A 51,634-nucleotide genomic window follows, 5' to 3' on the forward strand; every position below is an offset into this window, starting at 1 on the left:
GATCGGGGGCTGGGGCTTGTCGCTTGGACATCACTGGCCAGACTCTCTGCCTGCGGGAGCGAACGCAAGGTCGACGCGAGACTTGGTCACCGCGGCCGAATCCAGCAGAATACGCGATCGCGCCGTATCACTGTCTGAATCGTGAGCGGTCGATGCCGAGGTCCAGTGCGCTTGCCTTTCGTTCATCATGAATCTTCACGAGTACCAAGCCAAAGAGCTCCTGTCGCGTTATGGCGTCCCAGTGCCGCCGGCGAGGCTGGCTGCCGATCTCGACGAGGTGCGGGCCGCGGCCGATGCGCTTGGCACGCCAGTGGTCGTCAAGGCCCAGGTCCATGCGGGCGGGCGCGGGAAGGCCGGCGGCGTGCGGCCCTGCGCCTCTGTTGCCGAGGCCGAAGCGGCCGCGCAAGCCCTGCTTGGTACGCGCTTGGTGACGGCTCAGACGCCGGCGCAGGGCTTGCCGGTCTCGCGGCTGCTCCTCGAGGCGCCGGTCGAGATCGCCCGCGAGTGCTACCTGGCGCTGCTGGTGGACCGCGCCGCGGAACGGGTCGTCCTGATGGCCTCGTCCGTCGGCGGCATGGACATCGAGCAGGTGGCCGCCAATCAGCCGGACGCGCTGCTGAGCTCGCGGATCGAGCCCGCAGCTGGTCTCAGGCCCTGGCAATGCCGCCAGCTCGGGCTGTTCCTCGGGCTGGACGGGGAGCAGCAGCGACAGTTGGCAGACCTGTTACAGGGGCTCTACAGGCTGTTCACCGAATGCGATGCGAGTCTGGTGGAGATCAACCCGCTCGTGGTGACCGCCGGCGGTGAGCTGATGGCACTCGATGCAAAGCTGAATCTGGACGACAATGCACTCTATCGGCATGCGCAGCTGGCAGCGATGCAGGATGTAACCCAGGAGGACGAGCGCGAGCTGGCGGCTCGGGCGGAAGGGCTGAGCTATATCAGCCTGGACGGCAATATCGGCTGCATGGTCAACGGCGCCGGACTGGCGATGGCGACGATGGACCTGATCGCGCTGCACGGCGGTGCGCCGGCCAATTTCCTCGACGTCGGCGGCAGCGCGACGGCCGAGCGGGTCGCGCGGGCGTTCAAGCTGGTGCTGAGCGATGAGCAGGTCTCTGCGGTCCTGGTGAACATCTTTGGCGGCATCGTTCGCTGTGACCTGATTGCTGATGGCATCCTGGAGGCGGTCAAGGAGGTCGGCGTGCAGGTGCCGGTTGTGGTGCGGCTCGAAGGGACCAACGCGGCCGCTGGATTGGAGCGGCTGGCTCAGAGCGGGCTTGCCATTGAGACCGCGGCCACCTTGTCCGATGCGGCCGACAAGGTTGTCCGGGCCGCGGCAGCGACAGCCAATGGAGATCGCCCATGAGTGTGCTCGTGAATGCGTCGACCCGCGTGATCTGCCAGGGATTCACCGGCCGGCAAGGCAGTTTCCACAGCGAGCAGGCGATCGCCTACGGGACCCGAATGGTCGGCGGCGTCACCCCGGGCAAGGGGGGACAGCGCCATCTCGGACTCCCGGTGTTCGATACCGTCCATGCCGCGGTGCGCGAGACCGGGGCCGACGCGACCATGATCTATGTGCCGGCGGCCTATGCGGCCGACGCGATCCTGGAGGCGGCCGATGCCGGCATTCGGGTGATCGTCTGCATCACCGAGGGCATCCCGGTGCTCGAGATGCTCAAGGTCAAGGCGGTGCTGGCGCGCAGCGACGCTGTGCTGATCGGCCCGAACTGCCCCGGCGTCATCACGCCTGGAGCGTGCAAGATCGGCATCATGCCGGGTGCGATCCATACGCCCGGCCGGGTCGGGATCGTCTCGCGCTCCGGGACACTCACCTATGAAGCGGTCGAGCAGACGACGGCCGAGGGGCTCGGGCAGAGCACCTGTATCGGCATTGGCGGTGATCCGATCCATGGGCTTGATTTTGTCGACTGCCTCGCGATGTTCGAGAATGACCCGGATACCGAGGCGGTGCTGATGGTCGGAGAGATTGGCGGTGATGCCGAGGAGACCGCTGCGGCCTTCGTTCAGGCCCGAATGACGAAGCCCGTCGTGGCCTATGTCGCGGGCGTGACGGCGCCGAGCGGGAAGCGCATGGGGCATGCCGGGGCCATCGTCAGCGGTTCGGCCGGCACCGCCGAGGCGAAGTACGCGGCGCTTACTGCAGCCGGTGTGCAAACGGTGCGCTCGCCGGCGCTGCTCGGTCGCACCGTCGCCGAGACCCTGGCGGGCTAGAGGCCGGCGATCAGCCCCGAGCCGCGCTTCGTCATGTGCCCGAAGGTGCCCGAGGGTACGCCGTTGCTCGGTCCGTGCAGCTGATTCCGACGTCTGATCCGCCGTCTGGATCTCAGCGTCTGATCGCGGGCTTGGTCCCGGCGTCTGATCCCGGCGTCTGATCCCGGCGTCTGATCGAGGATGGCCAACACCCGATCAGGCTCTTATACTCAACCGCTAACCAGCCGAGAGGTTGAACGGAGAATCTCAATGAAGAAGGTCGAAGCCATCATCAAACCCTTTAAGCTCGACGACGTGCGCGAGGCGCTGTCGCAGGCCGGTATCACCGGCATGACAGCGATCGAGGTCAAGGGCTTCGGCCGCCAGAAAGGCCACACCGAGCTCTACCGGGGTGCCGAATACGTCGTCGATTTTCTGCCGAAGGTGAAGGTCGAGCTGGTGGTGGCCGACGATCAGCTCGATACCTGTGTCGAGGCGATCACCAAGGCGGCCCGGACCGGAAAGATCGGCGACGGCAAGATCTTCGTCAGCCCGGTCGATCGGGTCGTTCGCATCCGCACCGGCGAGGAAGACGAGGCGGCGATCTAGGTCGGAGTCGTCGAGGCTCACCGCAACAGAGAGCCTGGACGCTTCGGCGCGTGGTCTCGGCAGTGCGGACACTGTCGGAAGCGATGCAGTCAGGCTAGTGCATCGCGTCAGAAATGCCGAGACCTTTTTCCTGCCATCTGGCTCTCAGCGCTGTAGGAGCCCGCTTGCGGGCGAGCAGGCCGCGCTCACGGCGGGGAAGATCGCCCGCAAGCGTGCTCCTACCCCACGACCATTGGCGACAGCGACCATCGGTCTCGGGATTTCCGCTGGCTTGCACTAGTTCTCGTCGAGACTGAGATAGTCCCAGACGCGCCGGGCCAGGCTGACCTCGCTCGGGTCGGGCTCGTCGTCGAGGAAGCGTCCGGCCTCGCGGTTCATCACCAGCACCCGCTGGGCGTCGGCCGCGAGCTCGTCCTCGCCGAGACGCTGATAGGCGGCCACCATCAGCTCGAGCGCGTCCTCGACTGCTCCGGTGCGCTGGAAGCGCTCAACGACGTACTGTGCCCGGCTCACGGCGGCCAGGTAGGCGCCACGCTCCATGTAGTAGCGCGCAACATGGAGCTCGCCCTCGGCCAGGTTGTTGCGCAGGTGTAACATCCGCTGGCGGGCATCGGCCGCGTACTTGCTGTTCGGAAAGAGTCGCACCAGCTCGGCGAAGTCGTTGAAGGCATCCAAGGCCGAGCCGGGATCGCGCTGGGAGGTGTCCAGTGGCACGAAGCGGTCGAGGAAGCCGATGCTGCGGTTGTAGTTGACGATGCCCTTGAGATAATAGGCGTAATCAACGTACGGGTTCTGCGGGTAGAGCTTGATGAAGCGATCGGCTGCAGCGAGCGCGGCCTCCGGCTCTTCGGCCTTGTAGTGGGCGTAGGCGATGTCGAGCTGCCCCTGCATCGCGTAGCGGCCGAACGGATAGCGAGCGTCGAGCTTCTTGTAGAGCTCGATCGCGCGTTGGTAATTGGCCGCATCGAGCTCGCTGGCGGCCTTGTTATAGAGCTCGCTGGCCGACCATCCCTCTGTCTCGTCGAATTCCTTGCCAAGGATGCCGCAGCCGCTGAGGAGCGTGGTCGCCAAGAGGGCGGTCACTAGGATTCGGGTCATGGTGCTGCCTGCCGCTAGACGTCGCCAAGGATGCCGCGCCATCGCGGATCGTCGTGAATCGATCATCAGCGCGCCAGTATACTGAAACCTCGTGACCAGCACAGACGACCAAGCGCACCCGGTTGAGCATGACGCCGAGACCGCGGCCCAATCATTGCAGCTGCGGCCCGAGCATGCGGGTCGGCGGCTCGATCAGGTCCTGGCCGAGCTGCTGCCGGCCTTCTCCCGGAGCCGTCTGCAGGGATGGATCGAGCAGGGGCGTATCTCGGTCGACGGCCGCTCGCCGCGCCCGAAGGACCGCGTGCGCGGCGCTGAATCCGTCCTCGTCGAGCCGCTCGTCGAACGTTCGCAGGCGTGCGCCCCGCAGCCGATCCCGCTGTCCGTGGTCTATGAGGACGAGCACCTGATCCTGGTCGACAAGCCCGCGGGGCTGGTCGTGCACCCGGCCGCGGGACATGCCGATGGCACCCTGCAGAATGGACTGCTCCATCATGATCGGCGTCTCGATGCGCTGCCGCGTTGCGGCATCGTGCATCGGCTCGACAAGGATACGACCGGCCTGATGGTCGTTGCCCGCAGCCTATTGGCGCATCGGTCGCTGGTCGCGCAGCTGAAGGCGCGCACGGTCAAGCGCGAGTACCGTGCGCTGGTCCTGGGACGCTTGTCGAGCGGCGGGCGGGTCGAGGCCCCGATCGGCCGTCACCCGACTCGGCGCACCGCGATGGCGGTGGTCGCCCATGGACGCCCCGCGGTGAGCGATTACCGAGTGTTGGCGCAATATCGTCGGCATACGCTGCTCGGCGTGCGGCTACAGACGGGGCGGACGCACCAGATTCGGGTGCATATGGCGCATCTGCGCCACCCGCTCGTCGGGGACCCGGTGTATGGTGGGCGACAGCGTGCGTCCGCGGATGATTCCAGCGAGGCCGCGACGCTGCTGCAGCGCTTCCCCCGGCAGGCATTGCATGCGATCGGCCTCGGTCTCCTCCATCCGGCCACCGGTGAGCAGATGGACTGGCAGGTGCCGATGGCGGCCGACCTCGCCGACCTTTGTGCGGTACTGCAACAGGATGCCGAGCATGGATCTGCTGCGACCTGACTGGGATGCGCCGGCCGCGGTGCAGGCGCTGAGCACGACGCGTCTCGGTGGGCTCAGTGCGGGACCCTATCAGAGCCTGAATCTGGCCCAGCATGTCGGTGACGACGAGGCGGCCGTGCGTGCGAATCGCGCTCGGCTCTATCGGCAGGCCGGGGTGCCGGCCGAGCCGGTTTGGCTGAACCAGGTTCACGGCCGTGCTGTCTCTCTCATCGACGCCGGGGTTGTCGGCAGGCCCGATGCCGATGCGGCGGTCGCGTTCCAGCACGGATCGGTCTGCGCGGTCATGACCGCCGATTGCCTGCCGGTGCTCTTGTGTGACCGGGCCGGAAGCGTCGTGGCCGCGGCGCACGCCGGCTGGCGTGGTCTGGCAGCGGGCGTCATCGATGCGACCGTGGCCAGGATGCAGCGGCCGGCGCAGCAGTTGATGGCCTGGCTCGGGCCGTCGATCGGCCGCGATGCGTTCGAGGTCGGCGACGAGGTGCGCGCTGCGTTCTGTGCTGCTGCAGCCGATTCAGCGCAGGCATTCCGTCCGAGCCCGAACGGGCGTTGGCTCGCGGACCTGCCACTGCTGGCGCGGCAGCGGCTGGAGGCGCTCGGCGTGAGCCACGTCAGCGGCGGTGATCGGTGCACCTTCACCGAGGAGGAGACCTTCTTCTCCTATCGGCGCGACCGGGTCACCGGCCGGATGGCGAGTCTGATCTGGCTACAGCCACACCCCGTCCCCGATCGGGCATCCAGTCGCGAGTCGCGAGCGTGACGGCCACCGCGCTTCCCGACCGGTTCGATTGATCTCGCGTCACCGTGCCGCTACTCTCATTATTAACAACCTGAGTGTATTCATAGACGTCCGATAATGATTCACAGACGCGTCAATTCCGCCGTCACACCGAGCATCCCGAGCGCTTCGGGATGGCGCACCTGCGCCGCCGATCGCCATCGCTTCTTGCGCACGCTGGCCGTCATGGTCGTTGCGCTACTGGTGCCATTTGCCTCGGGAGCGCTTGCGAAGACCCAAGAGGTCGGCTTGGCGGAGCTCTTCCCCGATGAGCGTCAGGCCCGCACGATCGTCGTCATCAATAAGGTGCTCGAGCGTTTCCACTACCGGGATTTCGAGCTGACCGATGCCTTCGCCGAGCAGGTCATCGACAACTACTTCGAGGACCTCGACCCCGGTCGGCTGTTCTTTCTGAAACGGGACGTCGATCGCTTCGCGCGCTCGGCCCCGCGGCTGGACGACGATGTCGCCAAGGGCAAGCTGGATACGGCATTCGATGTCTTTCGCGTCTATCGGATGCGCGTCGATGCACGCATCGATCACGCGTTGTCGCTGCTGCAGGAGCCGTTCGACTTCTCGCGCGACGAGTCCTACCTGTTCAACCGCGAGGAGGCGGACTGGGCCACGACCGAGGTGGAGCTGAACGAGGTCTGGCGCAAGCGGGTCAAGAACGACTACCTGCTGCTGAAGCTCGCCGGCAAGGACGATGACGCGATCCGTGAGCAGCTGCGCAAGCGCTACAAGGGCATCACCCGGCGCATCCATCAGTTTACGCCGGACGATGTCTACCAGGCCTTTGTCAATGCCTATGCACGCACGCTGGAGCCGCACACCAGCTACATGTCGCCGAGCACCTCCGAGAACTTCGATATCAGCATGCGCTTGTCGCTTGAGGGGATCGGGGCAGTGCTGCGGGCCGAGAACGAATTCACCGTGATCCAGCGCACGATCCCGGGCGGGCCGGCGCGGCAATCCGGGCAGATCCACGCCGGCGATCGCATCGTCGGCGTCGCGCAGGGGCTCGACGGCGAGATGGAGGATGTCGTCGGTTGGCGGCTGCAGGATGTCGTCGACAAGATCCGTGGGCCCAAGGGCTCGGTCGTGCGTCTGCAGACATTGCCGAAATCCGAGGCCGGCGGGGGCCGCATGCGCGAGGTCTCGCTGGTGCGGAACCAGATCAAGCTCGAGGATCAGGCAGCGCAACAGTTCATCATCGACGGACCCGAGAACGCCCCGTCGCTGCGCGTCGGTGTGATCGAGGTGCCGGCCTTCTATCGTGATTTTCGGGCCGAGTCGGCCGGTAAGGACGACTTCCGCAGCACCACGCGCGACGTGCGCAAGCTGATCAAGGAGCTCAAGGCCGACGGTGTCGACGGCCTGATCATCGATCTGCGCGGTAACGGCGGTGGCTCGTTGACCGAGGCGCTGGAGCTGACCGGCCTGTTCATCGAGGAAGGGCCGGTGGTTCAGGTCAAGGACTCGTTTGGCAAGGTCGAGGTCGAGGTCGATCCGGACCCGGCCGTCGTCTACACCGGCCCGCTCGCGGTGCTGGTCGATCGCAACAGTGCCTCGGCGTCCGAGATCTTTGCCGGTGCGATCCAGGACTACGGCCGCGGCATCATCATCGGTGAGCCGACGTTCGGTAAAGGGACGGTGCAGACGCTGATCGACCTCGATCGCTATGTGCCCGGTGACGACACCGAGCTCGGTCGCCTGAGGCTGACGATGGCCGAGTTTTACCGTATCAGCGGGGGCAGCACCCAGCTCAAGGGGGTGGAGCCCGATATCCGCTTCGAGCTGGGCCTGCAGGGCGTCGACCATGGCGAGCGATCGCTCGAGAATGCGCTGCCTTGGGCACGGATTCGGCCCGCGCGTTATACGCCGGCGTCTGGGTTCGATCTCGAGAGGCTCAAGCGGCGCTCGGCCGAGCGGATCAAGGGTGATGATGGCTTTCGGATGCTGATCGCGCAGGGGCGTGTGCTCAGCGAGATCGAGGCACAGGATGAGGTCTCACTGAGCGAGCGCGAGCGCCGGGCTGAGTCGAAACGGCGTGACGAGGTGTTGAAGGAGCAGAAGGCGGCCTTCCTGCGGGCACGCGGGATCGAGCCCGTGGATGAGGACGCCGACGATGTCGATGAAGAGGCGCTGGAGCGCCAGCAGGAGATCATCGACCGCATCCTGACCGAGGAAGCGGCACGCATCCTGGCCGATGTGATCGTCGAGCGGCGGGCCGATGAGCGTCCGCGCGCGGCCATGCGCGATTGAATGATCGATCCTTCCCTGTCGTACGCCATCCCGAGGGGGTGGCTGAGGGCGCTCTCGGACCCCGCCGTCCGTCCGCTGCTGGCCGAATCACTCGTCGGACTCGAGAAGGAGGCCCTGCGCGTGAGCCCGGAGGGCCGGGTGGCCGCAACCCCGCATCCTTACGGGCTGGGCTCGGCGCTGACGCATCCCTCCATCACGACCGACTTCTCCGAGGCATTGGTCGAACTCGTGACACCCGCGTTGGCCCGCCCGCATGCGGTGCTCGATTTCCTGCGCGACCTCCATCTGTTCGTCTATCAGCACATCGGAGACGAACGCCTATGGGCCGCGAGCATGCCCTGTGTGCTCGGCGGCGGCGCCGAGATCCCACTGGCGCGCTATGGCAGCTCGAATGCGGCGCAGATGAAGACGGTGTACCGGCGCGGGCTCGGCAATCGCTATGGCCGAGTGATGCAGATCATCGCTGGTGTGCACTTCAACTTCTCGTTGCCAGAGGCGATCTGGCCGCTGTTGCAGGCGCGCGAGGAGGCTGGCGGCGATGGCCCGGGCGCGTTCCGCGATGACCGCTATATGGGCATGGTCCGGAATCTGCAGCGGCTCGGCTGGATGGTCCCCTATCTGTTCGGCGCCTCGCCCGCGGTGTGCAAGAGCTTCGTTAAGGACCCCGGCACCGATCTGCACTCATTCGACAGCAAGACCTACTATTATCCCTACGCGACCTCGTTGCGGATGGGCGATATCGGCTATCAGAACCGGCAGGAGGAGGGGACCGGGCTCAAGGCCAACTACGATTCGCTGGATGCCTACACCCGCAGCCTCACCTGGGCGATCCAGACGCCCTGCCCGCACTATGAGCCGATCGGGACCAAGGTCAACGGCCGCTGGGAGCAGCTGAACGACCACGTGCTGCAGATCGAGAACGAGTACTACAGCACCGTGCGGCCAAAGCAGCTCACCGAGTGGATGGAGTATCCCACCCTGGCGCTGCGCCGGCGCGGGATTCGCTACGTCGAGCTGCGTTCGGTCGATGTGAATCTGTTCGAGCCGCTCGGGGTCGATCTGGAGCAACTGCGCTTCTTGACGCTGTTCATGCTCTACTGTCTGCTGATCCCGAGCCCGGTGATCCGGCCGCAGGAGCGACGCTGGATCGACGCGAACGAGGTGCTGGCGGCCCATCGCGGCCGCGAGCCAGGTCTGATGTTGCAGCGTTCTGGCGGTGCGATCGCACTGCGCGATTGGGGGGCCGGGGTGCTCGACGCGATGCAGCCGCTCGCCGAGCTGTTGGATCAGGATGGTGGCGACGACTATCGTGCAGCGCTGCGCGCGCAACAGCACAAGATGGCCGAGCCTGAGGCGACCCCGTCCGCGCGCATCCTCGCCGAGATGCGCGCCAACGGTGAAGGCTTCGCCGAGTTCGCTCGGCGGCTGACCGAGCGCCACCGTGACGGTCTTTGCGAGCAAAGGCTCGACCCGGTGCGTGCGGAGCATTTTCGCGGTCTCGCGCTCGAGTCACATGCCCAGCAGGCGCAGATCGAGGCCAGTGACGACTGCGACTTCGATACCTTCCTGGCCCGTTACTTCGCGCAGACCGAGACCGAGCCGGTCGCGCTACGCTCGCCGTTCGCGCGCAGCGAGGAGCCCGCCTAGCCGCGTCCGCCGCGGGAGGCGCGACGCAGCACCCAATCCATGCCGTTGGTGGACAAGAGCCGTTGTACCAGAGCGAGCAGGTGAGTCGGAAAGGTCACGCGGTAGCGCGCGCGCGGCCTCGGATGCTCGAGGGCGTGGGTCAGCTTTCGCAGGACCGCATCGGGTGTCAACGTAAACGGCTGGGTGGGGCCTTCCGTCTTCAGTCGCTCCTCCATCAAGCGGTAGGTCTGTCGGTGCGGGCTGCGATCAGGCTCGATGAACCGCTGGTAGGCGCTGTAGGCGTTATCGCGGAACCGACTGCTGATCGGCCCCGGCTCGATCAGCGAGACGCGGATGCCGCTGCCGCGCAATTCCAGCCGCAAGGTGTCGGTGAGCCCCTCGAGCGCGAACTTGCTCGCGACATAGGCGCCGCGAAACGGCAAGGCCACGAATCCGAGTACCGAACTGTTCTGAATGATGCGCCCTTGGCCCTGCGCGCGCATGACCGGAATCACCCGGCGTGTCAGGTCGTGCGAGCCGAACAGATTGGTCTCGAACTGGGCGCGCAAGGCCTCGCGCGTGAGGTCTTCGACGGCGCCGGGAATGCCGAAGGCGCCATTGTTGAACAGTGCGTCGAGGCGCCCGTCGGTGAACGCCAGCGCCGCCTGCAAGCCGTCGGCGATGCTCCCTGGCTCGGCCAGGTCCAGCTGGACCGCGTTCAGCCCCTCGCTGTGCAGCCGCTCGACGTCCTCTGGCCGCCGCGCCGATGCGATCACGCGCCAACCGCGCTCATGGAGGCCATGTGCGCACCGATGGCCGATGCCGCTCGAACAGCCGGTGATCAAGATACTGCGCTCTTGTTGCATGAGATGTCCTTGCCTTTAGGAGGGGGGTTGCGCGAGAAAGTGAGTTCTATCCGCAATGGTAAGCGAGATCGGGCCGGCGCTTCTGGCCTCGTCGTCCGCTGGCCTGGCCGCTTGAGCGCGACGATAGCGCGCCGATGCTGCCGTGGTCTGGCCGCCGGCGCTGCTCGGTCGAGGTCGAGTCGATGACCGATCTCCAAGCAGGTCCGCTTTGGCTGGCGGTGCCTGCAGCAGCCGGTTCTGCGTGCTTCGAGACCGCTTCGGCCGGACATTGTCGCCTGCTCCAAGTGCAGGGTGATCAGGGGTGGTCAGGCGGCTCGTCGATCTCAGAGCGGGGCCGGAGCAAGACCGAGATGGCGATCCCGCCGCTGAAAGACGCGTTGCACGGCCGGCTGCGACGCGCAGTCGGTTGCACGCGCGCGCCGGCTGGGCCATTCACGATCCGCGTCGTGCTCGAGCTCGGGCGCTGCAGTCCGGGCAGCGGCGAGGCCGGCGCCGAGGGGCTTGAGCCTGCATACAGGATCGCTGATGCCGACCTCGCGACGGCAATGACTGCTCACCAGCTCGACCGGGCGTTGAGTGCGGGGCGTCAGGCGGTGGAACGGGCCAAGCTCGATGGGGTCGGGTTGATCGTCGTCAGCGGTGCGGGGGGCGGTCTGGCGCGGGCCAATGCCAACTGGATGGCCTGGCTAGCGGGCGAGGCGGCTGCGAGCGGCTCCTCATCGGTGTGGGCTGACGGAGCGAACTCCGTACAGAGGTCGCTCCGATCGCTGCGCGGTATCAGCGAGACGCTGCCGGCGCGCCATGCCAGTCTGCCGCCGGACCCCTACATGGCGCTGCGGGATCTGGGCGGATTCGAGCATGCGGCCTTGGCCGGGGCGATGCTCAGCGCGGCGCAGCTTGGACTGCCGGCGTTGGCGCTCGGGTCGAGCGCGCACATCGCGATGCGACTGGCGATGGGCATCAATGGCTCGATTGTTCCATGGGTCCGGAGCGAGCCGCTCGGCCCTGGATATGAGCCTGATCCGGTACAAGGTTCCCGAGAGCGCCAGCGCGAGGGAGCCGCGTGGGCGCCGTTGGTGTGCATGGAGTGACTGTGCAGCAACGCCCGTCTGGCCCCGATTTGGACGCGGCCCTCGAGGTGCGGATCGAGGCGATCTGCGCGCGCGGCTGCCAACAGGTGCGCGCCGATATCGCCGTCCTCGAGCAAGGCGGCGAGCTGCCGGAAACGCGCGGACTCTCGGCGGCCGAGCGCGGCCTGATCCTGAACGAGCTTCGGCAGATCATGGCGGTCTACGGCGACCGGTGCCGGGTCGACGGGGGACTCGAGCGCTGATTCCGGCACACGAGCTGAGCTTCAGAGGACCAAAACAGAGCCATTCCGCTTGATCGCCGGACAGAGGGTTGTGAACGAGGCCGACGAGCGGGCGCCTAATTCGCGGCGGGTCGGCCCTCCGCTCGGGGTTTCAGGCTGTCGGCGGCTCGAAGGCGGCATCGGGTACCGATGGGAGCGATTGGAACGCGGGACGCGCGAACAGGTAGCCCTGGAACAGCTCGATGCCCATCTCCTGCAGTACGCTCAGCTCCGCGTAGGTCTCGATGCCCTCGGCGATGACGCGCATCGAGAGCCGGGTTGCGGTATCGATGACGCCATAGATGATCGCCTGGCGGGTCGGGTCGGTGTCGACATCGCGGATCAGGGCCATATCGAGCTTGAGTAGGTCTGCCGGGACATCGGCCAGCAGGTTGAGGCCGGAGTAGCCGGCGCCGAAGTCATCGATCGCGACCGTGAAGCCGACCTCGCGGTAGTACTCGGCGATGCGCTTCAGGTGCTGGATGTCTTGGACCTGCTCGCTCTCGGTGATCTCGAAGATGATCTGGTCCAGCGGAAAGTTGCAGCGCCCTGCGGCCTCCAGCGTGGTTTGGATGCAGCGTTCCGGCTGGTAGATCGCATTGGGCATGAAGTTGACGCTGACCATCGTATCGAGATTCAACGCTGCTGCGAGCTCGATCGCGCGGATGCGGCAGAGCTGGTCGAAGTGATAGAGATTGCGGTCGTTGACCGACGCGAAGACGGTGCCGGCGGGCTCGTTGTTGGGGCCGCGAACCAGGGCCTCGTGCGCGAAGACGCTGCGATCGGTCGCGTTCACGATCGGCTGCAGGGCCATCTTGAAGTCGAACCCGAGATCGGCCCCTTCGGCGCAGGCCTTGCAGGGTGAGTGGGAATGCGTGGAGGCTTTCATCGGCTTGCTTGGAATCTTTTTGGGGCTAACGATCGAGCGCAGCGCGCTCGCGTGCTTCGGGCCAACCCTGGCCAGCGCAAAAAGATCAACAATCATGGTAACAGCATGGAGGTTTGCGTGGCTCGGGTGCGGATGGGATCGGTGCATCAGGCACCCTCGTCAGCGGCTGTTCGATCTTTCGGCACCCGAAGCGAGGATGGGGCCAAGGTCGGTATACAATGCCGCCGCATTCCCGGCTCAGGAGATTCTGATTTCGATCCATGGCCTCGATTATCCCGTTGCTTGCCCAAGAACTGAACTGCGCGTCTGCGCAGGTCCAAGCCGCTGTCACGCTGCTCGACGACGGCGCGACCGTGCCCTTCATCGCCCGCTACCGCAAGGAGGCGACCGGCGGCCTGGATGACGATCAGCTGCGCCAGCTGGCGCAGCGCCTGGTCTACCTGCGCGAGCTCGAGGAACGCCGCGCGATGGTGCTCGCGAGCATCGATGAGCAGGGCAAACTGAGCGACGCGCTGCGGGCCGAGATCGAAGCCGCCGAGACCAAGCAGCGGCTCGAGGACCTGTACCTGCCCTACAAGCCGAAGCGGCGCACCAAGGCGCAGATCGCGCGTGAGGCCGGGCTGGAACCGCTGGCGGATCGATTGCTCGCCGAGCCGACGCTGGTCCCGGAGGCGCAGGCACAGGCGTTCATCGATGCCGGCAAGGGGGTTGCCGATGTGGGCGCGGCGCTCGAAGGGGCCCGCCAGATCCTGATGGAGCGCTTCGCCGAGGATGCGGAGCTGGCTGGTGTTTTGCGTGAGCGGTTGTGGGAGCAGGGCATCCTGGTCGCCCGCGTGATCGAGGGCAAGGAACAGGAGGGGGCGAAGTTCGCCGATTATTTCGATTACCGCGAGCCGATCGCGAAGCTGCCGTCGCATCGGGCGCTGGCGCTGTTCCGCGGCCGCAACCAGGGCATCCTGACGCTGGAGCTGCTGGCTGGGGAGGGCGAGGAGCCAGACCGGCCGCACCGGGGCCTGATCGCGCAGCGCGTTGGGGTGCGCGATCAGGGGCGTCCCGGAGACGCCTGGCTGGTCGAGACGGTGCGCAAGGCCTGGCGCATCAAGCTGATGACGCGCCTGGATCTCGATCTCAAGCACCGGCTGCTTGAGGCCGCCGAGGCCGAGGCGATCCGGGTCTTCGCGAAGAATCTGAAGGCGCTGCTGCTGGCGGCGCCGGCCGGGCGGCTGCCGACGATCGGGCTCGATCCGGGCCTGCGCACCGGCGTCAAGGTCGCGGTGGTGGATGCGACCGGGCGGGTGGTCGCGACCGCGACCCTGTATCCGCATGCGCCGAAGCATCAGTGGGATGCGTCGATCGCGGCGCTGGCTGAGCTGGCGCGGGCGCACGGCGTGAAGCTGATCAGCATCGGCAACGGCACCGCCTCGCGCGAGACCGACAAGCTGGCGCGCGAGCTGATCCGCCGGCATCCGGAGCTGGGGCTGCAGTCGCTGGTGGTGAGCGAGGCCGGGGCCTCGGTCTATTCGGCCTCGGAGTATGCGTCGCGTGAATTGCCGGAGCTCGATGTCTCGCTGCGCGGGGCGGTCTCGATCGCAAGGCGGCTGCAGGACCCGCTCGCGGAGCTGGTCAAGATCGAGCCCAAGGCGATCGGGGTCGGTCAGTATCAGCACGATGTGAACCAGGGCGGGCTGGCGCGCTCGCTCGATGCGGTGGTCGAGGATTGCGTCAATGCGGTCGGGGTCGATCTGAACACGGCCTCGGTGCCGCTGTTGGCGCAGGTCTCGGGGCTGAGCGCGACCCTGGCCGAGCACGTCGTCCAGTTCCGCGAGGAGCATGGGGCGTTCCGCAATCGCGCGCAGTTGAAGAAGGTGCCGCGTCTGGGGGCGAAGACCTTCCAGCAGTGCGCGGGCTTTCTGCGGATCAATGATGGCGATGAGCCCTTGGATGCGTCGGCGGTGCATCCGGAGGCCTATCCGGTGGTGCGGCGCATCCTCGGGCAGGTCGGGCGTGACATCCGGGCGTTGATCGGGGATCGCTCGGCGTTGTCGAGGCTGAGCCCAGCGCAGTTCGCCGATGAGCGCTTCGGCGAGCCGACGGTGCGCGACATCATCGCGGAGCTGGAGAAGCCGGGGCGTGATCCGCGGCCGGAGTTCAAGACGGCGAGCTTCATGGAGGGGGTCGAGACGCTGGCCGATCTGAGGCCGGGGATGGTGCTGGAGGGGACGGTGACGAATGTGACCAATTTCGGCGCCTTCGTCGATGTGGGGGTACATCAGGATGGGTTGGTGCACATCTCGCGGTTGGCCGATCGGTTCGTGCGCGATCCCTATGAGGTGGTCAGCACCGGGCAGTTGGTGAAGGTGAAGGTGCTGGAGGTCGATCTGGCGCGTAAGCGGGTGGCGTTGAGCATGCGGTTGGATGATGTGCCCGAGGGAGAGGCGGGTGCCGGGCGTGCGGTTGGGCGGCCTGATGGGCGTGATGGGCGGCGTGCCGGGAGTGGTGCCGGTGGGCGTGGGCCGACTGGGGCCAGGTCGGATCAGGGATCGGATCGGGGGGCGTATCAGGGGTCGGATCGCGGGCCGTCGCGAGGGAAGTCGGGGGCGAAGTCGGGTTCGAAATCGGGTCCGAAGTCGGCTCGTGAGGAGAGTGGGGCAGCTGGCGGGGCGATGGCGGAGGCGTTCGCCAAGGCGCGCAGGCGCTGAGCGATTGGTCTTCCGTCAGAGGGCTGTTTCGGCGGCGATATAAAGGCGTTGGGTTCCAACGGTGGTGCCAGTGCCGGCATCGGGTGGCGCCCGGCGGGGGACGCCGTGAATACATCCTTGTAGGCTCGGCGATCGCCGTCCTGGCGATCGACGCCCCCGCCGGGCGCCACCCGACACCGACACCTCAGCCGTTGGGTGTTGCGGCAGCAGGAGCGTCAGCTTCCCGCCGGCACCACCCGACACCGATACCTCAGTCGTTGGGTGTTGCGACAGAAGGAGCGTCGGCTTCCCGCCGGGCACCACCCGACACCGACACCTCCGTCGTTGGGCGTTGCGGCAGAAGGAGCGCCAGCTTCCCGCTGGCACCACCCGACACCGACACCTCCGTCGTTGGGCGTTGCGGCAGAAGGAGCGTCGGCTTCCCGCCGGCACCACCCGACACCGATACCTCAGTCGTTGGGTGTTGCGGCAGAAGGAGCGCCGGCTTCCCGCCGGCACCACCCGATACCGACACCTCAGTCGTTGGGTGTTGCGGCAGAAGGAGCGCCGGCTTCCCGCCAGGCGCCACCCGACCCCTCAGCCGTTCCGGGAGTCGGCGCGCATGACGATGGTGGCGGCTCAGCGAACGAGCATGATCAGGACGATGACGAGGCCGACGACGCCGGCGAGGGGCAGGATCACGGCTTGCCAGTCGCCCTTCTCGGCCTTGGGACCGTTCTCCTGCCAGGCCTTGAAGGCGGGCCAGAGGAAGAACAGCATCATGATCAGGACCGCGGCGGCGGCGATCTTGAGGAACAACTCCATTGGGACCTCCGTAGTTGAGCGTGGCACAAACAAAAAGCCCCGGCCGGGGCCGGGGCTGTATCAGCTAGAGTAGGGCGTGGGTTTATTCGTCGCCCATGATGCCCAGGATCTGGAGCAGGCTGATGAAGATGTTGAAGATGGCGAGGTAGATGCCGTAGGTCGCCATGATGTAGTTGGTCTCGGCACCGCTCTTGATGCGGCTGGTGTCGAATAGGATGAAGCCGCTCATCAGCAGGATGATCGCACCGGAGACGGCCAGGGCGAGGGCCGGCATGTTCAGGAAGATGTTGGCAATCATCGCGACGACGACGACCATCATCCCGGCGAACAGGAAGCCGCCGAGGAAGCTGAAGTCGCGCTTGCTGGTCAGCGCGTAGCCGGACAGGCCGAGGAAGATCAACGCGGTGCCGCCGAAGGCGGTGGCGATGATGCTCGGGCCGTTCGGCAGGGCCAGGTACATCGACAGGATCGAACCGAGGCCAAAGCCGAGCATGCCGGTGATCACGAAGATCAGGCCGACGCCCTTGGCCGATTGGGCCGCGCGCGGTAGTACGAACATGCCGAGTAGCATCGCCCCGATGACGGACACCAGGTAGACCCAGGAGGGCATCGCCAGCGCCATCGAGATCATCGCCGTGACGGCGCTGAAGCCGAGGGTCGCGGCGAGCAGCAGGTAGGTGTTCTTGAGGACCTTGTTGGTCTCAAGCGCCGAGCCGGCACGCGCCGTCGTGGCGTACTGGTTCGAGAAGGGGTTCGGGTTTGCCATAGCAGCACTCTCTCCGTTTGCAACGAACAGGTTGTAAGTCTCGGTTTAGGTTACCGCAAATCGGCTGGTTTGACCCGTTGGAACGGACAAAGGTTTCAGCCGACTGCGCTGGCGTGCAAGGATACCGGTAAGCTCCGGCCATGACGACAGGAGGCCTGGATGCCGTATCCACACGTCTCGCATCACACGGGCAACCTGCGGTATCCTTAGCGTCCGGTTTAGGGATGAGATTTGGGTCACTGAGCCTTTGCGCAATGGCTCGGTTGATTCTGGGCAAGGCAAGCAGAATGCCCGTCTCGCCTTCTGTTTCAGTGGCTTGCCCCAGACCACGCGGTTCCGATGGCAGTGCGTCCGGACGCATCGCGTTGGCCCTTATGCCGGTTCTCCGGAGAGGTGGCAGAGCGGTTGATTGCACCGGTCTTGAAAACCGGCGACGGTTGATCCCGTCCGTGGGTTCGAATCCCACCCTCTCCGCCATTGCCTTGCCGTGGACGCAGCCTCGAGACCATCGGGGCGCTGAGTCTGCCGGTTCGCAGTACACCCGCGAGGCACGCCTGTCGCGGCGGCGTCGCGGGTCATGGCCGGATCGTAAGAACAAGAATGCAAAACCGAGTTCGAGAGCCTGCGCCCGGACCGCAGGGTCTAATCCAGCTGGCCAGCATTCTGCTTGCGGCCAGCTTGGTTCCGACGCTGGCGCCTGGTTCAGTGCGGGCACAGACAGCGGAGGCCGACAGCGATGCATCGCTGCAAGGCCTGATGACGCTGCTGGAGCAGGAGACCCGGCTGGCTACCAAAAACGGCATGAACGCCGATTTTGTGCCTGGTATGGCCACGATCCTGCTCGGTCAGGACCTGATCGCTCGCGGAGTGCGCAACGTCGGCGATGCGTTGGCGCTGGTGCCGGGGATCAGTCAGGGTCTGGAGATGACTGGAGAGCGCCAGATCCTGAGCCGTGGCGTCGGTTACGGCTATGCCTCCGGTAACATCAAGCTCCTGCTCGATGGGGTGTCGATGAATTCGACCGTCTTTGCGACGGCCAACCCGGTTCTAAACATCCCGATCGAGCAGGTGGCGCGCATCGAGGTCATCCGGGGGCCGGGCGCGTCGGTACACGGCGAGTATGCCTTTGCTGGTGTGATCGATGTCATCACGGTCAAGCAGCAGCGAACGCTGCACGGCCAGGCCATGGAGGAGGGCGAGTACGGTGGCGGCGGTGCCTGGTTCTGGCGTGATCCGGAACGGGACCTGAGCTTCTCGGTCAATGCGCTCGGGCTCGAGGGTGATGGCGGCGTCGCAGTGGCTGAGGACGCGCTCTATGGGGTCGATCTGGCCGAACTGTCGCTCGCCCCTGGTTCGTCGAACGAATCTCGCCGCTACCGCGGTCTGTTCGCCGATCTGCGTTGGGGTGATCTGTTCGCGGCGGTTAAGGTGCTCGATGACGATTATGGCGACTATTTCGGCATCAATCATTTCCTGCCGCCGGATGACAGTCGCTTGGCATCACGTCAGGGCTATCAGTCGCTGCAGCTCGGTGCCGATCTTGAGCTTAGTCAACGCCTGAGCACGCGTTTGCGTCTGGAGGCACTGCGCCATCACCGCGACCGCGCTGATCTCTACGTCTCCCCGAAGGATTATTTCCTGCCCGGTCAGCCGGTCTTCATGAGTCAGGACTATCAGGAGACGCGCTATCGGGCTAGTGCCGATCTGCATTGGCGTCCCAATCCGCGTCACCGCGTCTTGTTCGGGCTCGAGGGGAGTCATGTCGAGGTCGACGAGGCGACCTGGGACTGGCCGGAGGCCTTCGCGATCGATTTTCCCTGGCTCGACGAGACTCGAAACCGCCAAATCTTGAGTCTGGTGGCTCAGGACGAGTACCGGTTAAATGATCGAGTGACCCTGACTGGCGCGCTGCGGCTCGACGATTACAGCGATGCGAGTACCTATCTCAGTCCGCGGCTGGCGGCAGTCTGGCGCATGAACAGCGGGCACATCCTCAAGCTGCAGTATGCCCGCGCGTTCCGGCCGCCGACCTTCTACGAGCTGGAATATCCAAGCGAGGGTTCGATCGATGCTGCTGAGATCGCGACCTATGAGCTGGGCTACATCATCCGGAGGCCGTTCTGGAGAGCGCGTCTGATCCTGTTTCAGTCCGATCTGACTGAGCCGATCGTCTTCAGCGATGAGGCGAACGGTTATATCAACAATGCCGATGCGCGCTTGCGCGGTGTCGAGCTCGAATATGAGTATCGGTTTGCCGCGGATTTGCGCGTCGATGCCAATCTGTCCTATGTCGACAGTGTCAATCGCGGCACTGATCGCCGTTTGCCGGGCGGGACCGATCTGCTCGGCAACCTGGCGCTATTGTGGCGGCCGGTCGAGCCCTGGACCGCTGCCCTGCAGTTGCGCTACGTCGGAGAGCGCGAGCGCCGAGTCGGGGACCCGCGCGCGCCAGTGGATGCCTATACGACGGCTGATCTGACCCTGAGCTACGGCAGCGCCTCGCGTCGGGGGCTCTATACCCATCTTGGGGTCAAGAACCTCGGCGACGCCGATGTCCGCTATCCTGATCAGGCCGCCTCTCTCGGCGGTGTCGAGTTGCCCTATCTCGATGACTACCCGCGGCCAGGGCGCCGGTGGTGGCTCTCGGTAGGCTACGCCTTTTGATCACCGCATTGGTCCGGAAACCCTGCCCACGGCGCTGGGCTGCGGTGCTGGTCTGGGTGCTCGCCATCTCGATCTGGGCTCCGTTCAGCTCAGTCGCAGGTCTCTGGCCAGAGGAGCAGCAGCGGCTGCGCGTCGGACTGAAGCTTTTCCCGGCTGTGCTCGGTGCACAGGAGGAGCTGCGAGCTCGCTGCGGGCCGGACGGCATGCTTAGGGTGCTGGTTGTGCACCGCGGCTCCGATGAGGTGGCACAGCGGGCCGCGCGCAGCTTGAAGGATCTGGGTGAGGTCGACAAGTTGCCGCTGGCGGTGGGCATCCGATCCTTGGGTGAGCTCGAGTCCTCGTCGGAAGAATCGATCGCGGCGATCTTCGTTGCCAGCGTCGGCCTCGAGCACAAGCGGCTGCGGCGGTTGTCTGAGCGCCATCGGGTTCTGGCGTTTTCACCATTCGCCGGCGATGTGGCCGGTGGAGCGGTTGCGGGCATCCACGTTGCTGATCGTATCCTGCCGGCGGTCAATCTCGAGCAGGCGAAGCGGGCTGGGCTGCGTTTCAAGACGTTCTTCCTGCGGGTCGCGCATCATGGCGAGTGACCCGGGGTTCACTGACGGCCGTGCCTATTCGTTCCGGCTCGAGCGGAATCTCGCGGTGATCTTCGCACTGCTCGCTGCGCTGCTGTCCGGACTGATGACCGGGTATTGGCTTTGGGTGCTGGAGCCGGCCTTGCGCGACGACGCCGAGAGTCGGGCGCGCGCCCTGGCGCAGGCGCAGGCGCGCGGTATCGAGCTGCTGCTCGGTCGGGGCCTGCCACCTGATTCGCTCTTGAATGCGCTGAAGACGAGGTTGGACGCGATCTTGTTGCTGCGGGAGAGCGAGAGCGGGCAGCCGTTGACGAATCGAATTCGGCTCGAGCTGGACCCGGAGACGACGCAGCTGCCGCTGGATGCGCTCCCGCTGGAGCGCGGCCGAGGCGGGTGCTCCGGCTGCTTTGTGACCGAGGTGCCGTTGTACCACCCGCAGGAATACCGCCTGATGGGCGTGGCCACCTTTCACGCCAATGCCCGCTCACTCGAGGCGCTCCTAACCGATGTGCGTTCGACGCTGTTCTGGACCGGCGGTGCGATCCTGATCCTGATTGCGATGGCCTGGGTCGGCGTGATCTGGCTGCTGCGCCGGCTGAGCGAAAGCGAGAGCAACCTGAGCGCTGTGCTCGATGTGGCCCCCTTCCCGATCCTGCTGCTGGAGGCGCAGGCACCAAAGATTCGACGCGCGAATCGTGCCGCTGTGCGCTATCTGGACCTGGCCGCGGATGGGGCTGGACGGCTCGGGAGTCGGGTTTGGGAGGCGCTGCTGAATGACGGCTTGCCTTCTGGCGAGGATGAGCAGCGCGAGGTCCAGCTCGAAATGGCTGATGGCCAATCGAGCTGGGCCATGGTGTCGGTGGCGCCGGTCAATTTTTCGGGTGCGACCCATCCATTGATCTCGCTGGTGGACGTCTCCGAGCTCAAGCTGATCCAGCAGCGTCTGCACCAAGCAGCCAATACCGATGGGCTGACGAAGAGCTACAACCGCCGCTATCTGTTCGCGCGGCTCGCCGAGGAGATCGAGCGTGCGGATCGCGAGGGCTCGACCCTTTCGGTGATCTTGTTCGATCTCGACCACTTCAAATCGATCAACGACACCTTTGGCCATGCGGTTGGCGACATGGTGCTTGAGAGGTCAGCCGCGATCATGCGCCAACGCATCAGGGGAACTGATGTCTGCGGCCGCTACGGTGGTGAGGAGTTTCTAGTGATCCTGCCGTCGGCGAGCAAGGCGACCGCGTTGGAGCTCGCTGAGCGCATCCGTGCCGGTATCAAGGCCGAGCCCTGGCCGCAGCCGGGATTGCAGGTATCCATCAGCGGCGGCGTAGCCGAGCACACCGGCGCTGAGCTCGATCATCTGCTCGAGGCCGCCGATCGCAACCTCTATCGAGCGAAGAACACGGGCCGGGATCGGATTGTTGTCTGAACTGCAACGATTGCCCTGCGATTGTGGTCCTTTAACCTGAAGGTGCATCGCGCGGTTGTCTTGGATGCCCGATCAAAATGGTCGCTAAGATAGTCTAAGCTACTGATTTAAATGGCCTTTTTGGTTGTTTGGCTAAGGCTTTCTTGGCGCTTTCAGGGGTGGCCGCATCGGCTCCGGTCGTTCGGCGAGGCTGGCGTCTTGTCGAACCGGGTTGCTGAGTCGCCATGCCGGGCCTGAGCGCCACCGATGAGCCTGTTTTCTTCGCGATTCGCCCCATCTTGGTGTGATGATCGACCAGAGGAATCCGCTTTGATGTTGAGGATCGCAGCACCGTTGCTCGTGCTGGGCCTGGCGGCTCAGATCGTCGTGGCTCAGCCTTCCGCGCCCGTCGGCGTCATCGCGAGCATTGCCGAGCTCGAGCCGGTGGCCGATCGTGTCGAAGCACTCGGCACGCTGCGGGCGAATGAGTCGGTGACCATCACCGCGAACGTCACCGAGACGGTCTCGGTGATCCACTTCGACGATGGCCAACGCGTTCAGGCGGGTGACCTACTGGTCGAGATGACCAGCGTCGAGGAGCACGCTCGGCTCGAGGAGGCGCAGGCTCGCCTGGCCGAGGCCGAGCAGCAGTATCGGCGCGTCAAGTCATTGGCGGCCGCCGGGTCGGCCTCGGCCTCGCTGCTCGACGAGCGCCGGCGTGATCTGCGCACGGCCGAGGCGACATTGACTGCGATCGAATCGCAGCTGGCCGACCGGCTGGTCAAGGCGCCGTTCGAGGGGGTCGTCGGACTGCGCGACATCAGCCTCGGTGCCCTGGTCGAGCCCGGCGACGTGATCACGACGCTCGATGACGACAGTGTGATGAAGCTCGACTTCGCGGTGCCGAGCCTGTATCTGCCGTCGCTGGCGCCGGGCGTCGCTATCGAGGCGCGCGCGGCGGCGCTCGGCGATCGGCTATTCGATGGCGCGGTCGCGAGCATCGACAGCCGCATCGATCCGGTCACGCGCACGGTGCAGGTGCGTGCCAGGCTCCCGAATCCGGAGCGAACGCTGCGCCCTGGGCTGCTGATGCGGGTCGAGCTGCTGCGCAACCCGCGCGAGGCGCTGATGATCCCGGAGGCGGCGGTCATGCAGCGTGGCGACCAGCATTCGGTGATGCGCGTTGCCGAGGGTGAGGGTGATGAGCGGCTCGCCGAGCAGCGCCCGATCGAGGTCGGGCTGCGCCGGCCGGGCGAGGTCGAGGTGACCGCGGGCCTGAGCGCCGGCGATCTGGTCATCACCCACGGCGCGGATAAGGCGCGGCCCGGTCAGCCGGTCCAGGTGATGGCGATCGATGATGGCGAACGGGCGCTCGATGAGCTGCTCGCGCAGCCATCCGGCGAGGACGCGGGTGAGGCGGGGCGCACGCCATGATCCTGTCCGATCTGGCCGTCAAACGGCCGGTGTTCGCTGCGGTGCTGTCGCTATTGCTGGTCGCGTTCGGGCTGGTCGCCTTCGATCGGCTGCCGTTGCGTGAGTATCCCGATATCGATCCGCCGGTGGTCTCGGTCCAAACCGTCTATCCCGGTGCGGCGGCCAGCGTGGTCGAGACCCGGATCACCCAGCTGATCGAGGACCGGATCGCCGGCGTCGAGGGCATCGAGCGCATCGAGTCGAGCTCCGAGGACGGCGAGTCGCGGATCACGATCGAGTTCGGGATCGGCCGCGATATCGATGGCGCGGCCAACGATGTCCGCGATCGCGTCTCGGGCATCCTCGATCAGCTCCCGGTCGAGGCCGAGCCGCCCGACATCCAGAAGGTCGATAGCAGCGACGACGTGATCATGTGGCTGAACCTGGCCAGCGAGCGGATGTCGGTGCCGGCGCTGACCGACTATGCCCAGCGTTATCTGGTCGATCGCTTCTCGGTCCTCGACGGCGTTGCGCGGGTGCGGGTCGGCGGCAGCCAGACCTATGCGATGCGCATCTGGATCGACCGCAATGCGCTCGCCGCGCGCGGGCTGACCGTCTCCGATGTCGAGCAGGCCTTGCGCGCCGAGAACGTCGAGCTGCCGGCCGGCGGGGTCGAGTCGCTCGACCGGCAGTTCAGCGTGCGCACCGAGCGCGCGTTCCGGACCGCCGACGACTTCGCCCGGCTGGTGATCGCGCGCGGCTCGGACGGCTATCTGGTCCGGCTTGGCGATGTCGCCCGCGTCGAGCGCGGCACCGAGGAGGATCGCACCTTCTTCCGCGGCAACGGCACACCGATGGTGGGCCTGGGGATCATCAAGCAGTCGACGGCCAATACCATTACGGTGGCCGACGCGGCCAAAGCCGAGATGGCGCGGCTGAACCCGACCCTGCCCGAGGGGATGCGGATCTTCCAGAGCTACGACACCTCGGTGTTCGTCAAGGATGCGATCCTCGAGGTCTATAAGACGCTCGGCATCGCGATCGCGCTGGTGGTGCTGGTGATCTTTCTGTTCCTCGGCTCGGCACGGGCGATGCTGGTGCCGGCGGTGACGGTGCCGGTGTCGCTGATCGCGACCTTCAGCGTGCTGCTGGTACTCGGCTTCTCGATCAACATCCTGACCCTGCTGGCGCTGGTACTGGCGATCGGGCTGGTGGTCGACGACGCCATCGTCGTGCTCGAGAACATCCACCGTCGGATGGAGCAGTACGGCGAGACGCGGCTGGTCGCGGCCTACCGCGGCACCCGCCAGGTCGGCTTCGCGGTGGTGGCGACGACCATCGTGCTGGTCGCAGTCTTCGTGCCGATCGCGTTCCTGCAGGGCGACATCGGGCGGCTGTTCACCGAGTTCGCGTTGACGATGGCCGCCGCGGTCGGCTTCTCGACCTTCGTCGCCTTGACCCTGTCATCGATGCTGGCCTCGAAGCTGCTGCCTGAGGGCCATCGCCGCGCACGCCTGACGGTCGGGGTCGACTGGGCCTTCGATCGGCTGCGCGGCGGCTACGGCGTTTTGCTGCGGTTCTTCCTGCGCCAGCGCTGGCTGGTGCTGCTGATGCTGCTGGCTACGCTGGCCGGCGCCTGGTGGCTGCTGCAGCAGCTGCCGCAGGAGTATGCGCCGAGCGAGGACCGCGGCGCCTTCTTCGTGCTCGTGAACGGCCCCGAAGGCGCGTCCTATGCCTACATGGAGGAGTACATGGACGAGATCGAGCGCCGCCTGCTGCCTTACGCTGAATCGGGCGAAGCGATCCGGGTGCTGGTGCGTGCCCCGCGCAGCTTCGGCAACACCGAGGTCTTCAACAGCGGCATCGTGATCATGGTGATGGCGCCGTTCGGCGAGCGCCGGCAGACCCAGCTGGTGATGGACGAGATCCGGGCCAAGCTCGCCGACCTGCCTGGGGTGCGCGCCTTCCCGGTGATGCGTCAAGGGTTCGGCGGGCGTATCGCCAAGCCGGTGCAGTTCGTGATCGGCGGCGGCACCTATGAGGAGCTGGCCGCCTGGCGCGATATCCTGCTCGCCGAGATCGAGCGGGACAATCCGGGCCTGCAAGGGATCGATTGGGACTACAAGGAGACCAAGCCGCAGCTGCGGATACGGATCGACTACGACCGCGCCGCCGATCTCGGTGTCAGCGTCGAGACCATCGGCCGGACACTGGAGACCATGCTCGGCTCGCGCCGGGTGACGACCTACCTCGATGCCGGCGAGGAGTACGACGTCATCGTCGAGGGCGAGCGCGATGCGCAGCGCACGCCGGCGAGCCTGAGCAACCTCTATGTGCGCTCGGCGAGCAGCGGCGAGCTGATCCCGCTCGGGAACCTGGTCCGGGTCGAGGAGACCGCCGAGTCGAAGAGTCTGAACCGCTACAACCGGGTGCGCGCGATCACGCTGGAGGCGAACCTGGCCGACGATCTGGCGCTCGGCGATGCGCTCGCCTATCTGAACCGGCTGGCCGATGAGCAGCTGCCCGAGCAGGCGGTCATCGACTACAAGGGCCAGTCCGCCGACTTCCAGGAGGCCGGGCAGGGCATCCTGTTCGTATTCCTGCTCGGGGTCGCGGTGGTCTACCTGGTGCTCGCGGCCCAGTTCGAGAGCTGGGTCCATCCGTTGGTGATCATGCTGACGGTGCCGTTGGCGATGGCCGGGGCCTTGCTCGGGCTCTGGCTGACCGGGCAGAGCTTGAACATCTACAGCCAGATCGGGCTGATCATGCTGGTTGGGTTGTCGGCCAAGAACGGCATCCTGATCGTCGAGTTCGCGAATCAGTTGCGCGATCAGGGCAAGGCGTTTGGCGACGCGCTGCTCGAGGCCGCCGATGTGCGGCTGCGTCCGATCGTGATGACCGGGATCACGACCGCGGCGGGGTCGCTCCCGCTGCTACTGAGCAGCGGCGCCGGCGCCGAGACCCGCATGGTGATCGGCACCGTGATCCTGTTCGGCGTGCTCGCGGCGACGCTGTTCACGCTGTTCGTGGTGCCGGTCGCCTATGCGACCCTGGCGCGCGGCACCCAGTCACCGGGTGCGGTCGCGCAGCGATTGGCGCGGGAGGAGGGATCAGCACCGACGACAGCGGCGCCTGCAGGGCCTACTTGATCTTGCCTTCCTTGTACATGACGTGTTGACGCACGACCGGATCGAACTTCTTGATCTCCATCTTGCCGGGCTGATTCCGCTTGTTCTTGGTCGTGGTGTAGAAGTGCCCGGTGCCGGCGCTGGAATTCAGGCGGATCTTTTCTCGTGCGGCCTTGGCCATGGTTGCTCGCTCCTAAGTGAATTCGGATCGTTGCTCAGACACGCTCGCCGCGTGCACGCAGGTCCGAGAGGACGGCGTCGATGCCGAGCTTGTCGATGATGCGCATGCCCTTGGTCGAGACGCGCAGGCGCACCCAGCGGTTCTCGCTCTCGACCCAGAAGCGATGATAGTGCAGGTTCGGCAGGAACCGCCGCTTGGTCTTGTTGTGGGCGTGAGAGACGTTGAATCCGGTCAGCGGCCGTTTGCCGGTGACCTGGCAGATCTTGGACATGATGCAGGGCTCCAAAGCGGATGATCACTGCGGCGATGGGGCGGACGGCTCCGGACAGGGGTGGCCGGCCGCGGCCGCGACGAGCGCTGCCGATGCGACATGATCAGGCGCTCGACGAACGCGGTGTACTTAAGGCGATTTCTGTCAAAGCTCATACCGCCTTGCTGGTCTTTTCGCTCGCCTTCTTCGTCGCGCCGCCGGTCACATAGCCCGGCTATGCTCCCGGCGACGCTCCTCGAAGGCAAACGAAAATCCTGCGCAATTCGGTACGAGCTTTTCCGGCAATCGCCTAAGCCGATAAAAGCTATCTAAAAATGATGCCCGAGTCAAGATCGCGTGCGGGCTGGCGCAGACGGGTCTTCAGCATCACGCGCAGTCAGATCCTGATTTGCCTGACTCGACATGCCTGAAGACGATCTGACTGGTCAGAGCAGGCCGCGCTCGGCGAACGAGGTGCCTTCGCCTTCGCCGATGATGATGTGGTCGAGCACGCGCACATCGATCAGGTCGCAGGCGTCGCAGAGCCTGCGGGTAATCCTGAGATCGGCTTGGCTCGGCTCGGCGACGCCGCTCGGATGGTTGTGCGCGAAGATCACCGCTGCGGCGTTCCAGCGCAATGCCTCGGTGACGACCTCGCGCGGGTGGACGCTGGCGCCATCGATCGTGCCGCGGAACAGCTCGCGATACTCGATCACGCGGTGGCGGTTGTCGAGGAACAGGCAGGCAAAGACCTCGTGGGGCAGTCCGCGTAGCCTGAGCTTCAGGTAGTCGCGCGTCGCATCGGGGCTGGTCAGCACGTTGCGGCCGGTGATCTGCTCGCGCAGATAACGGCGGTTCATCTCCATCACCGCCTGCAGCTGCACGTATTTCGCGGCCCCGAGCCCCTTTGCCTGGCAGAACTCGCGTTGACTTGCGGCGAGCAGATTGGCTAGACCTCCGAAGGTCCCGAGCAGATCGCGGGCCAAGTCGATCGCGCTCTTGCCGGTGACGCCGGTGCGTAGAAAGATTGCAAGCAGCTCGGCATCGGTCAGCGCTTCGGCGCCTCGTGTTAGCAGCTTCTCGCGCGGGCGCTCGTCCTTCGGCAGGTCGGTGATCTTGGTCATGCGCTTATCTTTGGGATTTTCCTTCCAAAAAAGCGCCATCGAGTGAGCGCCTTTGCACTCGTGCTTACAGGCTGTTTAGACCCGGTCGCCCAATGTGGAGCGACGGGATCAGGATAGGCCGAGGAAATCCCCATCATCAAGACGTCGCCGGATGTTGTCTCGGTGACAACACCGCGAGATGTTGTTATTATTACAGCATGCCGGCGACCTTGATCCAGAAACGCCGTATCAAACTCCGGGAAGACGTCTTCGTGGATCTGTCGATTTGGCAGCTCCCGGTGCCGCTTCCTGGTAGTGCGCATCCGTAGCGCGCATCCTTTCAAGCATCGATTGGCCCTGGTCGTCAATGGCGTCTGCGTGCTGCGCTACGACAACGAGGCCGGCAAGGGCGACCACAAGCACTTGGACGATCGCGAGATTCCCTACCAATTCACCGATCCGGATCGGCTGGTCGAGGATTTCTGGTCCGATGTCAGCCGCGTATTGTTCCGCCGGGACTAATCCAGACGGAGGAGCCGCCTATTTCCAGTATCTGGCGGCTTCTTGGTGTCCGGATCACATAAGTCGGGACAATATGAGGGGGAGGCCATGACCACACTGACGATCAATGTCGCCAACCTGGATGATGTGAAAGCCAGCATGCGGGCCGGCTTTCGCGGCGAGCCGCAGGGCTGCGCGTACACCTTCCAGACGGCGTCCGACCTACTCTCCACACTGACGGCCAACCGCTGGGCCATCCTTAAAGCGCTGACCGGGGCGGGACCGTTGGGCGTGCGCGAGTTGGCCCGGCGCGTTGGCCGCGATGTCAAGGGGGTGCATACCGATGCGCAGCTCATGGTTGGCTGCGGGCTGATCGACAAGACCGCTGATGGCAAGTTGCACCTACCCTATGATGAGGTGCGCTTGGAGCTAGTGGCCCGCGCGCAGGCGGCATAGTGGCTGTTGGCGCAAGGCGTCGCGTGCATCGAAAAGCCCTTCATAACGACGAAGCAACTGCGGCGATCTCGTGGAGCGATCGGGTATGATTGAGAGGATGACTGGCAGCGATCAGGCATTCGACTCAATGGCCTCCGCGGCGCCTCGCGCAGTCGAGACGGTATCGCGCGCGCCGCGCGTGCTGCTCGGCATTAGCGGCGGCATCGCTGCCTACAAGAGTGCGGATCTGGTGCGGCGTTTGATCGAGCGCGGCGCTGAGGTCCGGGTCGTGATGACCGAGGCGGCGCGGGCCTTTATCACGCCGTTGACATTGCAGGCGTTGAGTGGGCATCCGGTGCGCAGTGAGCTGCTCGATCCGGAGGCCGAGGCAGGCATGGACCACATCGCGCTCGCGCGCTGGGCGGATCAGGTGGTGATCGCGCCGGCGACGGCCGATCTGATCGCGCGCCTTGCTCATGGCCTCGCCAATGATCTGCTGACGACCCTGGTGCTGGCGACGCAGGCGCCGCTGACGTTGGCGCCGGCAATGAATCATCAGATGTGGGCGCATCCGGCGACTCAGGAGAACATCGCGCGTCTGGCTGCGCGAGATGTACGGCTCCTCGGCCCCGATTCCGGGTCGCAGGCCTGCGGTGAGGTCGGGTCCGGTCGCATGGTCGAGCCGGCAGAGATCGCGGCGGTACTGCTGCCGGGCAGCGGTGGGGGTCTGCAGGGGGTCCAGGTGCTGATGACGGTCGGCCCAACGCGCGAGGCGATCGACCCGGTGCGTTTCATCGGCAATCGCAGCTCGGGCAAGATGGGCTATGCGTTGGCTGCGGCATTACAGCAGCGTGGGGCGCAGGTGACCGCGGTGGCGGGGCCGACGAGCATTGCACCTGGACCTGGCCTCGCGCCGATCGCGGTCGAGTCGGCGCTGGAGATGGAGGCCGAGGTCATGGAGCGTGTCACCGATTGCCAGATGTTCATCGCCGCCGCCGCGGTGGCGGACTATCGTCCGGAGACGTCGGCATCGGCAAAGATCAAGAAGGACGCCGACAGCATCGGGCTGCGGCTCGTGCGCAATCCAGATATCCTGGCGCGCGTCGCGGCGCTGGACAAGCCGCCCTTCACCGTTGGCTTCGCTGCCGAGACCGATCAGGTCGAGGTGCACGCGCGCGCGAAGCTGGAGGCCAAGCGGCTCTCGATGATCGCTGCGAATCAGGTCGGCTCCGGCGAGGGCGGGTTCGAGTCCGACCGCAACGCGCTGATCTGTCTCTGGCGCGAAGGCCGGCGCGAACTGCCGATGATGCCGAAGCCCGCATTGGCGGCGGCGCTCGCGGCGCTGATCGAGGAGCGTTATGGCGCACAGATTGCAGGTTAAGGTCCTGGACGACCGACTGGGGGGCGGGTTTCCGCTGCCCGGCTATGCGACCGCCGGCTCGGCCGGACTGGACCTGAGGGCGATGCTCCCAGCCCCGCTTAGCCTTGCGCCCGGCGCGGTCGAGCTGATCCCGACCGGGCTCGCGATCCACATCGCGGACCCGCAGTTGGCCGCCGTGATCCTGCCGCGCTCTGGACTCGGCCATCGCCATGGCATCGTGCTCGGTAATCTCGTCGGATTGATCGATTCCGATTACCAGGGCGAGCTGATGATCTCGTGCTGGAACCGCGGGCAGGATGTCTTTTGCATCGAGGTCGGCGAACGGATCGCACAGCTTGTCCTAGTGCCGGTGGTGCACGCGCAGCTGGAGCTGGTGGAGCGTTTCGACGACAGCGCACGCGGCGAGGGCGGCTTCGGTCATAGCGGTCGGCACTGAGATTGAGCCGACCACGCGTCATTTCGTTTTCCGGTGGCGTGCCCTGATGATCGTTAGGGCTTCTTGAGATGAGCGCTGAACGATCAGCCCTCGGCTGGTTTTCGAATAGGTATTGACTAGAGGATCTCCGATGTCGCTCGCTGCAGAAAGCGCCCACAACATCGCCCGTGTCCTGATCGAGGCGCTGCCCTATATCCGGCGTTTCTCGGGCAAGACCATGGTCATCAAGTACGGTGGCAATGCGATGGTCGAGCAGCCGCTCAAGGACGGCTTCGCGCGCGACATCGTGCTGATGAAGCTGGTCGGGATCAACCCGGTCATCGTCCATGGCGGGGGGCCGCAGATCGGCGATCTACTCAAGCGGCTCGGCAAGGTGACCGAGTTCGTCCAAGGCATGCGGGTGACCGACCGCGAGACCATGGACGCGGTCGAGATGGTGCTCGGCGGCACGGTCAATAAAGAGATCGTGAACCTGATCAACCGGCATGGTGGCGCTGCGGTCGGTCTGACCGGCAAGGACGGCGACCTGATCCATGCGCGCAAGCTGGTCGTGCAGCGCGACGCCCCGGAGCTGGCCGCGCCCGAGATCCTGGACCTCGGCCACGTCGGTGAGGTCGACAGCATCGATCCGAGTGTCGTCAATATGCTGGTCCAAGGCGACTTCATCCCGGTGATCGCGCCGATTGGGGTCGGCAAGGACGGCTTCTCGTACAACATCAATGCCGATCTGGTCGCCGGCAAGATGGCCGAGGTATTGCAAGCCGAGAAACTGATCCTGCTGACCAATACCGCCGGTCTGCTCGACCAGCAGGGTGAATTGATCCGTCAGCTCGATGTCGCGCGCGTCAATGCATTGGTGGCCGAGGGCGTGATCCACGGCGGCATGCTGCCGAAGACGCGGTGCGCGCTGGAGGCGGTACAAGGCGGTGTCCGTGCGGCCCATATCCTCGATGGCCGGGTCGAGCATGCGGTGCTGCTGGATCTCTTTACCGATGAGGGGGTCGGCACCCTGATCAGTGGCCGTTGAACGAGAGCGTCAGCGCGAAGCAAAGCGCCCGGAGGCCTGTCGTCTTTGAGCCTAGCACAAGATCGGCGTGCAGCCGAAACGCTCGTCTGGTCTGGGCCGGATGGGTGGCTTGGGCTGGGACTGCTGCGGGCGTGTCGCTGGGAAGAGAGGGCACGCCTCCCGCGGGGATGATGGCCGAACAACCCTGCGGGAGGGTCCCTGCCGCTGCGCCGGAGTCTGCCTAAGGCGATTTCTGTCAAAGCTCATACCGCCTTGCTGGTCTTTTCGCTCGCCTTCTTCGTCGCGCCGCCGGTCACATAGCCCGGCTATGCTCCCGGCGACGCTCCTCGAAGGCAAACGAACATCCTGCGCAATTCGGTACGAGCTTTTCCGACAATCGCCTAAAGGCTAGCCCAGCGCCGGCGCGGAAACTGCGATGGCGTCGACGCTTTCGTTTGCGCGCTCAATGTGATGGGGGTTGGCTCGCGCAGCCGTATTCGTCGCGATATCGCTGCAGCGCTTCGAGCGTTCCCGGCGCGGTGGCATTGTGATGGGCGACATACTGGATCAGATCATCGAGCGTGACGATGCTCTGGACCGGAATACCATAGCGATTGCCGACCTCTTGGACCGCAGAGCGTTCGCCGTCCCCGCGCTCCTGGCGGTCCAGGGCGATGATCACCCCGGCGAGACGGGCGCCGGCACGCTCGAGCAAGGCGGCCGACTCCCGGATCGAGGTCCCGGCCGTGATGACATCATCGATCAGCAGCACATCGCCCCGGAGCGGGCTGCCGACCAGCTCGCCGCCCTCGCCGTGGTCCTTGGCCTCCTTGCGGTTGAACGCGAAGGGGGTATCCCGGCCGAGCTCGTGGGCGAGGGCGATGGCGGTCGCGGCGGCCAGCGGGATACCCTTGTAGGCTGGGCCGAACAGCACATCGGCCTGCAGCCCGCCCGCGATGATGGCTTGGGCGTAGAAATGGGCGAGCTTGCCGAGCTTGGCGCCGCTGTCGAAGCCGCCGGCATTGAAGAAGTAAGGGCTGATGCGGCCGGATTTCAGCGTGAAGCGGCCGAAGCGCAGGACCTCGGCGTCGATCGCAAAGCGGAGGAATTCACGTTGGTAGGAATGCATGGGTCCGATCTGTTGTCCGCGGCGACCAGACATCATAGCGTGCGGCGATCGCTGCGTCTTCGCACGCTCCGATGATCTCCGGAACGCTCCTGACCGCCTGGTTGGTCGGGCTGCTCGGCGGCGTGCATTGCATCGGCATGTGCGGCGGCGTGGTCGCGACCCTCACGGCCGGGCTGCCGCGCGAAGAGCGGGCCCAAATCGCCCGCCAACTGCCGTTTCAACTCGCCTACAACATCGGCCGTATCGGCAGCTACACGCTCGCCGGGGCGCTCATGGGTGCGCTGGGCGCGGTTGCGCTCGAGCTCGTGCCCTTGCACCTGACCCAGCGAATCCTCTACGGCGTCGCGGCGGCGTTCATGCTGGCGCTCGGGCTCTATCTTGGAGGCTGGTGGCAGGGCCTGACCCGCGTCGAGCGGCTCGGGGCCCTGCTCTGGCAGCGGATCGAGCCGCTCGGGCGGCGTTTCATCCCTGTCAGGCGCTGGTGGCAGGCGCTCGCGGTTGGTCTGGTCTGGGGCTGGCTGCCGTGCGGTCTCGTCTACAGCGTCCTGATCTGGTCGGCCGGCTCGGGTAGCGCGCTTCAGGGCGCGCTGCTGATGCTGCTGTTCGGTCTCGGCACCCTGCCGAACCTGCTCGGGATTGGTCTCTTGGCAGGCGCGGCGGCTCGTCTGATCGAACAGCGCTGGCTGCGTCAGGCTGCAGGAGCGCTGGTGATCGGCTTTGCGCTCTACGCATTCTGGCAGCTGCTGGCGTTTTGAGCTGGCGCTGCTCGGCCATTGTCCCGACTTATGTGATCCGGACACCAAGAAGCCGCCAGATACAGGCAATAAGCGGCTCCTCGGTCTGGATTGGTGCCGCTGGAACAATAAGGGAGAACGGCTCTTAGGCGATTGCCGGAAAAGCTCGTACCGAATTGCGCAGGATTTTCGTTTGCCTTCGAGGAGCGTCGCCGGGAGCATAGCCGGGCTATGTGACCGGCGGCGCGACGAAGAAGGCGAGCGAAAAGACCAGCAAGGCGGTATGAGCTTTGACAGAAATCGCCTTAGAACGGGCTGCCGGTGAGTAGACGCAACGGCGGCAGCAGCAACATCTGCAGCAGAACCAGCCCGATCATCACCACCATCGGTGACAGATCGATGCCACTCATTGGCGGAAGCAGGCGCTGGGCGGGCCGCATGATCGGGTCCGTCACGTCGCTGAGGAGCATCACGCCGGGGTTGTAGGGATCGGGGTTGACCCAACTGAGGATCACCCGGATCAGCACCGCGAACAGGAAGATGCTGATCACGAGCGAGACCAGTGCCGGCAACGCCCAGCCGAGCGCGGCGAGTGGATTGCGTCCAAGCCCCATCAGCATCGAGAGCAGCGCAAGCTCGCAGGCCTTTAGAAGCCACGCGAGCACGATCGCAGCGAAGTCCACTCCGGCATAGCCTGGGATGACCTTGCGCAGTGGCCGCAGCACCGGCGAGGTGAACTTGACCACGAACTGCGAGATCGGGTTGTAGAAATCAGCGCGCACCCATTGCAGCAGGAAACGGATGATGACCAGTGCGATAAACAGACCGAATAGGGTCTTGACCAGGAAGATCAGCGGATTGGTGAAGTAGGCTTCGGTCATTGTTCGTCCCCGATCAGATCAGAAAGCTCGCGCGCGCGCCGTCGGGCTGCCGCAACGGCCCGCAGCGTCAGGCCAGGCAGGCCGCTCTCTTCAAAGGCCGCGATCGCACGCTCGGTGGTTCCGCCCGGCGAGGTCACGCGCTGACGCAGCTGCCGCGGCGATTCATCGCTCTCGACCGCCATCCGAGCCGCGCCGAGGGCGGTTTGGATCGTGAGCAGCCGCGCCGTCTCCTGGTCCAGGCCTTCTGCGATTGCGGCGGCCTCGAGCGCCTCCATGAATAGGAAGAAGTAGGCCGGGCCGCTGCCCGAGAGCGCGGTCACGGTATCGAGCTCGGCCTCGGTATCGACCCAGCGCGTGAGCCCGCCTGCACGTAGTACCTCTTCGGCAAGATTGCGCTGCTCTGCGTTGGTGTCAGCACCGGCATGCAGGCCGATTGCGCCGGATTGCACCAGCACAGGGGTGTTCGGCATGGCGCGGACCAGCGGCACGGAGCCGCCGAGCCACCCCATGATCGTCGCCTCGCGCACGCCAGCCATCACTGAGATGAGCAGCGGATGCGGGGTGTGCAGCAGCGCAGCGAGCTCGCGGCAGGCATCCGCCGCCACTTGCGGTTTGACGCAGAGCACGATGACCTCGGCGTCGGTGACCGCCTCGGCGGCCTGCTCGCTCACCGGCACACCAAAGTTGCTGGCGAGCTGCTCGCGCTTCTCGTGGTCAGGGTCGCAGACTCGAAGGCCGGCCGGGTCATAGTCATCGGCGATCAGACCGGCGATCAGGCTGCGCGCCATGTTGCCGCCGCCAATGAACGCGATACGGGTTTGGGTCATGGGCATAAAGGACGATATTCCGTGCAGTCGGTTGCAGAGGTAGTCGGACTGAGAGACCCTATCAAAGCAGCCCCTTGACTCGCGCAAGCTTCTGATCCAACTGGCCTCAGGGGCCATAGGGTATTCTGTTAGGGTTTCTAATGGCGCGGTCCGAAGAGTGCGGTACCGATGCGTACCATTGTAGCGCCCTCGGCAATAGCGGCCTCAAGATCGTGGGACATCCCCATCGACAGGGTCGCGAGGGGCCGCGTCGGGGTCGCCAACCGGTCGCGCAGCGCCCTCAGGGCCGCGAACGGCTGTCGCTGCGCATCGAGCTCATCGGCCGGGGCCGGTAGCGTCATCAGGCCTTCGACCTCGATACCGGGGACCTGACTGCATTCCTCAAACAGCTCGGGCAGGGCCTCCGGCGGGGCACCGGCCTTGCTTGCCTCACCGCTTAGGTTGACCTGCAGGCAGCAGCGCAGCGGTGCGCGCCCAGCAGGCCGCTGCGTGCCCAAACGCTGCGCGTGGCGGAGATCGCTGAGCCCATGCACCCAGTCGAAGTGCTCAGCGATGGTCTTGGTCTTGTTGCGCTGGATGCGGCCGATGAAGTGCCAGGTGATCGGCAGATCGGCCAGATCGGCCTGCTTGTCGCAACCCTCCTGGACGTAGCTCTCGCCGAAGGCATTGAGGCCCTGTTCGAAGGCCGTACGGATGGCTTGCGCCGGCTGCACCTTGCTCACCGCGAGCAGTTGTACGCTGCCTGGCGCGCGTCCGAAGCGGGCCTCGGCGTCGGCGATCCGGGTGCGCACTGCATCGATTCGCTCGGCGATCCCCTGGGCCTGAGAAGACGTCATTTTGCTTCCCTTCTACCAGGCGGTTGCGCTGCGGTGCTACCGGCGTGTCGATTATAGGGTGTCGGGCGCTCGAGCAGATTCGCGACCAGTGCCCGCAGCGCCTGCCCGCGATGGCTCAGTGCGTTCTTGGTCTCGGGATCGAGCTCGGCGGAGCTGAGACCGTGTGTCGGCACGCCGAAGATCGGGTCGTAGCCGAACCCGTTCTCGCCTCTCGGTGCGTCCAGTATCAGCCCTTCCCAGGTGCCCTGGCAGATCAGTGGGGTTGGATCGCTGGCATGGCGCAGATAGACCATCACGCATTGGAACCGGGCGCTGCGGTCACAACCGGCCCGTGCCGCCAGTTCCGCGAGGAGCTTGTCGCAGTTGGCTTGGTCCGAGCTGTCGGGACCGGCATAGCGGGCCGAGTAGATGCCTGGTGCGCCGTCGAGTGCGTCGACCTCGATCCCGGAGTCGTCGGCGATCGCGGCCCGGCCGCTGGCCCGTGCGGCATGGCGGGCCTTGAGGATGGCGTTCTCGACGAAGGTCAAACCGGCCTCCTCAGCGGCCTCGATGCCCAGCTGGCCCTGGGGAATCAACTGCAGCGCGGCCGGGGCGAGCAAGGCCTCGATCTCGCGCAGCTTGCCGTGGTTGTTACTGGCGAGGACGATCTCGTGGCTCTCAGGGCTTGGTTGCATGCGGAGCAGGTTGCGGCGTTGGTTGTTGGAAATAGGGATCAGCTCGCAGGCGCTGATGGCATGCGCCTGTAGTAAGAATCAGGATGCCGGATCGCTAAGATACCTTCATTAGGCGCCGTTGCGCAGTGGCCTGTCATGTGCGGCTCAAGGTGTCCGCTCGCCACTCAGCACCGCACGTTGGGCGGCCATGACCGCATTGACGCCAAGCTCGGCGAGATCGAGCATCGCGAGTAGCTCGGGGCGCGAGAATGGCGCTGCTTCGGCGGTACCCTGCACCTCGATCAGCCCGCCGTCATCGGTCATGACGACGTTCATGTCGGTCTCGGCGGTACTGTCCTCGGCATAATCGAGATCGAGGACCGGGGTGCCCTGGTAGACCCCGACCGAAACCGCGGCGACCTGCCGGCTCAAAGGCGTCTGCTCGAGCTTGCCGGTTGTGAGCAGCCCTTGCAGCGCGAGATGCAGCGCAATCCAGGCGCCGCTGATCGCCGCAGTGCGGGTGCCGCCGTCGGCCTGGATCACGTCGCAATCGAGCGTGATGGTGCGCTCGCCGAGATGCTCGAGGTCGGCCGCCGCGCGCAGCGAGCGGCCGATCAGTCGCTGGATCTCGAGCGTGCGTCCGCCCTGGCGCCCGCGTGCCGCCTCGCGCGGCGTGCGCTCACCGGTCGAACGCGGGAGCATGCCATACTCGGCTGTGATCCAGCCCTGCCCGGAACCGCGCAGGAACGGCGGAACGCGCTCCTCGACGCTGGCCGTGCAGAGTACGCGGGTCTCACCGAACTCGGCCAGGACCGAGCCCTCGGCCTGGTTGGTGAAGCCCGGGATGAAGCGCACCGGACGCAGTTGATCGGGGAGACGGGCGGATGGGCGCATGAGGCGGCTCCGGTATCGGCGAAGAAGGCGATTCTGGTGTTGGCGGTCGGCGCCTTGGCGAACAGCCGCAGGCACCTGAGTCGCTGACGCGGCAGATTTGGGGCGCCTGCGTTGCAATTGTCGCACGATTGCGCGACGGTGATCCGGCCGCGCAATGAGCGGCGTGCAGCCGAATGCCCGGGTCGGATCGCCGATGCGGTCAACACGCGGTGGAATCGGCCGAGCGAGCCGACCCGGAGGCATCTGGTTGGACGGACCCGGCTGAGTGGACAGGACTCCGTGGACCCGGGTCGCCGCCCCATCGGCAGTGCGCCGCCAGCATGCGCAGCAGCTGCCTGCGCCTCGCCTTGGATGCCGTTCTCGACGGACCTGAACGTCGTTCGTGGTCGTTCGTGGTCGTTGGTGTCAGGGCCGCAGCATGCGGTCTCCAGCTATGGGGCAACTGATTGGAATAGAATGACGTCTGCGCCTCGCTGTGTCTGACTGTGCACCAGGTCGATCGCGGCCTCGGCGTCGTTCAATCGTTTACCCGCTCCGGAGCACTCGCTATGGCCAGAAGTATGACCGCTTTCGCCCGCCAAGATTGCAGCACCGAGGCTGGTGAACTGACCTGGGAGGTCCGCAGCGTCAACCATCGCTATCTCGAACCGCATCTTCGGCTGCCCGATGAGCTGCGCGGGCTCGAGCCGAAGGTTCGTGAGGTTCTCGGCCGGCATCTGAGTCGCGGCAAGATCGACGTTACGCTGCGGCTGTCCGGGCAAACCGGTGGTCAAGGCGAGATGCGCGTCAACCGGGTGCTGCTCGAGCAGCTGCTGAAGGCCGCTGATGAGATTGCGACCCGCATCGGCGAGCCGGCCGCGCCTCACCTGTTCGATCTGCTGAGCTGGCCCGGCATGCTCGAGGAACCGCCGAAGGACCTCGACAGCCTCGGCAACGAGGCGTTGACGCTGCTCGAGCAGACGCTCGACTCACTGGTCGAGGCTCGCGAGCGCGAGGGTGACCGAATGAAAGACCTGCTGCTCGAGCGCTGCGATAAGCTCCAGGCAAGAGTCGATGAGGTCCGCGAGCGCATGCCCGAAGTGCTCGTCGGAATCCGTGCCCGGATCGCCGAGCGCCTTTCCGAGGTCCGCGACGAGCTTGACGAGGCTCGGCTCGAGCAGGAGATGACCCTGATTGCGCAACGGCTGGACGTCGACGAAGAGATGGATCGGCTCGCGAGCCACCTCACCGAGATCCGGGGCACGCTCGATGCCGACGAGCCGATCGGTCGGCGTCTCGACTTCCTGATGCAGGAGCTCAATCGTGAGGCCAATACCCTCAGCTCCAAATCCTCCGATGCGGATGTCACCCGCGCAGCGGTGGATATGAAGGTTCTGATCGAGCAGATGCGCGAGCAGGTTCAGAACCTAGAGTAGATCATGTTCTGTCTCAGCCAAGAATATCGTGTGCTGTAGCGTCGGTATACAGACCGGCGCCGACTGTTACGCGAGTGCTGATAGCTCGCCGACCAGCACGTCGAACGCTAAGGCGATTGCCGGAAAAGCTCGTACCGAATTGCGCAGGATGTTCGTTTGCCTTCGAGGAGCGTCGCCGGGAGCATAGCCGGGCTATGTGACCGGCGGCGCGACGAAGAAGGCGAGCGAAGAGACCAGCAAGGCGGTATGAGCTTTGACAGAAATCGCCTAAGACCTTGGCGTTGTACTGCCTCCTCGTCCAACTGAGCAGCGTGCAGCAGCTGCGTTTGCCGCCGGGTCCAGGCCTGAAGGATTTGCCCAGCCGGCATCGAAGCGCAAGGTTTTGTTCCCTTGCTATACCCATCGCAAACCGATTTTCGGTTTTCCTCAACCGTTCCGGGTCGCGTCACGGCGCTGGGGGCAGTGATGGGGGGACATTGACGTGCTTCGGGTATAGATTGAGCGCTTCGGCAGTTGGCTCTTAAAGGGCGCAACGCTGTTGTTCAGGATGGGGTCTCTGGCTGCGTGATGCGCAAGGTTGTGTCGAGCCGATCGGGTTGGAGCGTCTGTTCGGACCCGTCCGGCCAGGTGATCTGGATCGAGATCGCTGCTGGTTCGTCTGCCGTACCCAAGCCGATTGTGACTGGAAGCTCGACCTGCGAGAGATAGCCCCGTGTTGGCTGCACCGCACGCTCATGGGTAATGCCATTGACCGTCCAGTTAACCCGCGCGCCGATTGCCCCAGTGTTCGGGGGTTGTCCGACGAGCTCAAGCCGCAGCCAATGATGGCCTGTCTGCTGGTCGTTGCGCAGCAGGGCCGGGCGTCGTCCGTTTTGTGTGATCAGTAGGTCAAGATCGCCGTCGGCATCGATATCGGCGTAGCTGATACCGCGACCTACCAGGTTCTGCGCGAAATCGCCGAGCTCGGCATTCGGTGGTTGCAGTGGGACGAAGCGCTCACCGCAGCGGTCGCCGCAGTTCCAGAACAGCGATGGCGGCTGGGCATAATGCTGGCTCTGTTGGACCTTGTGGATCTCATGCTCAAGGTGGCCATTGGCCAGGACCAGGTCTTCGCGCCCATCGAGGTCGAGGTCGGTGAACAGCAGTCCGAACGTCAACGGGATGCGCGAGGCCGGGCCGAGCCCTTGGATCACCGCTTCATCGACGAACGGCGGGTGGCCGTTGGTGGTGACGAAGAGCGAGGCCATCTCGTTGGCGAAGTTGCCGACTGCGATCGCGAGCTCGCCGTTATCGCTGAAGCGTGCGGCATCGACGCCCATCGCCGAGGTGGCCTTGCCGTTGCGGTCGTAGGCGATGCCGTCGAAGATCGCGGTCTCCTCGAAGGTGCCGTCGCCGCGGTTGCGGAATAGGAAGTTGCGGACGGTGTCGTTGACGACCACCAGGTCTTCCCAGCCGTCGCGGTCGAGGTCGGTTGCGACGACGCCGAGGCCCTTGCCGACCGGCATTCTGCTGACCTCGTCGAAGACCAGGATGCCCGCCTCACGTGAGACATCGGTGAAGCGGCCATTACCATCGTTGCGGTAGAGCTGGTTATTGGTGCCGACGAAGTTGAGCGGGGCACCGTAAGCACGTCCGAGGCCCGTGAGCCGGAAGTCGATCTCAAGGTCGATCTTCGGCGACCAGTCGACGTAGTTGACGACGAAGAGATCGAGGTCGCCGTCGCGGTCATAGTCGATAAAGGCTGCGCTCGACGACCAGAGGTCCTCGGCCCCGCCGACCCCGGCGAGCTCGGTCATCTCCTCGAAGGTGCCGTCGCCGCGGTTGCGGAACAGCCTGTTCTCGTTCAACGAGGTGAGATAGAGGTCGGGCCAGTCGTCGCCGTCGATGTCGCCGATTGCGACGCCCATGCCGTAGGTGGTGATGGCGAGTCCAGCCTCGGCTGTGACGTCCTCGAAACGGCCGCTGCCGTCGTTGCGATAGAGCGCCTGGGTCGGCGGCGTCTCAAGGGTTTGATGCTCGCGCCATTCGCGGGAGTTGACCAGGAAGAGGTCCTGGTCGCCGTCGCGGTCGTAGTCGAAGAACGCGGCGCCGCTGCCGATCGTCTCCGGCATGAGCCTGTCTCCGTACGCGCCGTTGATGTGGACAAAATCGATACCGGCCTGCTCGGTGATGTCGGTGAACGGAAGCGGCGGAGGTGTTCCGGCCTCGGCTTCGGCGTTTGCGCCGTCGGCCCTGGCGCCGGCTCCGGTTTGGGTGCCGGTGACCCGCGAGGGGGGAACCACCGGTGTTGCGATCTCGGCATCATCGATCTCGGGGCTTGGCTCGTCCCGACCAAGGAGCAGGAGCGTAAACAGGCCGGCCACGGCCGCAGCGACGATGAGTGTGACCGAGATCAGGAAGGCGCGTCTGATGCGGGCCTCGCCGCGATTGAGTCGATTGGGGGTTGCGTTGTTCACTGGCGCGCGCTTAATCTTGTGCTTGTGCTTGTGCTTGTGCTTGTGCTTGTGCTTGTGCTTGTGCGGTGTCTGAGACTGGCGCGGCGAGCGTGTAGATCGCGACCGCTTCGGCGGCGTGGTCGGCAGCCGGATTGCGGCTTCGATGGAGGCTCACTGCCCGCTCGACCGCGTTGTCGTCGGTCCGATACTGTTCATGCAGCTGGCGATGCTCGCTTGCGGGCACCGGCTCGCCGAGCTCGGCGAGGACCAGGCTCAGGTTGTGGTGCGCTGCGGCGCTCTCGGGGTCGAGCCCGAGCGCCTGCTCCAGCCGCGCTCGTGCGCGGATCAGGTATTCCCGCCGCGTGGCTTGGCGCTCTGGCCCCCGCTCGCGGCGGGCGCGCTCGTAGAGGGTGCGGCCGAGCTCGACCAGCATCCGGTCGTCGCCGCTGAAATCGAAGCCACGCGCTCGGGCATCGCTGAAGCGGGTCTCGGCCAAGGCCTCCAGGGCATCGATGGCGCGGTCGAGGTCGCCGAGGTCGCGGGCGATCAGCGCCGTGTACCAGGCGAGGGTCCATGGCGGTGCCTCGCCATGGGGGAGTTCAGCGGCTTGAGCGCGTGCGAGCGCCGCAGCGGCCTCCTCGAGGCGGCCTTCGCGATGCAGCACGCGGGCGAGATTGAGCGGTCCCGGGGCGCCGCCGAGTGCCTCGACTTGCTTGAATGCGGCCTCGGCCTGGCGTGATTCGCCGCGCTTGCCCTGGCGCAATAGGCCGATACCGTAGTCGTTCCAGCGTTGCCAGGCTGGGATCGCGGCGACCGGGTCATCCGGGCGAGCCTGAGGCAGATGGGGAGGGACTCTTGCACCCTCGGTTGATGCGGTGGTGACCTCCCTCTCAGTACCGATTGGCAGCACTAGCTGATCGCGCGCCAGCGTCGTGATCGGCAGGTCATTGCGTTGGAAGGCATCGCCGAGCAGGTATCGGTAGAAGCGGGTATCGAACTTCCGATAACGCAGCGCGGCGTCGAGCCGGAGCGTGCCGCGGGCATTGGCGGGCACTTCGAGCCGATAATGCACCACGGTGGCCGCGCCGGGCGGGATCTGGTGATCGTAGAGTGCGACGAAGATGTCCTGTGCGTTGCGCCGTTCGATGCGATTGCCGTCGCGGTCGAGCAGATAGGCGTTGCCGAACCAGGCCCATTCATCGGCGCTGCCGTCGTCCGCGAGCGCGCCTGATCGGCCGATGACGCGCGCATTTGCGTTGCCGTCACCGCCGTCTGGCCGGCTTGTGGGCCGGTTTGCGGGCTGGCTTGCGGGCCGGCTTGCGGGCTGGCCTGCAGGCGGGACAGAAATCCTGACCGCTGAATCATTGCCCGGCTTGCCGCTCGCGGCGAGCTTGTCTCGGGTGTTGGCTCCCGGACCAGTTCGCGTGCCGGCCCCGAGGCCGGGCGCGAGGTCTGGCTCGATGCCTGTTCCGCCGCGGGTCTCGAGACTGGCCTCGACCTCCAGCCAGACCTCGTTCGAATCGGCTGTTCCTTGAGTCAGGGCGTGGCCGATGCCGTCGGTGCGGACCACGATCTCGAGTAGATAGGCCGCGCCAGGGCTGAGCACCGGACGCGCAGGGCGCAGTGGGGCGTGCAGCTTGCCTTCGATGCGCCCTCCCTCTTTGAGGCCGAAGAGGTCGACGCGCGCGGCCTGCTGCATCATTGCGACGCGCGCGGCGTTTTCGGCCTCGGGCCGGCTGACCATCTTGGCGACGGCAGTATTGGCTGCCGCAAAGAGGTGATCATGGACGGCGCGTTCGCCCCGCGCGTCAAACACTCTGGCAGCGGGGTCGTTCGATGCCTGCAGCGGCATATGGCAGCCATTGCAGCCGGCCTTGGCCTGCTCCGGATAGTAGAAGCTGTCGACCCGATGCCCGGAGACGCCGCTGAGTCGGAAGCTGTCGAAATGGTTCTGGCCGCGCAGCCATCGATAGTGATTCAGCTCTGGGGGCAGGTGGACCTTGTGGCAGCCGGAGCAAAACTCCGGCGAGCGGTGCACCGGCTTGAGTAGGGTGCGCTTGTGGAAGGCCGGTTTGGCCTTGATCAACTGCCGGTTCAGCGATCGAAGGAGGGGATTGTCGCTGAACGCGAACGGATAACGGGGAGGATCGATCAGGGTGTAATCGCCGTTGCCGCGCGGACTGTTGATCGCGCTGATCGCGTGGCAGCTCAGGCAGGTGATGCCGGCCTCGGCGGCCGGATCGGTCGCCGGATCATATTCCGCGTCATCGAAACGCCCTGAGAACAGCGGCACCGGATCGTGGCAGACAGCGCAGAGCCGGCTGGCCTCGAGATGACCATCGCGCGCCAACAATTCGGCTCGGGTGTCTTCGATCGTCTTCTTGTAGGCGGGGTTGTTGAACGAGCTGAAGCGATGCATCGAGCCGGCGTGACGCTTCGCGATATCGGCATGGCACTCGGCGCAGGCGGCATCGCCCATCAGGTGGTCGGCCGGGATCGGCGGCTGTGCGCTGTCCGCCACCGGCACCTTCGCCAGTGCGGGCATGAAGGCGCGCTCGAGCCGTGGACTCGGCGCTGCCCAGAGCAGGTGCAGCGCTACGGCAATCAGACTGACACTGATTGCGGCGCCGGCCCAGCTCGCGGCAAGCCGCCAGCGCAGCGGCGGACCAGCCAGACGATGCAGCAGGAAGAGCCAGATTGCCGCGAGTGGGGTCACCACATGGACCCAGTATGCGATGGCGCGCACGTCGGGGTCGTTGATCTCGAAGAAGCCGAAACGGGTCAATAGGATGCCGGAGCCGAACAGCAGCACCAGTGTTAGGTAGAGACCCATGCCGGCGCGGATCGCGTAGCGGTTCGGCCGCAGCTGTGCCCGCCGGAAATGCAGCGCGCCGAAGACCAGGGTCGGCACGACGAGCAGCAGGCCGAGCCCGAGGTGGGCGAGGAACATTGTCAGATAGAATGGATTTTGCAATCCGGCGCCGCTGAGATGTTCGGTCAGCCTGATCGCGAGCAGGTAGAGTGAATTGACCGCGAGCAGGCCCGTTGGGAACGAGATGATCCAGAGCAACCGGCGCAGGGCCGGGGAGAGTGCTGCGGGCGGAGGGGCTGGACGCGGGTTGGAGTGCGGGCGGACCATGACGCACGACGACCTGGATTGAAGCCGCGACGCTGGCGCACCAGCGTCATCTGCATAGTCTAGCGCGCCGACGCGTCGACGTTATCGCGAATTGCGCCACAGCAGGCTGAACGCTTGGGCGAGGCTGCTGCGCGGTAGGCTGGGGGGTGGGCTGTGTCCCGGGTGGCACCTTGCCATGGACGTTGGGCTTCTAAACGTTGCGATCAAAACGCCCGCTTTAATCGCACAAGGAACTGATTTTAAAGGTTAAATGAGCTATTCTGTTCGGGCTCCTAAGAGGGTGAAGGCCCTTCGAGCCGGCTGAGCTCGTCGAGCAAGTCCAGTACCAGCTGTCGGCCTTGGCTGTCCATCCCGCGCGTCAGCTGTTGTGCGTCGCGCTCGCCGTTGATCAGCGGCCGGATGATGGCCGCGAGCCGCGCCATCGGTCCGCCGACAGAGCTCATCTGCTCGGCCATATTCCCGATCAGCATCAAGGCCTCGGGATGACCGGTGCCCGCCGCATGAATCATGTGTGCCAGCCCCGGCGCAGCGAGGGTCGGGTCCTGACGCTGGGCTGGATCGGGCAAGCTGCTCGGGTCCTGCAGACCGCGCAGGATCGCATCAGCGATGATCTGGTCCTCTTCATCCAAGCCGGCAAACAGGGTGCGGTCGCGCTCACCGCCGGCAATGCGCCGGATGCTGGCGACCAATGCGCTCCAGCCCTGCTGCTCGGCCTGTGTCAGCAGGGCCTCGAAGGTCTGATGCTGTTCAGGTCGGCCGCAGGTCTGAGCCACCTGGCGAATGAATTCGGCATGGGCCAATCGGATCTGCTCATGGCGGTCGGGAAACTCTGGCATCGCTTGCTCTGGATCGCTTGCTCTAGATCGCTTGCTCTAGATCGCTTGCTCTGGGCGGATCGTTCGGTTCTTTCGGTGCGGCGTGGCGCGCGCAGCAGGTCGGGCGCTGCCGGGTCAGCGCGCCTCAGCGCTCGAGGAACCCCATGAATTCTGCGCGGGTGCGGGCATCGGACTCGAAGGTTCCGCGCATCGCGCTGGAGATCGTCGTGCTGCTCTGCTTCTGGACGCCGCGCATCATCATGCAGGTGTGGCTCGCCTCCATCACCACCGCAACACCGTGGGCGCCGAGGTGCTGCATCAATGCGTCGGCGACCTGACTGGTCAGCCGCTCCTGGACCTGAAGCCGGCGCGCGAAGACATCGACCACGCGTGCGATCTTGCTCAGTCCGACAACCTTGCCATTGGGCAGGTAGCCGACATGCGCATGGCCAAAGAACGGGAGCATGTGGTGCTCGCAGAGACTATAGAACTCAATGTCGCGAACGATCACCATCTCGCGCACATCTTCCTCGAACAGCGCGTTCTTGATGATGGCTTCGGCCGACATCCTGTACCCGCTGGTCAAGAAGTCCAGCGCCTTGGCAACCCGTAACGGAGTGCGTTTCAGCCCTTCGCGATCGGGATCTTCGACGAGTCGGCCAAGGAGTTGGCGGACCAGCCCCTCCTTGTCGGCATCGTATACCTCGCGCTCGTCGTTCGGCTCGAAGCTGTCGGCATAGTGTCCATCGTTCTGGAGGCGCGAGAGCTTGTTGTGTGCAGGCATGTTGCTTCGTTTCCTGTGCGGCGACGGGCTCGGAGAAAGCCTTGGGCCTCGCTCGTCCAAGCGGCGGCGTTGGGCCGGGACGGGGAACGGCTTGGTCTCTCCCTGAGTACGTCCGTCGTCTGACGTGCTAGCGAACAGTAGGGGCGCCGGACGCGAAATGCGACCGCCATCGAGGCTCGGCCGCGATCAATGGAAGGGCCGAGCGGGTTTAGGTAGACTATTGGTTATACGGACAGTGTGATCCGTCTCTCATCTTCGACCCGCGAGTCACTGATCCCCATTGTCGATCCCGGCTCGACCGCGACCGCTGCGGCGCTCGCGTGATCCAACCAACCGGAGTGGCGTCATTCGCTTCTTGCCCATTCCGTGCCGGCCGGGGCAATCCGTCCCCGGTGTCAGGTGCCTGAAGTCGATCAGCAGGCAGTCTGCGCGCTGGTCGCTCGTCGTTGCCGCCTGTGCTCGCGGCCTGCGCTCGTGGATGGACGCATCCCGGCTGCGATCTGACCGTATTGTCTCTGGCCCGTTCCCGCTTGGCCCGAGCCTGGCCCCGTTGGCACAGTGGCTGCTGGGCTCCTGTGGTGCCTGTCCCGTTTTCAACCTAATACCTCGAGGATATCCTGATGTGTGGATTCTGCGGTGAGATCCGCTTCGATGGTCAGCCGATCGACCTAGGCGCGCTGGCCGCTGCCAACCAGAGCATGGAGCCGCGCGGGCCGGACGGCAGCGGTCTGGTCCAGCAAGGTCCGATCGCGCTCGGTCATCGCCGGCTGAGCATCATCGATCTCAGCGCACACGGGAATCAGCCCATGGTCGATAGCGACCTGGGGCTGACGATCGGCTTCAACGGCTGCATCTACAACTACAAGCAGTTGCGCGAGGAGCTCCAGGGCAAGGGCTATCGCTTCTTCTCGCACAGCGATACCGAGGTCATCTTGAAGGCGTTCCATGCCTGGGGAGCCGACTGCGTGCAGCGCTTCCATGGCATGTTCGCGTTCGCGATCGCCGAGCGCGACAGCGGCCGGCTGACGCTGGCGCGCGATCGCCTCGGCATCAAGCCCTTTTACTATGCCGAGCAGCCCGGCGCCTTGCGATTTGCCTCGACCCTGCCGGCCTTGCTCGCCGGCGGCGGCATCGACACCGACCTCGACCCGGTGGCGCTGCACTACTACATGCACTTCCATGCGGTGGTGCCGGCGCCGCACACGATCCTGCGCGGGGCGCGCAAGTTGCCGCCGGCGACCATCCGGGTGATCGAGCCCAATGGCCAGGCCCGCGAGCACCAGTACTGGCAGCCTCAATTCGTCGCCAGCGCCGAGGAGCAGGCGCTGAGCTTCGAGGATTGGCAGGAGCGGGTGCTGGCGTCGCTGCGCACCGCGGTCGACCGCCGGCTGGTCGCCGATGTCGATGTCGGCGTGCTGCTCTCGGGCGGACTCGACTCCAGCCTGATCGTCGGCCTCTTGGCCGAGCAGGGTCAGCGTGGCCTGAACACCTTCTCGGTCGGCTTCGAGAGCGTCGGCGACGAGGCCGGCGACGAGTTCCAATACTCGGACATCATTGCTCAGCACTATGGCACCGAGCACCACAAGATCCAGGTCGACTCGCGCAATCGGCTGCTCTCGAGCCTGCCGGGCTGTGTGCGGGCGATGTCGGAGCCGATGGTCAGCCACGACGTGATCGGCTTCTACCTGCTCTCGCAGGAGGTCGCCAAGCATGTCAAGGTGGTGCAGAGCGGGCAGGGCGCCGACGAGGTCTTCGGCGGTTACCACTGGTATCCGCCGATGCTCGAGAGCCAAGACCCGGCGGCCGATTATGCGCGCGTATTCTGCGATCGCGATCACGACGAATACCGGCGCGCGGTCCATCCGCGGCTGCACGGCGAGGACTACAGCCGCGCGTTCATCCGCGGGCATTTCGCGCTGCCCGGTGCCGAGGCAGCGGTCGATAAGGCGCTGCGGATCGATCAGCAGATCATGCTGGTCGATGACCCGGTCAAACGCGTCGACAACATGACGATGGCGGCCGGCCTCGAGGCGCGGGTGCCCTTCCTCGACCATGAGCTGGTCGAGCTCGCGGCGCGGATTCCGGCGCGGCACAAACTTTGCGATGAGGGTAAATGTGTGCTCAAGGCCGTCGGCCGCCGGATCATCCCCAGCGAGGTCATCGACCGGCCCAAGGGCTATTTCCCGGTCCCGGCATTGAAATACCCGCGCGGCGAGGTGCTGGAGATGATGCGGGAGACAGTGCTCAGCCAGCGTGCACGCGAGCGCGAGCTGTTCCAGCCCGACTACGTCAAGCAGCTGCTCGATGCACCAGATGAGCACATCACGCCGCTGCGAGGCTCCAAATTGTGGCAGGTCACCCTGCTTGAGCTCTGGTTACAAGAGCAGGGCATCTGACGCGCCGGGCCCTTGCTGGGAGGAAGGACCTTCGGATTGGCCGAACGGCCGCAGCCGAAGGCGCCTTGAAGTCACGACAGCAGATAACCGGACGAACCGGGACGAGGGGACAGCGCAATGAGCACGCGAGAGCATATCCACCACCGGCTCGAACGTCGGCGGGCGCAGTCGGTCAGCAGCTGGGACAACGAGCGGCGGCACGAGAACGAGATCTGGTCGGAGACGGCGGTCGACTGTGGTTGGGGCCGCCTGATCTTCGGCCAGACCTTCAATGACCCGCAGCGCCTCGCCCGCTGCCTGCAGGAGGAACGATCCGGTCGACGCGACGTCGCGATGTATCTGCGCGATCCGCATGTGGTCCTATCCTATGCGCCGCAGGACCTGTTTCTGGACCCGTCGCACACCTTTCGCCTCTGGCTCGACCGCTACCAGTATTCGCATCGGCGCCCAAAGGGCTTCGTCGTCCGGCTGCTCAACAGCCGAGCCGATGCCGAGGCCGTGCACCGGCTGTACGCGGCGCGGCGCATGGTGCCGCCGAATGCCGAGTTCATCTGGGAGCAGCGCGCCTCCCGGGTGATCCAGTTCTGGGTCGCGCAGGACGAGCAGGACGGGGGTATCCTCGGCTGTGTCAACGGCGTCGACCATGTCGAGGCATTTGGAGACGTCGAGCGCGGCGCCAGCTTATGGGCACTGGCAGTGGACTCCCAGGCCCCTTATCCCGGGATCGGCGAGACGCTGGTCCGGCAGGTTGCCGAGTTCTATCAGGCGCGTGGGCGCTCCTTCCTCGACCTGTCGGTGATGCACGACAACAAGGGCGCGATCCGGCTCTACGAAAAGCTCGGTTTCGAGCGCGTGCCGGTGTTCGCGCTCAAGAACAAGAATGCCTACAACGAGCCCTTATTCATCGGTAAGCAGCCCGCGGCGCAGCTCAATCCCTACGCGGCGATCATCGTTAACGAGGCGCGACGCCGTGGTATCGGGATCGAGGTGATCGATGCCGAAGCGGGCTATTTCGCGCTCGGGCTCGGCGGACGGCGGATCGTCTGCCGCGAGTCATTGAGCGAACTGACCACTGCGGTGGCGATGAGCCGCTGCGACGATAAGGTCGTGACCCAGCGTCTGCTCAAGCGCTCCGGTCTGCGGGTGCCGGATCAATGCGAGTACGAGGCCCTTGATCAGGCCGAGGCCTTCCTGACACGCCATGGGAGCGTCGTCGTCAAGCCGGCCCGCGGCGAGCAGGGGGCCGGCATCAGTGTCGATATCCGTGATCCGAATGACCTCGAGCAGGCCATCAAGAACGCCCGACGGATCTGCGAGACGGTGATCCTGGAGGAGTTCTGTACCGGTGCGGACCTGCGCATCATCGTGATCAACTTTGAGGTCGTAGCCGCGGCGATTCGTCGTCCTGCCCAGATCGTCGGTACGGGTGCCCACAACATCGGTGAGCTGATCCAGATCCAGAGTCGGCGCCGGCGTGCCGCTACGAGCGGTGAGTCGTCGATTCCGGTCGATGCCGAGACCGAGCGCTGCATCCGGGAGGCCGGCTTCAGGATGGAGGATATGTTGCCCTACGGCCAGACACTGGTTGTCCGCAAGACGGCGAATCTGCACACTGGCGGGACTATCCATGACGTGACCGACAATCTGAGTCCGGCGCTGGCGCAGGCGGCCTGCAAGGCCGCCCGCGCGCTTGACATTCCGGTGACTGGCCTGGATTTCTTGGTACCGGACGTCACCGCGTCCGACTATGTGATCATCGAGGCCAATGAGCGGCCGGGGCTTGCGAATCACGAGCCCCAGCCAACCGCTGAGCGCTTCGTCGATCTGCTCTTTCCGCAGACAGCTGCCCGGGAGCTCCGCGCTTGAAGCATCTCCGAATCGACACCGAATACCTGCTGGATATCCTGCTGAAACTCTTGTTCACGCCGAGCCCGTCAGGCTATACGGACCGGGTCGTGCACCTGGTCTGTGAGGAGCTCGAGCGTCTGGATGTCCCCTTCGAGTTGACCCGCCGCGGCGCCATCCGGGCGACGCTGAAGGGCGAGACGGAGCGGCCCAATAAGGCGATTGTCGCGCACATCGATACGCTTGGTGCGATGGTCAAGGCGCTGAAGCCGAACGGCCGGCTGCAGCTGGTGCCGGTCGGTCATTGGAATTCCCGCTTTGCCGAGGGCGCGCGCTGCACGCTGTTCACCGATATCGGCCAGCACCGGGGCACGATCCTGCCGCTGAAGGCCTCCGGCCATACATTCGGACCGGAGATCGACAGCCAACCCGGCGGTTGGGAGAACGTCGAGTTTCGGATCGACGAGCGCGTGTTCGATCTCGAGGGGCTGCTGCAGCTCGGTGTCCACGTTGGCGACTTCGTTGCGGTCGACACCGCGCCAGAGATCACGGCGACCGGCTTCATCAACGCCCGCCACCTTGACGATAAGGCGGGCGCCGCGCTGCTGCTTGCCGCGGTCAAGGCGACGCGGGAGGGCGATGTGCGGTTGCCGGTGGATTGTCATCCGCTGTTTACGATCTCGGAGGAGGTCGGTTCCGGCGCATCGGCCGCGCTGCATCAGGACGTCGCCGAGATGCTGACCATCGATAACGGTACCACCGCGCCCGGGCAGAACTCGAGCGAGTTCGGCACGACCATCTGCATGGCCGATATGAGCGGCCCGTTCGACTATCACCTCACGCACCGGATCATCCAGATCTGTCAGGAATTCCAGCTTCCGCATCAGCGTGATGTCTTCAAATACTACCGTTCGGACAGTGCGGCGGCGCTTGAGGCCGGCAACGATGTACGCACGGCATTGGTGACCTTCGGCATCGATGCGTCACACGGCTACGAGCGCATCCACCAGGATGCGTTGGAGTCGATCGCTGAGCTGGTCGCGATCTATATGCAGTCGCCACCGCTGTACGCGCGCGACCGCTATGAGATGGGGCCGCGGGCGGGCTTCCCGACGGTGCCGGGCTAGCAGCCACCGGTGCGCTTGAGCCGGCTCGGGTTCCGCGCGGTTCGGTGGATGTTTCGTCGCGTGCTCGGGCTTAGGCGATTTCTGTCAAAGCTCATACCGCCTTGCTGGTCTTTTCGCTCGCCTTCTTCGTCGCGCCGCCGGTCACATAGCCCGGCTATGCTCCCGGCGACGCTCCTCGA

General features: G+C 65.4%; 43 protein-coding genes and 1 tRNA gene. 26 read left to right on the forward strand and 18 right to left on the reverse strand.

Annotated features, from left to right (window positions below; all coding sequences use genetic code 11):
- The first annotated feature begins 187 nt into the window (after window positions 1-187).
- From sucC to CKO40_RS16950, 3 genes are all read left to right on the forward strand, one after another.
- Window positions 188-1,369 carry an ADP-forming succinate--CoA ligase subunit beta gene (sucC, locus tag CKO40_RS16940; RefSeq protein ID WP_200347634.1) on the forward strand — a complete coding sequence of 394 codons (1,182 nt, stop codon included), beginning with the start codon at window positions 188-190 and terminating at the stop codon, window positions 1,367-1,369.
- Window positions 1,366-2,238, forward strand: coding sequence for a succinate--CoA ligase subunit alpha (gene sucD / locus CKO40_RS16945; protein WP_200347635.1), 873 nt, complete (start codon window positions 1,366-1,368; stop codon window positions 2,236-2,238). Before sucC ends, sucD begins: the two co-directional genes overlap by 4 nt.
- Window positions 2,239-2,487: 249 nt before the next feature.
- Window positions 2,488-2,826: a P-II family nitrogen regulator gene (locus CKO40_RS16950; protein WP_200347636.1), complete on the forward strand. Its 339-nt coding sequence runs from the start codon at window positions 2,488-2,490 to the stop codon at window positions 2,824-2,826.
- A gap of 276 nt (window positions 2,827-3,102) precedes the next feature.
- Here the strand turns inward: CKO40_RS16950 and CKO40_RS16955 are convergent, their stop codons facing one another.
- The gene (locus tag CKO40_RS16955; RefSeq protein ID WP_200347637.1) at window positions 3,103-3,924 is read right to left on the reverse strand and encodes an outer membrane protein assembly factor BamD; all 822 of its coding nucleotides are present in this window, start codon (window positions 3,922-3,924) and stop codon (window positions 3,103-3,105) included.
- A 91-nt stretch (window positions 3,925-4,015) separates the two neighbouring features.
- On the opposite strand from CKO40_RS16955, the gene rluD reads away from it, so the two are divergent.
- The 4 genes from rluD to gshA all read left to right on the forward strand — a co-directional run bounded on the left by rluD (window position 4,016) and on the right by gshA (window position 9,710).
- Window positions 4,016-5,023 carry a 23S rRNA pseudouridine(1911/1915/1917) synthase RluD gene (rluD, locus tag CKO40_RS16960; RefSeq protein WP_338074207.1) on the forward strand — a complete coding sequence of 336 codons (1,008 nt, stop codon included), beginning with the start codon at window positions 4,016-4,018 and terminating at the stop codon, window positions 5,021-5,023.
- Complete coding sequence (pgeF, locus tag CKO40_RS16965) at window positions 5,004-5,780, forward strand: peptidoglycan editing factor PgeF (protein WP_200347638.1); 777 nt, start codon at window positions 5,004-5,006, stop codon at window positions 5,778-5,780. Before rluD ends, pgeF begins: the two co-directional genes overlap by 20 nt.
- 204 nt (window positions 5,781-5,984) lie before the next feature.
- Window positions 5,985-8,063 (forward strand): carboxy terminal-processing peptidase, encoded by a 2,079-nt coding sequence (locus CKO40_RS16970; RefSeq protein WP_242477138.1) that lies wholly within the window; start codon window positions 5,985-5,987, stop codon window positions 8,061-8,063.
- The gene (gene gshA / locus CKO40_RS16975; protein WP_200347640.1) at window positions 8,064-9,710 is read left to right on the forward strand and encodes a glutamate--cysteine ligase; all 1,647 of its coding nucleotides are present in this window, start codon (window positions 8,064-8,066) and stop codon (window positions 9,708-9,710) included. It begins immediately after the preceding gene.
- On the opposite strand, the gene CKO40_RS16980 is transcribed toward gshA, so the two are convergent.
- The gene (locus tag CKO40_RS16980) at window positions 9,707-10,555 is read right to left on the reverse strand and encodes an SDR family oxidoreductase (RefSeq protein WP_200347641.1); all 849 of its coding nucleotides are present in this window, start codon (window positions 10,553-10,555) and stop codon (window positions 9,707-9,709) included. The genes gshA and CKO40_RS16980 overlap by 4 nt on opposite strands.
- Before the next feature lie 134 nt (window positions 10,556-10,689).
- Between CKO40_RS16980 and CKO40_RS16985 the strand changes: the two genes are divergently transcribed.
- Both CKO40_RS16985 and CKO40_RS16990 read left to right on the forward strand, forming a co-directional pair.
- Window positions 10,690-11,646 (forward strand): nicotinate-nucleotide--dimethylbenzimidazole phosphoribosyltransferase, encoded by a 957-nt coding sequence (locus tag CKO40_RS16985; protein ID WP_200347642.1) that lies wholly within the window; start codon window positions 10,690-10,692, stop codon window positions 11,644-11,646.
- A complete protein-coding gene (locus tag CKO40_RS16990; RefSeq protein WP_338074208.1) occupies window positions 11,643-11,888 on the forward strand; it encodes a hypothetical protein in 246 nt (81 codons plus the stop codon). The genes CKO40_RS16985 and CKO40_RS16990 overlap by 4 nt, the downstream gene beginning before the upstream one ends.
- Before the next feature lie 130 nt (window positions 11,889-12,018).
- Here the strand turns inward: CKO40_RS16990 and CKO40_RS16995 are convergent, their stop codons facing one another.
- Window positions 12,019-12,795 (reverse strand): EAL domain-containing protein, encoded by a 777-nt coding sequence (locus tag CKO40_RS16995; protein WP_200347644.1) that lies wholly within the window; start codon window positions 12,793-12,795, stop codon window positions 12,019-12,021.
- Window positions 12,796-13,055: 260 nt separating this feature from the next.
- Between CKO40_RS16995 and CKO40_RS17000 the strand changes: the two genes are divergently transcribed.
- On the forward strand, window positions 13,056-15,494 hold the full coding sequence (locus tag CKO40_RS17000; RefSeq protein WP_200347645.1) for a Tex family protein: 2,439 nt from the start codon (window positions 13,056-13,058) through the stop codon (window positions 15,492-15,494).
- Window positions 15,495-16,112: 618 nt separating this feature from the next.
- On the opposite strand, the gene CKO40_RS17005 is transcribed toward CKO40_RS17000, so the two are convergent.
- Entirely contained in the window at window positions 16,113-16,298 is a 186-nt protein-coding gene (locus CKO40_RS17005) for a hypothetical protein (protein WP_200347646.1), read from the reverse strand.
- A gap of 82 nt (window positions 16,299-16,380) precedes the next feature.
- Window positions 16,381-17,064, reverse strand: a complete 684-nt coding sequence (locus CKO40_RS17010; RefSeq protein WP_200347647.1) for a Bax inhibitor-1/YccA family protein — start codon at window positions 17,062-17,064, stop codon at window positions 16,381-16,383.
- Between the two features lie 387 nt (window positions 17,065-17,451).
- Between CKO40_RS17010 and CKO40_RS17015 the strand changes: the two genes are divergently transcribed.
- The 6 genes from CKO40_RS17015 to CKO40_RS17040 all read left to right on the forward strand — a co-directional run bounded on the left by CKO40_RS17015 (window position 17,452) and on the right by CKO40_RS17040 (window position 26,273).
- Window positions 17,452-17,541: transfer RNA gene (locus CKO40_RS17015), tRNA-Ser, on the forward strand.
- Window positions 17,542-17,769: 228 nt separating this feature from the next.
- A complete protein-coding gene (locus CKO40_RS17020; protein ID WP_338074209.1) occupies window positions 17,770-19,728 on the forward strand; it encodes a TonB-dependent receptor plug domain-containing protein in 1,959 nt (652 codons plus the stop codon).
- An 8-nt stretch (window positions 19,729-19,736) separates the two neighbouring features.
- A complete protein-coding gene (locus CKO40_RS17025; protein WP_200347649.1) occupies window positions 19,737-20,315 on the forward strand; it encodes a hypothetical protein in 579 nt (192 codons plus the stop codon).
- Window positions 20,305-21,732 carry a GGDEF domain-containing protein gene (locus CKO40_RS17030; RefSeq protein WP_200347650.1) on the forward strand — a complete coding sequence of 476 codons (1,428 nt, stop codon included), beginning with the start codon at window positions 20,305-20,307 and terminating at the stop codon, window positions 21,730-21,732. Before CKO40_RS17025 ends, CKO40_RS17030 begins: the two co-directional genes overlap by 11 nt.
- A 312-nt stretch (window positions 21,733-22,044) precedes the next feature.
- Complete coding sequence (locus CKO40_RS17035) at window positions 22,045-23,145, forward strand: efflux RND transporter periplasmic adaptor subunit (protein ID WP_200347651.1); 1,101 nt, start codon at window positions 22,045-22,047, stop codon at window positions 23,143-23,145.
- Window positions 23,142-26,273, forward strand: a complete 3,132-nt coding sequence (locus CKO40_RS17040) for an efflux RND transporter permease subunit (protein ID WP_200347652.1) — start codon at window positions 23,142-23,144, stop codon at window positions 26,271-26,273. The genes CKO40_RS17035 and CKO40_RS17040 overlap by 4 nt, the downstream gene beginning before the upstream one ends.
- Here CKO40_RS17040 and rpmG read toward each other — a convergent pair.
- The 3 genes from rpmG to radC all read right to left on the reverse strand — a co-directional run bounded on the left by rpmG (window position 26,266) and on the right by radC (window position 27,807).
- Window positions 26,266-26,433, reverse strand: a complete 168-nt coding sequence (gene rpmG / locus CKO40_RS17045; protein WP_005222974.1) for a 50S ribosomal protein L33 — start codon at window positions 26,431-26,433, stop codon at window positions 26,266-26,268. The genes CKO40_RS17040 and rpmG overlap by 8 nt on opposite strands.
- 34 nt (window positions 26,434-26,467) lie before the next feature.
- Complete coding sequence (gene rpmB, locus CKO40_RS17050) at window positions 26,468-26,704, reverse strand: 50S ribosomal protein L28 (RefSeq protein ID WP_200347653.1); 237 nt, start codon at window positions 26,702-26,704, stop codon at window positions 26,468-26,470.
- A 425-nt stretch (window positions 26,705-27,129) separates the two neighbouring features.
- Complete coding sequence (gene radC, locus CKO40_RS17055) at window positions 27,130-27,807, reverse strand: RadC family protein (protein ID WP_200347654.1); 678 nt, start codon at window positions 27,805-27,807, stop codon at window positions 27,130-27,132.
- Window positions 27,808-28,101: 294 nt separating this feature from the next.
- Between radC and CKO40_RS24505 the strand changes: the two genes are divergently transcribed.
- From CKO40_RS24505 to argB, 5 genes are all read left to right on the forward strand, one after another.
- Complete coding sequence (locus CKO40_RS24505; protein WP_338074210.1) at window positions 28,102-28,308, forward strand: toxin-antitoxin system TumE family protein; 207 nt, start codon at window positions 28,102-28,104, stop codon at window positions 28,306-28,308.
- Window positions 28,309-28,395: 87 nt separating this feature from the next.
- Entirely contained in the window at window positions 28,396-28,743 is a 348-nt protein-coding gene (locus CKO40_RS17065; protein WP_200347655.1) for an HVO_A0114 family putative DNA-binding protein, read from the forward strand.
- A gap of 127 nt (window positions 28,744-28,870) precedes the next feature.
- On the forward strand, window positions 28,871-30,103 hold the full coding sequence (gene coaBC, locus CKO40_RS17070) for a bifunctional phosphopantothenoylcysteine decarboxylase/phosphopantothenate--cysteine ligase CoaBC (protein WP_200347674.1): 1,233 nt from the start codon (window positions 28,871-28,873) through the stop codon (window positions 30,101-30,103).
- A complete protein-coding gene (gene dut, locus CKO40_RS17075; protein WP_200347656.1) occupies window positions 30,081-30,539 on the forward strand; it encodes a dUTP diphosphatase in 459 nt (152 codons plus the stop codon). The genes coaBC and dut overlap by 23 nt, the downstream gene beginning before the upstream one ends.
- A 130-nt stretch (window positions 30,540-30,669) precedes the next feature.
- Complete coding sequence (gene argB / locus CKO40_RS17080; protein ID WP_200347657.1) at window positions 30,670-31,566, forward strand: acetylglutamate kinase; 897 nt, start codon at window positions 30,670-30,672, stop codon at window positions 31,564-31,566.
- A 442-nt stretch (window positions 31,567-32,008) separates the two neighbouring features.
- Here the strand turns inward: argB and pyrE are convergent, their stop codons facing one another.
- Window positions 32,009-32,674, reverse strand: a complete 666-nt coding sequence (gene pyrE, locus CKO40_RS17085) for an orotate phosphoribosyltransferase (protein WP_200347658.1) — start codon at window positions 32,672-32,674, stop codon at window positions 32,009-32,011.
- A 71-nt stretch (window positions 32,675-32,745) separates the two neighbouring features.
- Between pyrE and CKO40_RS17090 the strand changes: the two genes are divergently transcribed.
- Entirely contained in the window at window positions 32,746-33,429 is a 684-nt protein-coding gene (locus tag CKO40_RS17090) for a sulfite exporter TauE/SafE family protein (RefSeq protein WP_200347659.1), read from the forward strand.
- 284 nt (window positions 33,430-33,713) lie between these two features.
- On the opposite strand, the gene CKO40_RS17095 is transcribed toward CKO40_RS17090, so the two are convergent.
- The 5 genes from CKO40_RS17095 to rph all read right to left on the reverse strand — a co-directional run bounded on the left by CKO40_RS17095 (window position 33,714) and on the right by rph (window position 37,499).
- The gene (locus CKO40_RS17095) at window positions 33,714-34,289 is read right to left on the reverse strand and encodes a YggT family protein (protein ID WP_200347660.1); all 576 of its coding nucleotides are present in this window, start codon (window positions 34,287-34,289) and stop codon (window positions 33,714-33,716) included.
- Window positions 34,286-35,116 carry a pyrroline-5-carboxylate reductase gene (proC, locus tag CKO40_RS17100; RefSeq protein WP_200347661.1) on the reverse strand — a complete coding sequence of 277 codons (831 nt, stop codon included), beginning with the start codon at window positions 35,114-35,116 and terminating at the stop codon, window positions 34,286-34,288. Before proC ends, CKO40_RS17095 begins: the two co-directional genes overlap by 4 nt.
- Before the next feature lie 137 nt (window positions 35,117-35,253).
- Entirely contained in the window at window positions 35,254-35,952 is a 699-nt protein-coding gene (locus CKO40_RS17105) for a YggS family pyridoxal phosphate-dependent enzyme (protein ID WP_200347662.1), read from the reverse strand.
- Entirely contained in the window at window positions 35,949-36,626 is a 678-nt protein-coding gene (rdgB, locus tag CKO40_RS17110) for an RdgB/HAM1 family non-canonical purine NTP pyrophosphatase (RefSeq protein ID WP_200347663.1), read from the reverse strand. The genes CKO40_RS17105 and rdgB overlap by 4 nt, the downstream gene beginning before the upstream one ends.
- Before the next feature lie 144 nt (window positions 36,627-36,770).
- Window positions 36,771-37,499 carry a ribonuclease PH gene (gene rph / locus CKO40_RS17115; RefSeq protein WP_200347664.1) on the reverse strand — a complete coding sequence of 243 codons (729 nt, stop codon included), beginning with the start codon at window positions 37,497-37,499 and terminating at the stop codon, window positions 36,771-36,773.
- A 548-nt stretch (window positions 37,500-38,047) separates the two neighbouring features.
- Between rph and CKO40_RS17120 the strand changes: the two genes are divergently transcribed.
- Window positions 38,048-38,914: a YicC/YloC family endoribonuclease gene (locus CKO40_RS17120; protein WP_200347665.1), complete on the forward strand. Its 867-nt coding sequence runs from the start codon at window positions 38,048-38,050 to the stop codon at window positions 38,912-38,914.
- Window positions 38,915-39,456: 542 nt separating this feature from the next.
- On the opposite strand, the gene CKO40_RS17125 is transcribed toward CKO40_RS17120, so the two are convergent.
- The 4 genes from CKO40_RS17125 to folE form a co-directional block, all read right to left on the reverse strand.
- A complete protein-coding gene (locus tag CKO40_RS17125; RefSeq protein ID WP_200347666.1) occupies window positions 39,457-41,370 on the reverse strand; it encodes an FG-GAP-like repeat-containing protein in 1,914 nt (637 codons plus the stop codon).
- 10 nt (window positions 41,371-41,380) lie between these two features.
- Window positions 41,381-44,488 (reverse strand): multiheme c-type cytochrome, encoded by a 3,108-nt coding sequence (locus tag CKO40_RS17130; RefSeq protein ID WP_200347667.1) that lies wholly within the window; start codon window positions 44,486-44,488, stop codon window positions 41,381-41,383.
- Window positions 44,489-44,760: 272 nt separating this feature from the next.
- Window positions 44,761-45,324 (reverse strand): hypothetical protein, encoded by a 564-nt coding sequence (locus CKO40_RS17135; protein WP_200347668.1) that lies wholly within the window; start codon window positions 45,322-45,324, stop codon window positions 44,761-44,763.
- A gap of 124 nt (window positions 45,325-45,448) precedes the next feature.
- Window positions 45,449-46,087: a GTP cyclohydrolase I FolE gene (gene folE, locus CKO40_RS17140; RefSeq protein ID WP_200347669.1), complete on the reverse strand. Its 639-nt coding sequence runs from the start codon at window positions 46,085-46,087 to the stop codon at window positions 45,449-45,451.
- A 620-nt stretch (window positions 46,088-46,707) separates the two neighbouring features.
- On the opposite strand from folE, the gene CKO40_RS17145 reads away from it, so the two are divergent.
- The 3 genes from CKO40_RS17145 (at window position 46,708) to CKO40_RS17155 (ending at window position 51,455) form a co-directional block, all read left to right on the forward strand.
- Window positions 46,708-48,483 (forward strand): N-acetylglutaminylglutamine amidotransferase, encoded by a 1,776-nt coding sequence (locus CKO40_RS17145; RefSeq protein ID WP_200347670.1) that lies wholly within the window; start codon window positions 46,708-46,710, stop codon window positions 48,481-48,483.
- A gap of 117 nt (window positions 48,484-48,600) precedes the next feature.
- Window positions 48,601-50,349: an N-acetylglutaminylglutamine synthetase gene (ngg, locus tag CKO40_RS17150; protein WP_200347671.1), complete on the forward strand. Its 1,749-nt coding sequence runs from the start codon at window positions 48,601-48,603 to the stop codon at window positions 50,347-50,349.
- A complete protein-coding gene (locus CKO40_RS17155) occupies window positions 50,346-51,455 on the forward strand; it encodes an osmoprotectant NAGGN system M42 family peptidase (RefSeq protein WP_200347672.1) in 1,110 nt (369 codons plus the stop codon). Before ngg ends, CKO40_RS17155 begins: the two co-directional genes overlap by 4 nt.
- Window positions 51,456-51,634 lie beyond the last annotated feature (179 nt).

It is taken from the genome of Halochromatium glycolicum (genome assembly GCF_016584085.1).
Taxonomy (GTDB): domain Bacteria; phylum Pseudomonadota; class Gammaproteobacteria; order Chromatiales; family Chromatiaceae; genus Lamprobacter; species Lamprobacter glycolicus.

What these genes read in the sequence shown, in the direction of transcription:
- CKO40_RS17095 (WP_200347660.1), bottom strand. Translation starts at nt 34,289, where the DNA reads ATGACCGAAGCCTACTTCACCAATCCGCTGATCTTCCTGGTCAAGACC.
- CKO40_RS17090 (WP_200347659.1), top strand. Translation starts at nt 32,746, where the DNA reads ATGATCTCCGGAACGCTCCTGACCGCCTGGTTGGTCGGGCTGCTCGGC.
- dut (WP_200347656.1), top strand. Translation starts at nt 30,081, where the DNA reads ATGGCGCACAGATTGCAGGTTAAGGTCCTGGACGACCGACTGGGGGGC.
- sucC (WP_200347634.1), top strand. Translation starts at nt 188, where the DNA reads ATGAATCTTCACGAGTACCAAGCCAAAGAGCTCCTGTCGCGTTATGGC.
- CKO40_RS17145 (WP_200347670.1), top strand. Translation starts at nt 46,708, where the DNA reads ATGTGTGGATTCTGCGGTGAGATCCGCTTCGATGGTCAGCCGATCGAC.
- CKO40_RS17105 (WP_200347662.1), bottom strand. Translation starts at nt 35,952, where the DNA reads ATGACGTCTTCTCAGGCCCAGGGGATCGCCGAGCGAATCGATGCAGTG.
- CKO40_RS17005 (WP_200347646.1), bottom strand. Translation starts at nt 16,298, where the DNA reads ATGGAGTTGTTCCTCAAGATCGCCGCCGCCGCGGTCCTGATCATGATG.
- radC (WP_200347654.1), bottom strand. Translation starts at nt 27,807, where the DNA reads ATGACCAAGATCACCGACCTGCCGAAGGACGAGCGCCCGCGCGAGAAG.
- CKO40_RS17035 (WP_200347651.1), top strand. Translation starts at nt 22,045, where the DNA reads ATGTTGAGGATCGCAGCACCGTTGCTCGTGCTGGGCCTGGCGGCTCAG.
- CKO40_RS16985 (WP_200347642.1), top strand. Translation starts at nt 10,690, where the DNA reads ATGCTGCCGTGGTCTGGCCGCCGGCGCTGCTCGGTCGAGGTCGAGTCG.
- CKO40_RS17065 (WP_200347655.1), top strand. Translation starts at nt 28,396, where the DNA reads ATGACCACACTGACGATCAATGTCGCCAACCTGGATGATGTGAAAGCC.
- folE (WP_200347669.1), bottom strand. Translation starts at nt 46,087, where the DNA reads ATGCCTGCACACAACAAGCTCTCGCGCCTCCAGAACGATGGACACTAT.
- CKO40_RS17010 (WP_200347647.1), bottom strand. Translation starts at nt 17,064, where the DNA reads ATGGCAAACCCGAACCCCTTCTCGAACCAGTACGCCACGACGGCGCGT.
- proC (WP_200347661.1), bottom strand. Translation starts at nt 35,116, where the DNA reads ATGACCCAAACCCGTATCGCGTTCATTGGCGGCGGCAACATGGCGCGC.
- CKO40_RS16950 (WP_200347636.1), top strand. Translation starts at nt 2,488, where the DNA reads ATGAAGAAGGTCGAAGCCATCATCAAACCCTTTAAGCTCGACGACGTG.
- CKO40_RS17120 (WP_200347665.1), top strand. Translation starts at nt 38,048, where the DNA reads ATGGCCAGAAGTATGACCGCTTTCGCCCGCCAAGATTGCAGCACCGAG.
- rdgB (WP_200347663.1), bottom strand. Translation starts at nt 36,626, where the DNA reads ATGCAACCAAGCCCTGAGAGCCACGAGATCGTCCTCGCCAGTAACAAC.
- CKO40_RS16955 (WP_200347637.1), bottom strand. Translation starts at nt 3,924, where the DNA reads ATGACCCGAATCCTAGTGACCGCCCTCTTGGCGACCACGCTCCTCAGC.
- sucD (WP_200347635.1), top strand. Translation starts at nt 1,366, where the DNA reads ATGAGTGTGCTCGTGAATGCGTCGACCCGCGTGATCTGCCAGGGATTC.
- CKO40_RS16980 (WP_200347641.1), bottom strand. Translation starts at nt 10,555, where the DNA reads ATGCAACAAGAGCGCAGTATCTTGATCACCGGCTGTTCGAGCGGCATC.
- pyrE (WP_200347658.1), bottom strand. Translation starts at nt 32,674, where the DNA reads ATGCATTCCTACCAACGTGAATTCCTCCGCTTTGCGATCGACGCCGAG.
- CKO40_RS17040 (WP_200347652.1), top strand. Translation starts at nt 23,142, where the DNA reads ATGATCCTGTCCGATCTGGCCGTCAAACGGCCGGTGTTCGCTGCGGTG.
- CKO40_RS17030 (WP_200347650.1), top strand. Translation starts at nt 20,305, where the DNA reads ATGGCGAGTGACCCGGGGTTCACTGACGGCCGTGCCTATTCGTTCCGG.
- CKO40_RS16970 (WP_242477138.1), top strand. Translation starts at nt 5,985, where the DNA reads ATGGTCGTTGCGCTACTGGTGCCATTTGCCTCGGGAGCGCTTGCGAAG.
- CKO40_RS17130 (WP_200347667.1), bottom strand. Translation starts at nt 44,488, where the DNA reads ATGGTCCGCCCGCACTCCAACCCGCGTCCAGCCCCTCCGCCCGCAGCA.
- coaBC (WP_200347674.1), top strand. Translation starts at nt 28,871, where the DNA reads ATGGCCTCCGCGGCGCCTCGCGCAGTCGAGACGGTATCGCGCGCGCCG.
- CKO40_RS17000 (WP_200347645.1), top strand. Translation starts at nt 13,056, where the DNA reads ATGGCCTCGATTATCCCGTTGCTTGCCCAAGAACTGAACTGCGCGTCT.
- rpmB (WP_200347653.1), bottom strand. Translation starts at nt 26,704, where the DNA reads ATGTCCAAGATCTGCCAGGTCACCGGCAAACGGCCGCTGACCGGATTC.
- CKO40_RS16995 (WP_200347644.1), bottom strand. Translation starts at nt 12,795, where the DNA reads ATGAAAGCCTCCACGCATTCCCACTCACCCTGCAAGGCCTGCGCCGAA.
- pgeF (WP_200347638.1), top strand. Translation starts at nt 5,004, where the DNA reads ATGGATCTGCTGCGACCTGACTGGGATGCGCCGGCCGCGGTGCAGGCG.
- argB (WP_200347657.1), top strand. Translation starts at nt 30,670, where the DNA reads ATGTCGCTCGCTGCAGAAAGCGCCCACAACATCGCCCGTGTCCTGATC.
- gshA (WP_200347640.1), top strand. Translation starts at nt 8,064, where the DNA reads ATGATCGATCCTTCCCTGTCGTACGCCATCCCGAGGGGGTGGCTGAGG.
- CKO40_RS17135 (WP_200347668.1), bottom strand. Translation starts at nt 45,324, where the DNA reads ATGCCAGAGTTTCCCGACCGCCATGAGCAGATCCGATTGGCCCATGCC.
- ngg (WP_200347671.1), top strand. Translation starts at nt 48,601, where the DNA reads ATGAGCACGCGAGAGCATATCCACCACCGGCTCGAACGTCGGCGGGCG.
- rpmG (WP_005222974.1), bottom strand. Translation starts at nt 26,433, where the DNA reads ATGGCCAAGGCCGCACGAGAAAAGATCCGCCTGAATTCCAGCGCCGGC.
- rph (WP_200347664.1), bottom strand. Translation starts at nt 37,499, where the DNA reads ATGCGCCCATCCGCCCGTCTCCCCGATCAACTGCGTCCGGTGCGCTTC.